Origin of the sequence: Streptomyces sp. NPDC048291 (assembly GCF_043201715.1) — a bacterium.
In the GTDB taxonomy this organism is placed as follows: domain Bacteria; phylum Actinomycetota; class Actinomycetes; order Streptomycetales; family Streptomycetaceae; genus Streptomyces.
On sequence record NZ_JBICZC010000010.1, the window covers coordinates 403347 to 460270 of the forward strand.

Consider the following 56924-nt stretch of genomic DNA (forward strand, 5'->3'; position numbering starts at 1 on the left):
GGGTGTACTCGGCGAGCCGGGTGACCCGCCCGGTCCAGGGATCCAGGAGGTAGGGGACCGCGCCGGAACCGGCGCGCCGGGTGCTGCGCACCGTCACGTCGTGGTCGACGGCGGCCACCGGCGGCTTGACGGTCTCGGCGTGCTTGCCGTTGCAGAAGTAGTAGAAGTCGGCGTCGTCGGTCGCCCGGTGCGCGTTGAGCAGGGTCGAGGACGCCCCGTAGGTGACGTCGGGCGTCACACCGAGATCCGCGAAGGCAGCGCCGACCAGGGTCTTGTCGGTGACCTTGCGGACGTTCGGCAGGGCGAGCAACTGGGTGGTGAGAGCGCGCAGTTCGTCGGTCTCGGCGTCGTCGGGGAGGCCCGGGGTGAGGGCCTGGTCGAAGGCGCCGAACAGGACGGTGGGCAGCCCGGCCCGGGCGAACGCGAGCAGCCTGCGGGCGTCGGCGACGGCCAGCGTCGGGCCGGAGCCGTAGAAGAAGTCGCCTTCGAGGAACAGCGCCTTGTAGGCGGGCCCGTCCGGCGCGAGCCGCCTGTCGGACACCCTGGCCGAGGGCAGGTCGAGCAGCGGCCCGCTGAGGAACTGGTGGGTCCAGCCGAGCGGAACGCCGGTGGAGGTGAGCCAGGACGCGCCGATGCCGGTCGCGCTGTAGCCGGTCTGCCGGAAGACGGCGACGTCGGCGCGGACGGTGCCGGACTGCAGCACCTGGTGCACGCGCCCGAGGTAGCCGGCGATGTCCGGGACGTGCCGCCAGGTGGGCTGGCGCGGCCCCCAGGACTCGCCGTACCCCACCGCGCCGTTGTAGGGGCTGAACGCGGCGAACCCGGGCCAGGCGACCCCCGGCGCCGTCGCGTAGGAGAAGCCGTGGATCACGGTCTGGTTGACGCCCGCCGCGTACGCGCCGCCCATGGTGCGCAGGAACCTGTCCCAGGTCGTGTTGTAGGCGCTGCCCGCGTACGCGCCCGCCTCGCAGGACAGGACGCGGTGACCGGCCATGTCCCGGCCGCCGGCGAGACAGCGGTAGTCGTCCAGGTTCTTGAAGCCGAGCGACTCGCCCTCGGGGATGTCCAGGAGGGCCGCCGAGGCGATGGCGTCGGTCTGCAGCCCGTACGGCTGCGAGCGCAGCTTCATGCCGTGGCCGTGCGCCCAGTCCCGCAGCGCCCCGAGATGGTGCTCGTTGAACAGGTTCGACACGGTCTCCCAGAAGTCGTGCCGGATCTCCTGGGTGAGCCGGGCCTCGAAGGCGAAGATCTGGTTGCCGTTGTCGAGGACGACGGCCGGCAGGTACGGCAGCAGGTCGCGCCCGGTGTGCCGGCGGAACGCGTCGGGCAGCGCGGGCGTCCACTGCAGGCCCTTGGTCTCCAGCTCGACGGAGTCCTCGAAGAAGGCGCCGCCCGCCGAACCGAGCAGTCTGCGCAGGCCGGTGTCGAGGATCTCGCGGTCCCAGTACCGGGTGACGGCCGCGGTACCGGCCGCGCTGAAGTGGTCGACGACGTACGCGGCGGGGGAGGAGTGCGGGCCCGCCTCGGGCTGCTGTCCCGAACCCCGCTGCCAGTACGCCAGGATCACCCAGGTCGCCGAGTCCGGCGGGGTCCAGGCCAGTCTGGAGCCGTCCACCCGGTCGGTGAGGTCGGTGACGCTGTCGGCGTCCAGGCCGGTCGCCTTGCCGCTGGAGTAGGCGGTGTTGACCCGGGCGGCCTGGACCGCGACCAACCGCTGCACGGCGACTCCGGAAGCGGGCGCGTAGACCGAGGCGGGCACCGGGCCGTCGTACCCGGCACCGCCCGTCAACGTGGCCTTGCCGTAGGCGAGTTCCTTGACCGCCGCGTCGTCGTCGGGGGCGACACCCGGTACGGCGACGGGCCAGCTCGGGCCGAGGGTGAGATCGACGGTCAGTCCGCGCCGGGCCGCCTGCCGCAGCGCGGCCCTCACCCCCTCGCGCCAGGGAGCGCTGCCCCAGCCGTGCCGGGCGGTGTCCAGCACGGAGGTGTCGGCGACGCTGTGGTGCACGGCCGCGATCTCGGCCCCGCCGAAGCCCGCGTCCGCCATCTGGTCGATCTCCCGGGCGATCTCGGCCGGATCGACCAGCCCGTCCGGCCACCACCAGCGGAACTTCGGCCGAACGGCCTTCGCGGGCCGGGCGAACCAGTCGGCGGCGGGTCCCGCCGCCCCGGTGGCGAAGGCGTCCGCCGCCGGCCCGAGGGCGGCGAGGGTGCCGGCCGCCAGACCGGCCGCGAGCACCGTCCGGCGGGTCGCCCCGCCGGGCTGAGAGGAGGATTCGAGCATGGTGCGACCCCAGCCATGTGGAATGAAACGTTTCAAACGACGTGAACGCGGGAACGCTAATCCCGTCCTCAAACCAAGGTCAAGAGATGCGACAACGATTCAAGAGGATGAAGGCCACCCGGGGTCGCCGGCAGGGCCGGCGCCGCGGCCCCGGACCGACATCCCGTCAGGCCGCCTGGCCGCCGTGCAGCGCGGTGTAGGCGCCGCCCCGGTGCAGCAACTCCTCGTGCGTGCCGACCTCGCGGATACGGCCCTCGTCCATCACCACGATGCGGTCGGCACCCCGCACGGTGGACAGCCGGTGGGCCACCACGAACGTCGTACGGCCGCGCAACAGACGGGCCAGCGCCTGCTGCACCAGCGCCTCCGAGCGGGTGTCCAGCGCCGAGGTGGCCTCGTCCAGCACCAGGACGCGCGGGTCCCGGATCAACGCCCGTGCGATGGCCAGGCGTTGGCGCTGGCCGCCGGAGAGCCGGGCGCCGCGCTCGCCGACCACGGTGTCCAGGCCGTGCGGCAACCGGTCCACGAACTCCAGGGCGTTGGCGTCCCGCAGCGCCGCGCGCACCGCCTCCTCGTCGGCCTCGTCCTCCATGCCGTAGGCGACGTTCTCCCGGACCGTGCCGTCGAAGAGGATCGACTCCTGCGGCACGACGGAGACGAACCGCCGGTAGGTGCGCAGGTCGAGACCGCCCATGTCGGCGCCGTCCAGGAGCAGCCGGCCGGAGGTGGGCCGGATGAACCCGATGACCAGGTTCAGCACGGTGGACTTGCCGGCCCCCGAGGCGCCCACCAGGGCGACCGTCTCGCCCGGCACGACGTCGAGGCTGAACTCCGCCACGGCCGGCCGCCCGGCGTCCTCGTACTCGAAGCCGACCCGCTCGAAGGAGACCGCCCCACGGACGGCGGTGACCTCCACCCGCCCCTCGTTGTCCTCCAGTTCGGGTGCCTGGAGCACCTCGCCGACCGAACGCACCGACTCCAGGCCCTTGGTGATGACCGGCGCCAGACTCGTCAGCGTCGTGGTCGAGTTGGTGAGCGTGGTGAGGAAGGCGCTGAGCATGACGACGTCGCCGGGCGTGACACCCCACACGCCGTAGTACGACACCAGCGCGGCGGCGGCCAGCACGGCCACGCCGATCACGTTCAGCACCACCCAGGCCAGCGACCCGAAACGGCCGTTGACCAGGTCCAGCCGCATCCCCGAGGTGAGCAGCCGGCTCAGCGTGCCGTCCATCCGGCGCAGCGCCTTGCCCTCCAGACCGTGGGCCCGGGTGACCGGGATGAGCCGCGTCATCTCGGTCACCCGCGAGGACAGCGTCTCCACCTCGTGGCGGAAGTGCTCGTTGTGGGTCCGCAGCCGCGCCCGCAACCGGGCCACGAGCAGCGTCGCCGCCGGCACCACGACGAGGAAGACCGGCAGGAACTCCGGTGTGCGGACACCGATGATGACCAGTCCGCCGGTCAGCACGGTCAGCGCGCCAAGACCCTGTTCGGCGGTCTGCTGGACCATCTGCTCGACGGTCTCGACATCCCGTACGACCTTGGCCTGGAGCACGCCCGCGCTGACCCGGGAGTGGTAGCCGATGGACAGCTGCTGCATCCGCGTGCACAGCGCGGAGCGCAGCGTGGTCCCCATCCGGCGGACGCTGCCGTACAGGAGCCGTACGTACAGCACGTGCAGCGGATAGTTGACCAGCAGGATCGCCATGATCACCGCGACGGACGTCCACAGCCGGGAGACCGGCCCGTGCTGGACGACCGTGTCCACCACGGACGCGGTGATCAGGGGCAGGAGCCAGATCGGGCTGTGCTTGACGGTGAACACGGCGACCGCCGCCGCCAGCTTCCTGCGGTCCGCGCGCATCAGATAGGCGAGTGTCCGGACGGGGTGTTCGCCCCGGTAGCGGTGGTCGAGCGGCCGTTCCGACGTCGACGCCATCGGCGTTGACCCTCCCTTGTCCCTGTCCCCGACCTGCAGCAAACGCTTTCCCCCGGTCCGCGGGCCACCGTACCCCGCCGGGATGGCGTGGGCGCGGCAATTTCGGGCGGGCTCGCGGCGGCAGCGGGCCGGCAGTCGTCGGGCCGGCCGACGGGCCGCGCCGAAAAGGGGCTGCGGCGAATCCGGCGCGTCGTGGGCCGACCTGTCGACTGAATGGATGATCCATCATCCTGTTGACTTTCGGCTCGGTCAGCCAGAGTATTCCGGGGGTGACACCTACCGAACCCCTGCCCGCCCGCGCAGCCCTCCCCGTCGACCTGGACGAGGCGGCTCACCGCTGTCTGGTCGCCGGGTTCGAGGGCACCACCGGCGTCCCCGACACGCTCAAGCGGCTGATCGACCGGGGCCTGGGCGGGGTCATCCTGTTCACCCGCAACATCAGAGACGCGGAGCAGGTGCGCGGGCTCACCGACACCCTGCGCGCCCTCCGCCCCGACCTGCTGGTCGGCATCGACAACGAGGGCGGCGGCATCGGCCACCTGGTGACCGCGGGCGCCCCCGAGGTCCCCGGCAACTACGCGCTCGGCGTGGTCGACGACCCCGCGCTGACGGCGCGCTGCGCCGACGCGCTCGCCGGGCACCTGGCCGCGCTCGGCATCACCGTCTCCTACGCTCCCGTCGCCGACGTCCAGCGGCAGGCCGGCAACCCGATCGTCCGTACGCGCGCCTTCGGCGACGACACCGAGCGGGTCTCCCGGCACCTGCGCGCCTGGATCGAGGCCACCGAGGCGCGGGGCATCGCCTCCTGCGCCAAGCACTTCCCCGGGCACGGGGGCACGCTCACCGACAGCCACCACGATTCGGCGGTCGACCCGCGGCCGTACGGGGAACTCGACCTCGCGCCCTTCCGGGCCGCGATCGACGCGGGGGTGCCGCTGCTGATGAGCGCGCACGTCGTGTTCCCCGCACTGGACCAGAACCGTCCCGCGACGCTCAGCCGCCGGATCCTGCACGATCTGCTGAGGCTCGAACTCGGATTCGACGGGGTGCTCGTCAGCGACGCGCTGGAGATGAAGGCGATCGCCGACCGGTACGGGGAGGCGGCGGGGGCGCGGATCGCGCTGGCCGCGGGGGCGGACCAGGTGATCGTCGCCGTCCCCGATCTCGGCGTCACACTGGCGTGCCGGGACGCGGTGCTCGAAGCGCTGCACTCCGGGGCGCTGGCCGAGTCGCGGGTGCGGGAGGCGGCCGAGCGGGTGCGGACGCTCTCCTCGCGGTATGCCGAGCCCCCCGCCGCGGTCGGCGCGTGGGATGCGGAGGCCGGGCTGGAGGCCGCTCGGCGCGCTGTGGGCGGGCGGGGCGTGCCGGCCCGGACGACCGGGGCGTTCGTCGTCGACCTGTTCCCGGCGCCGCACCCCGCGTTGAACTGGGGCGGGGAGGATCTGACCGCCGCGGTGCGGGAGTTGGACCCTTCCGCCGCGGGGACCGCGGTGACGGGGGAGCCGGCCGATCCCGGGGCGCTGGTCGACGTCATCTTGCGGCGGGCCGGGGACCGCCCGCTGGTCGTCGCCACGAGCGATGCCGGGTTGTATCCGTGGCAGGGCGCCTTGCGGGACGCGTTGACGGCCCGGCGGCCGGAGGCGGTGCGCGTCGCCACGGGGCTGCCGGAAGCGGACGCGGCGATCTGCTCCTACGGGCGGGGCAAGGTCAACCTGCGGGCGGTGGCGGAGGTGCTGGTCGGGGCGCGGTGAGGTGCGCCGCGGGCCGGATGGGGCGCGTTCCGCCGCCCACGCGGCGGAACCGGCGGAAGCCGGTGCGGGCCGCACCTCGGCACGGCCCCGCGCCCCCCCCCCGGCAGTCGGTCACGGCGTTCGCACGATCTCCGTGATCCCCCTCGACGCCAGGTAGGCGTCGTCGCCCGCCCGGTCGGCCAGTACCACCGCCGGGCGGGCGCCCTGCCTGCGGAGGTTCATCCAGGTCTCGAAGTACGCGCCTCCCGGCCCCGACGTCGAGCGGGTGGACGGGGTGCAGTCCAGGACGAGGGCCGTCTCCCGCTGCTCCGGAGCCCAGGGCTTCGCCCGCAACTCCTTGATCGTGGCCGCGAGCGAGTCCGCGATCGGCTTCGGGCGGCCCCCGGAGTCGAACAGGCCGAGGGTGTACTCCAGTTCCGGGAAGTCCGCCAGGGAGCGGTCGACGTCGTGGGAGCACCACCAGGTCACCCCCCACAGGTTCGTGCAACCGGACGCGTTGAGGACCGTCTCGCGAGCGAACCCCGGGGCGTCCGCCGCCGGGATGTGGGGCTCGGGGGCGCCCGTCTCCTGGACCCAGACCGGGCGGCCGGCGTCGACGGCGTAGGCCTTGGCCAGTTCCGTGCCGTACTCGGCGAGGTGCCGGACCTGGGGGGAGCGGGGACCGTAGAGGCGGGCGCAGCCACCGGAGAAGACCCAGGGGTGGACCGTGGTCACATCGCCCTTGCGCGCCGAGGCCTCGGGGGTGAAGGGGTGGTCGTCCCCGTACCAGGCCGCGTCGTACGCGGAGTGCGTGACCAGGCCGCCCGCAGCGCCCAGCCCCTCGCGGGCCGCCGCCAGCAGGGTGTCGAGGTAGTGGTCGACCTGCGTCACCGTCGCCGGGTTGTGCTCGACCAGGTTGTTGATCTCGTTGCCCAGCTGGAGGCCGATGAGGTTCGGGCGCCCGGCCAGGGCGCTGCCCAGCGTGCGCAGCAGGTCCGCCTGGGCCGTGATCGCGTCGGCGTCGGTGAACACGTTCCTGTGGTGCCAGCTGCGGGTCCACTCCGGGTAGAAGTCGAAGCTCGACAGATGGCCCTGCACGCCGTCCACCAGGACGTCGAGGCCCTCCTGGGCGGCCAGGTCGACCAGCCGCGCCAGCTGGTCCACGGCGGCGGCGCGGATCAGGGCGCGGTTCGGCTGGAGGAGCGGCCACAGGTGGAAGACCCGGACGTGGTCGAGGCCGAGCCCGGCGATCTGGGCCAGGTCCTCGCGGGCCCGGGCGGGGTCGAAGTCCTGCCAGGAGTGGAACCAGCCGTGTCGGGGCGTGTAGTTGACGCCGAAGCGGAGCGTGGAAATGGGATCCTCCCGGGGCCGGCTTCCTCGTGCTGTCGTCCGCTTGCTCGCGGCTCGCTCTTGTCCTGCGAGAATGTATCAATCACCATAGTCAGCGATGGGCAATTATTTGAACCAGGATCTGGTCATCGGCCTCGACGCCGGTGGCACCCGCACCCGCGCCGTCCTCGCCGCTGCCGCCGACGGCCGTGTACTGACCGAGGCCGCGGCCGGTCCGGGCAACGCGCTGACCGTGCCACCGCGGCAGCTCACCCGCGACCTGGCCGAGGCGCTCGCCGGGGTCCTGCCCGAGGGAGCCCGGGCCCGGGTCGTCGCCGTGGCCGGCGGGTTCGCGGGCGCCACGGCCGCCGCCGACGACGATCCCGGGACCGTCCGGGCCCGCACCGCCCTCACCGGGGCGCTGCGCCGGCTCGGTGTGCCCGAGGGACCGGTCGGCATCTGGAGCGACATCGAGGCCGCCTTCGCCGCGGGCCCGGGTACCCCCGCCGACGGACTCGCCCTGGTCGCGGGGACCGGCTCGGTCGCCGTGCGCATCGCCGGCCGTCGGGCCACGACCACCGTGGACGGCGACGGCTGGCTCCTGGGCGACGAGGGAAGCGGCTTCTGGATCGGACGCGGCGCGGTACGGGCCGCCCTGCGCATGGCCGACGGGCGCGGACGGGCGACCGTACTGGCCGGGCGGGTCGGGCATGCGCTCGGCCTGCCGGCGGACGTCCTGCCCACGCCGGGCGTGCCGTCGTACGACGAGGGCGGCGCTCCCGGTCCGGTCGGCGCGGGCGCCCGGGCCACCGGCGTCCCCGGCTGGTCCCACGCCCGGCGTGAGGACTTCCGCCGGCACCTGCTGCCCGCCGTGCTGGCCGACCCGCCGGTCCGGCTCGCCCGGTTCGCCCCGCTGGTCGCCGAGGCGGCGGCCGAGAAGGACGCCGTCGCGTCGGAGATCCTCGACGAAGCCGCGGACCACCTGCTGGACACCGTGCGCGCGCTGGAGCCGGGACCCGGCGAGCGGATCGTCGCCACCGGCGGCCTCCTCGGCCCGCACGGCCCGCTGACCGTCCCGCTGACCGAGCGCCTGCACCTCCTCGGCCTCGGCCTCGACTGGGTGGCCGACGGCGGACCGGGCGCGGTGGCGCTGGCCCGGATCATGTACGACGGCAGGCACCGATGAACGACGTCCTCTACCGCGACCCCACCGCCCCCGTCGACGCCCGCGTCCGGGACCTCCTCTCCCGGATGACCCTGCGGGAGAAGGTGGGGCAGCTCAACCAGCGGATGTACGGCTGGGACGCCTACCGGCGCACGGCCGACGGCGGCTTCGAACTCACCGACGCCCTCTACGCCGAGACCGAGCGCTTCGAGGGACTCGGCGCCCTGTACGGACTTCAGCGTGCCGACGCCTGGTCCGGCGTCGACCACACCAACGGGCCGGGAGCAGAACACGGCGCGGGCCTCGCCGAGTCGGTGCAGCGGCATGTCGTGGCGCGCAGCCGGCTCGGCATCCCCGCCCTGTTCGTGGAGGAGGTCCCGCACGGCCTCATGGCCCTCGACGGCACGGTCCTGCCGGTCAACCTGGCCGTCGGCGCCACCTGGGACCCCGCCCTGTACGAGCGTGCCGCCGCCCACGCCGCCGCCGAACTCCGGGCCCGCGGCGGCCACGTGGCCCTCGTCTCCGCGCTCGACATCTCCCGCGACCCGCGCTGGGGCCGCACCGAGGAGTGCTTCGGCGAGGACCCGTACCTGGCCGCGCGGCTGACGCGGGCGCTGGTCCGCGGTATGCAGGGCGCGGCCTCCTCGGGCGGGCCCTTCGCCGCCGACAAGGCCCCCGTCGTCCTCAAGCACTTCGCCGGCCAGGGAGCCACCGTCGGCGGTCGCAACTCCGCCGAGTCCGAGCTCGGCCGGCGCGAGCTGCACGAGATCCACCTCCCCGCCGCCCGGGCCGGCGTCCGCGCGGGCGCCGCCGCCGTCATGTCGGCGTACAACGAGGTCGACGGCATGCCCTGCTCAGGCAACCGCGCCCTGCTCACCGGACTCCTGCGGGACGACTGGGGTTTCGAGGGACTCGTCATGGCGGACGGCCTGGCCGTCGACCGGTTGGCCCGCATCACCGGTGACACGGTGTCCGCCGGTGCGCTCGCCCTCAACTCCGGCGTCGATCTCAGCCTGTGGGACGAGGGCTTCACGCGGCTGGAGGAGGCGGTCGAGCGCGGGCTCGTCGAGGAGACGGTGCTCGACGCCGCCGTCGCCCGGGTCCTGCGGCTCAAGTTCCGCCTGGGGCTCCTCGACGGGACCCCCACGTCCTCCTTGCCCGAAGCAGGCGCGGATATCAGCAGGAAAGTCGCCCGCGCCGCCGTCACCCTCCTGCGCAACGACGACGTACTGCCCATCGGCGCCACCGTCTCCCGCATCGCCGTACTGGGACCCCAAGCAGCCACCACCGCACACCAGTCGGGCGACTACACGGCCCCACAGCTCCCCGGTACCGGCGGCAGTGTCCTCGACGCCCTGCGCCGCCTCGCCCCGCCCGGACTCGACATCCGGCACGCCCGGGGCTGCGCCCTCACCGGCGACGACCGCTCCGGGATCCCGGCCGCGATCGCCGAGGCCGCCGGCTCCGACCTCGCCGTGCTGGTGCTGGGCGGCAGCAGCGCCCGCGGCACCGGCACCGAGTTCGACGCCAACGGGGCCGCACGCAAAGCCGTTTCGGAAATGACCTGCGGCGAGGGCGTGGACCTCGCCGAACTCCGGCTCGGCGCCGCCCAGTACGCGCTGCTGGACGCCGTCGTCGCCACCGGCACGCCCACCGCGGTCGTGCTGGTCCAGGGGCGCCCGCATGTCGTCCCGGACACCGCGCCGGCCCTGCTCACCGCCTGGTACCCGGGCCCCTGGGGCGGCGAGGCGATCGCCGAGGTGCTGCTGGGGCTCGCGGAACCGACGGGCCGCCTCCCCGTCTCCGTGCCTCGCTCGGCCGCCCAACTCCCCGTCTACTACAACCACAAGGACACCGAGTACGGCGGCTACGTCGACGAGAGCGCCGAGCCCGCCTACTCCTTCGGGCACGGACTGGCGTACACGGACTTCGCGTTCGCCGCGCCCCGGCTCGACGGCCGCACCGTGACCGTCGAGGTCACCAACACAGGCGCGCGGCAGGGGCGTTCGGTCGTGCAGGTCTATCTGCGCCGACTCGTGACCGGCAGTTGGCCACGCACCCTCGAACTGTGCGCGTTCGAAAGCGTCGTGCTGGCGCCGGGCGAGTCCCGCACGGTGCGGACACACCTCGGCGCCGACCTGACGGCCGGCACCGAGGTGATGGAGATCCGGGTCGCCCGCTCCTCGCGGGAGGCGCTGACGGCCGTACCGCTGGTCCTCGATCTCAGATCTTGACCGCCCCGGACGAGACGCCCTTGTAGAACCACCGCTGCGTGATCACGAACAGCACCAGCACCGGGATCACGGAGATCACCGAACCGGCCATGACCATCCGCTGGTCGTAGCCGAACGACGAGCTCTGCAGGCGGGAGAGTCCCAGCGTCAGCGTCATGTTGCTCTCGGAGCGCAGCACGATCAGCGGCCACAGGAAGTCGTCCCAGGCGCTGATGAAGGTGTTGATGACGACCACCATGATCGCGCCCCACGCGGACGGCAGGTACAGGTACCTGAAGCGCTGCCACTCGTTCGCGCCGTCCAGCATCGCCGAGTCCTCGATCTCGCGCGGGACCGCGAGGAACGCGCCGCGCATCAGCAGGACGTTGATGGCGCCGACGAAGCCGGGCAGCCACACGCCGGCCAGGTTGTCGACCAGGCCCAGGTCGCGGATGCTGATGAACAGCGAGACCATGATCGACTCGAAGGGGAACATCATCGAGGCGACCAGCACCACCCAGACCGCCTTGCGGCCCTTCCAGGCGGGTTTGGAGAGCATGTAGCCGGCGGTCGTGGAGAAGACCAGCTGACTGGTGATCGACAGGGCGACCACGATGAGGCTGTTCCTGATGTACGACCACACCGGCACCTGGTCGAAGACCGTCCGGTAGGCGCGCAGGGTCGGGTGGTGCGGCAGCAGGGTGGCGTCCGCGCCGAAGACGTCCTCGCTGGTGCCCTTCAGGGAGGCCAGCAGCTGCCACAGCAGCGGGCCGACGGTGAGGCCGAGCACCAGGAGGAGCAGCAGATAGCGGACGACCAGCTCGCGCGGGCGGCCGTAGTCACGCCAACGCGGCATCAGGCGACGGCCCTTGGTCTCGACGACACTCGTCGTCATGACTCGTCCTCCTTGGTCAGGCGCTGCGCCAGCAGGGTCAGCCCCAGCGTCAGCGCGAACAGGGCCACGCTGACGGCCGAGCCGTACCCCGCGTTGCCGGTGATCGGGTCCAGGCCGACGTCCCGGATGTAGAACGGCAGGGTGCGGTCGGCGCCGCCGGGGCCGCCGGTGGAGCTGCCGAGCATGTAGATCTCGGTGAACACGCGCAGCGAGCCGATGCCGGTGAGGGTGCCGACGAGCATCATGGCCTGCCGGACCCCGGGGATCGTGATGTGCCAGAAGCGGCGCACGGCACCGGCGCCGTCCATCTGCGCGGCCTCGTGCAGCTCCTTGGGCACGTTCCCGAGGGCGGCCAGGTAGAAGACCATGTACCAGCCGAGGCCCTTCCACAGGGTCAGGCCCATCGCGGACAGCAGGATCAGCCACGAGTCCGACAGGAACGGGATCGCCGATCTGATCAGATGGGCCTTCTGGAGCCAGGTGTTGACCAGTCCGTCGTCGGCCAGCAGCCACTGCCAGCTCAGGCCGACGACCACGCTGGAGGCGAGCACCGGCGTGTAGAAGGCGGAGCGGAAGAAGCCGATACCGGGGAGGTTCTTCTCCACCAGGACGGCCAGCATCAGCGGCAGCAGCACCATCAGCGGCACGACGATCACCGCGTACAGGACGCTGTTGCGGGTGGCGAGCCAGAAGTCGTCGTCCTGGAGCATCCGCGTGTAGTTGTCGAGTCCGACGAAACCCGCGGCGCCGCCCAGCGGCTTGGCGTCGGTGAACGACAGCAGGACCGTGTTGAGGAACGGGAACACCCCGAAGACCACCGCGCACCCGATCGCGGGGGCGGTCCACAGCCACGGCAGCCACCAACGGCGGTACATGGCCGCTCCGTTGGCCCCGGGGGCGGGACCTGGCAGCACGGCCTTGGCGAGTCGGCGGAGGCGGGAGGGGGCCGGTGCCGGGGCCGGCGCGGAGGTCTGGGGCACCGCGCCGGACACCGGGTTCGTGATCTGTGCCGTCACCGTCAGCTGCCCTGCTTCAGCAGCTCGTTCGCCTTCTCCTGGGCGTCCTTGACGGCGTCCGCCGCGCTCTTCTTGCCCTGCATGGCGAGCTGCACCTGGGCCACGATGGCGTTCTGCACGGCAGGGGAGAGGTTGGTCTGGTTGGTGGAGGCCGTCTTGAGCTGGTCGGCGACGAGCTTGCGGGCCTGGGAGAACGGGTCGGTGCCGGTGACGTTCTGGAAGAACGGGTCGTCCAGCGACTTCGTGGTGGTCGGGAAGATCACGACGTCGGGGTCCTTGCACCAGGCCGTCTGGTTCTCGGCGTTGGTGAGGAACTCCGCGAACGCGAGCGCCACCGGGGCGTGCTTGCTGGTCGCGGCGACCGAGATGTACTGCGGGGCGCCGGCGGAGGCGACGCCGAGGGCGTCGTAGGGCTGCTGGCCGACGGCCGTCTTGGCGTAGACCGACGGGCTGTTCTGCTTCACGAACCGCACGAAGCTCGGGTTCGTCGAGCCGTACGCGACCTTGCCCTGGCTGTAGAGGGTGGACGGGTCGTTGCTGGAGGACAGCGAGTCCTTCGGCATCGCGCCCTCCTTGTACAGCTTCGCCATCCACTCCACCCACTGGGTGGTGCGCGGGTCGTCGGCGAAGACGGCGGACTTGCCGTCGGCGGCGAGGACCTTGATGCCCATCTGGTCGAAGTCGGCGGGGATGCGCCAGACCGGGTTGGCCATCGTCGCGAAGTACTTGCCGTCGGCGGCCTTGGCGATCTTCTCGTAGTCGGCGAAGAGCCCGAAGATGGTCGTCGGCGCCTCGGCCGGGTCGACGCCGGACTTCTCCAGCAGGTCCTTGTTGTACGTCAGCAGGACGCCGCCGGTGTACCAGGGCAGCGTGGTGTGGATCGACGTGCCCGAGGCGTCCGGGAAGGTGGCGGTCTTCCAGAACGACGGGACGAAGGGCTTGGCCGCGTCGGGGTCCTTGGTGCCGACGTCGAGCAGGTAGCCGGCCTTGGTGAGGGCCGTCGCCGTCGGCGCGTTGACGTTGATGACGTCGGCCATCGTGCAGGCCTGGGCGTCCGCGACGGTCCGGGTGGTGAAGGTGTTGTCGCCGGGGTCGTCGATCCACTTGACCTTGGTGCCGGGGTGCGCCTTCTGGAAGTCCGCGATGACCCCGTCGAAGAAGTCGCCGAAGTCTTTCTTCAGGTTGGTGGTCTGGAAGGTGATCGTGCCCTTGACGTCCCCGGTCAGCTTCCCCGACCCGACGTTCCCCTTGTCGACCTTGCAACCACCCGCGGTGGCCTCTCCGTTGCCGGAGCCGCCGGACAGACCGCAGCCGGCGGCTGCCAGCGACAGCACGGCGAAACAGGTCAGGGTGCGGGTCAGTCTTCTTGCGCGCATGTGATGGGCCCTCCTGCGACCGGGCGAGTCAGGAAATACAGCTGGTTCAAATCACCAACTTGGACTCCGATTGATGAAAATGTGGACCAGAAGTCATCGGAGGTCAATGCCTGGCCGTGTTGCGTTTAGGTTCCGTACGGCTGTCGGAGGCGCGTCAGTGACGGTGTTCGTGGTCCGGATGGGCGGGATCGCCCGGGTGTTCGTGCCCGTGCGCGTACACGACGGCGCTGCGCGCGAGGTCCAGCCAGCCGAAGAAGGCCCGCCGGCCCGCCGCACGGCGCAACTCGCGCAGGACGCCCTCACGGACCTCCTCGTACGGCAGGACGTCACCGGGCGCGGTCCCCCCGAAGGGGTCGACCCCGCGTCTGAGCGCGTCAGGGGTCAGGAAGCGGTCCCGGTTGCGCTCGTAGTAGTCCCGCACGTCGGCCTCGGGCACCACGCGTTCGGCCTCCAGGGCCTCCAGCAGGGCCCGCGCGGCCGCCGAGTGGGCCAGCGCCGCGGCGACGATGCTCCCCAGGTCGGCGACCTCGCTCCCGGCGACCGCGAGCAGCCGCTCCGCGGACACCTCGGACGGCGGTCCCAGCCCCCGCGCGGCGCACTCCCGCCGGGCCAGTTCGTCGGCCACGACCACCTGCGTCGCCCACCGCCGCCGCTGCCGCTCCGCCCGCGCGAGCGACTCGGTCCTGGAGCTGTCGGGGTCCCGGGCGGGAACGGCGGCGAGCAGGGCGTCCACCCGGGCCCTGGGGACCGGATCGGCGCCGATGAGGGCGGCGTGCGCACCACCGGCGCCCGCCGGGGGGCCGGTATGGCCGTGACCGTCCGGCGCTCCGCGGGGATCCCGCCCGCCGGCCGGCCGTACCTCCTCACTCATCCGTCACCTCCAGCACCACGGCCTCCGTGTACGCCACGCTGCCGTGCCACGCGGCCTTCGCCATCAGCCAGTACGCGCCGGGCGGCACGGCTGCGCCGTCCACCTCGATCACGGCCTCCGCCTGCTCCCCGGCGGGCACCGCGAAGCCCTGGAGGCCCGGCACGACCCCCGGCCACGTGCCCCACGAGGAGACGGCCCACAACTGGCCGGTGACCGGGCCCCGGGTGGTGTTGCGCAGGGCGACCGGGACGCGGACCCGATCCCCCCGCCGTACCGTGATCCGCTCGATGCCCAGCGCGCACTCCAGGCCGGGCCCCGCCGGCGGCCCGCCGGGCACGTCCAGGCCCACCACGTCCTCGTACGTCTGGTCGCGGTACGACAGCCGCCCGGCGAGCCGGTGGCGGCCGGGCTCGGCGGCCGGCGCCGGTGTCACCGTGACCTCGGCCAGCGTGAACCCGCCGGGGCCCAGCGCGTACGGCAGCGACGCGGGCTCCGCCACCCAGCCGTCGGGCACCTCGAAGGCCACCGTGCCGGACACCGGCGCGTCCGTGAGCTCGGAGCTCACCCGGACCGTCGCCGTGACGGGACCGGCCGCGGTCAGGGACGTGGGCGACAGGTACAGCGCGACCGGCATGTTGCCGCGCGGGGCCGGGCCCGAGTTGTGCAGCCAGTACCGGGTCTGGACCGGCTGGGCGGGCTCGTGCGCCGCGATCCCGGGACCCGAGCACCCGGCGGCGGAGACGGGTGCCGCCAGCACCGTGGCCACCTCGAAGCCGGTCAGCTCCACGGCCAGCGAGCCGCCGTCCTCCGGTGTCAGCGGCTCTTTGGCCCGCTCCAGTACGTCCGCTCGCGCGCCCCCGGCCCAGCCGACCGGGCCGCGCACCCGCGCCCGCACCGCCCGCCCGTTCACCTCGTGCACCCGCACCACGACCCCGCGCCCCGGATCCACCGGGCCCGTACCGCCCCGGGCCAGCGGCGACCCCACCGGCTTCAGCGCGTCGAGGATCACCTCGCGGGCGGGCTCCACCGCCAGCAGGGAGGCCGTGCGCGGCAGCGAGGGAGTCCCGCCCCCGCCCCGCACGCGTCCCGTCAGCGGATGGTTGTACGCGTGCCCGCGGGCGGGCAGTTCCAGCGCCCGCCAGTCGCCCTCGCCCGCGACGACCGCGTACTCGAAGGTGTGCGACCAGCGTTGGAGCTGGAAGGCCGAGCCGTCGGGCGCGGTACGCCGGGGCGGGTCGACCCAGATGCCGGAGGGCCAGCCGGTGCAGGACCGCATGAGGGACATGTAGAGGTCGCCGGAGGCGGTGACGACACAGCCGGGTGTGCCCCGGTTCAGGACGGCGAAGCCGCGACCGTCCCAGGCGTCCCCGGGCGGCAGGGCCTCGCCGCCGCCCGCCGCGGTGGCCGAGACGGCGAAGTCGCCGAGGTCGGCGACGAGCGCGTCGACCGCCTCGGCGTCGCCCTCGGCGTCCGGGCCCGCGATCACGAGCAGCGGCAGCCGCTCCAGGTCGCGCAGGTCCGCGCCGGGCACCCACTCCTCGCGCAGGGAGGCGCGGGGCGCGACCCAGACGGAGGCCGTGCCCCGCTCGGCGAGCTGCCGGCGCAGTTCGCGGCCGGCCGCCGGGTCCATGGCGAGCGCCTCGGCGACCAGGGAGTTGCGTTCCGGGCCGCCCACGGCGATGCGCAGGTCGGGCAGGTTCGAGTCGACCTCCAGGTCGCCGTAGCGGGGGCCGCCGGCGATCGTCGAGGTGGCGGTGACACCCGTGCGGACCAGGGCCGCCGCGAGCGGGGCGCCCATCTCACCGGCCTCGTCCCAGTCGGCGTACACCAGCTCCGCGACCCCGACGGACCGGTGGCCCAGCAGGGTCCCGGCGTCGTCGTGGACCGCGACCCGGGCCGTGGAGCCGAGGCCGAACCAGGTGTTGGCGGGGTTGTCGAGCGTCCAGGGGAACCGCTCGCTGTCCACCTCCACGAACCCGAACCCGCGTCCGATCACCGCGTCCGCGACCTCGTGCACGGGCAGCCCGCCCCGCACGTCGGAGGGCCAGCGCACCCGGACGAGGCGGTCCGCGCCGTCGTAGCCGTCGATCGTGGTGGTGAGGTCCAGCCGGTCGACGCCCGTCCACAGGGTCAGCCGCTGCGTGTACCTGAAGAGGCCGAGATCGGCCCGGACGGTGATCCGGGAGCCGGCCGGGGAGTGCTCGACATCGATGTCCGCGGTGACGTCACCGCTGCGCGCGGCGGTCGTGCCGGTCGGGGTGAGGTGCCAGGGGCCCTCGCCGAAGCGCGGGTGGCGGGGGAACTCCTCCTGGACGACGAGCTCGTTGCCGATGTCGCCGGGGCGCAGCAGTTCGCGACCGCCCTCGGCCAGGGCCCTGAGGCTGCTGACGGCGCCGCCGCGGGCCGGGTCGACCGTCACCTCGTAGAACTCGTTGCGGATGGTCTCGCCCTCGCCGGGGACCCACCCGGGGACGGAGCCCGCGGCCAGCGGCAGGGCTTTGAGGCCGATGCCCGGGACGTCCGGTACGACGACCCTGAGCGTGCCGTCGTCCTCGCGTACGGCGGGCAGCGGCCGGGAGTCGTCGCCGACGGGGACCAGGCCCGGGTCGTCGACGGTGAGGACGTCCCGGCGCTGCCAGGTAGCGGGGTTGAAGACGACGAGGTCCGCCCCGGTACCGGGTGCCACGCTGTCGGCGAGCGCCTGGGTGGCGTCGGCGTGCACGGTCCCGGCGAGGTCGGCCAGCTCCCGCCAGCCGGTGAGCAGGTCGATGTAGACCTGGTCGGACTCGGAGCCGGTGATGGCGTCGTGGTGGGCGCCGTAGACCAGCTGCCGCCAGGCCTTGTCGAGGGCCGCGTCCGGGTAGGCGTGCCCGGTGACCAGGGAGGCGAGCGTCGCCCACGCCTCCGCGTCGGCGAGGAGCGTCTCGCCGTACCGCTGGGCCTGCTTGGTGTCGATGTAGGAGACGTCCTTGCCGGTGTAGACCGGGTTCATGTCCCGGGTCTGCGGCGAGGCCCTGCGGCCCTCGGCGGCCAACTCCGCGCGCACGGCGGCGAAGAAGTCACGGGGGATGCCGCTGACGAAGCGCGGCCAGACGTAACGGGCGTTCCAGTCGCGGTGGATGGCCATCACCCAGCGGCACGGCGGCGCGTAGTCCCCGCCGACCGGCAGCAGCACGTTGCGGGTGAGCGCGACCTGCCTGAGCCCCTGGAACAGCTTGAGGGCCTCGGCCTCCGCCGCCGGCAGCGTCGGCGCGTTGTCGATCCGCCAGCCCGCGCCGTAGTGGTTGACCATGTACGCGGTGAGGATGCCGCGCCCCGAGGGGGCGATCCAGTCGAACTCCGCCGGGAACTGCATCCGCTTCGGATCCCGCGGCTCCTCCCCGAACACGGAGAGCGTCGGCCCCCACTGGTGGAACGGCCCGCGCGCCCACGAACTGGAGGAGACCCCCGCGTCCGCCATGATCCCCGGGAACTGCGGGTCGTGCCCGAACGCGTCCAGCTGCCAGGCCGTCTCCGGGGACGCCCCGAGGATCGCCCGCTGGTATCCGTCCCCGTACAGGGCGTTGCGTACGGTGGCCTCGGCGCCGGTGAGGTTGGTGTTGGGCTCGTTGTAGGTGCCGCCCATGATCTCGACCCGGCCGCTGCGGATCAGCTGGCGCAGGAAGGCACGCTCCTCCGGGAAGGCGTCCCAGTACGGCTTGAGGTAGTCGACCTCCGCCAGCACGAAGGTGTACGCCGGGTCGCGCCGCGCGAGGTCGCAGTGGGCGCGCACCAGACTCATCCCGGACTGGCCGCGCGAGTCGAAGGTGCGGGCGGGCAGGCCGGTGACGGCCGGGTCGTCGGCGACGTCCCAGGTCTCGGTGTAGGCCGCCTGGGTGTTCCACCAGACGGGGTCGTAGTGGAAGTGGCTGACCATGAACATGGTCCAGCCCGGCTCGGCGACCGTGAACTCACCGCCGGCGCTTGCGACTTCGTCACCGTCGACGGCGGTGACCGTCAGCGGGCCGCTGTCGCCCGTCACGGGGATCTCGGCACGTACGGTGCCGTCCTCGCCGACGGTCGCGGAGATCTCCCCGACGTCGCGTACGGTCCGGCCTTCGACGGTCAGCCGGACCGTACGGCCCGGTATGTGCCCGACCTCGGCCGCCACCACCTGGTGCGGCTGCTCGGGGCTGCCGACGAACAACTCGGTCGATTCGACAGAGGTGACGCGCATGGGGCTCCTACCGGTGAGTGGAAGAGCCCCATCCTGCCCCGATGGGATGGTTCAAACAACCATCTTCAGCAATCTCGGGTGGTTCATTCACACATTTCGCGCCGTGCTCACCGGCCCCGGCGGCTCTTCAGCGCGTGCTGTGGCGTGATGTGGTCGGTCAGGGCCAGGGAGGCGCTGGCGCGCTGGTAGGTGAGCTGCGCGACCCGCACGTAGAGGCAGTCGAGAAGGACCAGCACGGAGTGCCGGCCGCCGATGCTGCCGGTGCGCCCGGGGAAGCCGGTCTCCGCGGGCGAGGCCGAGATGAGCCGGATGTCGGCGACCCGGGCCAGCGGCGAGCGCGGGTCCGAGGTGATCGCCACGGTGGTCGCGCCCCGCTCGCTGGCCAGCTCGAGCGGCTCGATCGTCTCCCGGGTGGCCCCCGAGTGCGAGATGCCGATGGCGAGGTCGGCCGGGGTGAGCAGGGCGGCGGAGGTGGCGGCGCCGTGCACCTCGGACCAGCCGCGCACCGAGCAGCCGATCCGGAACAGCCGGGTCTCGGTCTCCTGGGCCACCGCGCCGCTGCCGCCGACGCCGTACACGTCGATCCGGCGGGCCCGGGCCATCGCCTGGGCGGTGCGCTCCACGGCGTCGAGGTCGATCCGGTCGATGGTCTGCTGCACCGCGCGCAGATCGGCGTTGCCGACGACCTGCACGACCCGCTCCAGGCCGTCGTCGGGTGAGATGTCCGGGCCGATCTCGGCGCTGCCCCAGTCGGAGACCTCGCTGCGCCCGCGTTCCTGGGCCAGTTCGATCAGCAGGTGCTGGTAGGACTCGAGCCCTATGGCCCGGCAGAACCGGGTCACCGTGGCCTGGGAGGTGCCGGTGCGGCGGCCGAGCTCGGCGGCCGAGCAGTGGGTGACGGCGGCCGGATCCTCCAGGATCAGCTCGCCGACCTTCCGCAGGGAACCGGCCAGCCGGGGCAGCTCGGTGCGGATCAGTGTGGTGACGTCCGTCGCAGGCATGCAGAGAAGGTATCAGCCACCCTTCTGTCCACTTATTGAATACCAGGACCGTGGTATGGTTTATTGATTCATCTATCTCTGGCTTCATGGTGGTTCAAGCCATCAAGAGGGAGTGAAGCGTGTCCGTCGAGTCAGTCAGCGCCCAGGGCTTCGCCGAGCGGAGCCTGGCCGTCCTCCGCCACGTCACCGAGTCCGCGCGGGGCGATGTCCGCCGCGCCGCCGAACTCATCGTCGACTGCGTGCGCGGAGACGGCGTGATCCAGGCGTTCGGTACCGGGCACTCCCAGGCGATGGTTCTAGAAGTCGCCGGCCGCGCCGGTGGGCTGGTGCCGACCAACCGGCTCCAGATGGCCGACCTCGTCCTCTTCGGCGGTGACGATCCGAGCGTCCTCGACGACCCGCTGCTGGAGCGTGCGCCGGGGATCGCCGCGCGTCTTTACGACCTGGCCGCGCCGCATGCCGAGGACCTGTTCGTGATCGTCTCCAACTCCGGAGTCAACAACGTCATCGTGGAGATGGCCCTGCATGCCAAGGAGCAGGGGCACCGGATCCTCGCGATCACCTCGCTCACGCACACCCGCGCGGTTCCCGCGGGCCACGCGAGCGGGAAGAAGCTCGTCGATCTGGCCGACGTGGTGCTGGACAACGCGGCGCCGGTGGGCGACGCGCTGCTGGAACTGCCGGGTGGTGGAGCGGTGTCCGCGCTGTCCACGCTGACCGGGGTGACGCTGGTGCAGATGGCCGTCGCCGAGGCGTCGGGGCTGCTGCTTGCCGCGGGCGAGCGGCCGCCGGTCTACGTGTCGGCGAATGTCCCCGGCGGTTTCGAGGGGAATCTGGAGCTGGAGAAGAAGTACGCGGGGCGGATTCGGCGCACCGCCAGCTGAGGGGTCGCGGGGAAGCCGGCGGAGCCGCAGATCGCTGCGGCTCCGCCGACCCGTCGGGTGGTCCCTACGGCACGGGCACGGGAGTGAGGGCCACTGCCAGGGGATATGCGCCCGTGGTCAGCGGTGACCCGGTGGTGCCGGTCGCCGTGTCGACCGGCACCAGCGCGTTTGCGTCCGCCGTGGTGACGTACGCCGTGGTGCCGTTCCAGTTCAGCGCCACGTCGAAGGCCGACCGGCCCACCGTGACCCTGGTGCCGGGGGCGCCCGTCACCGTGTCCACCGGAGTGACGTGGTCACCGTTGCTGGGGCTGACCCAGAGGGTGCGGCCGTCCGGGGAGAGAGCGAGGCCGTAGGCCTGGCCGGAGACCAGGAGGGTCGGTTCGGGCTCGTTCGTCGCGGTGTCGATCGGGGTGACCGTCGAGCCGCCGGAGTCGGAGACGTACACCGTTCCGCTGTCGGGTGCGGCGACCACGTTGAAGGGGCCGGGGCCCACGGGGATCGCCGTGCCCGCCTTCCGCGTCGCGAGGTCGACGGGGGTGACCGTGTTGTCGTGGATGTTCGCCACGTAGAGGGTCCTGCCGTCCGGGGTGACCGCCATGTTCTCGGGGCCGGAGCCGACGGTGATCGGCGTGCCCGTCTTCAGGGTGCTCGTGTCGATCGACCGCACGGTGCCGTCGCTGTAGTCGGCCACCCACAGGGTGCTGCCGTCCGGGGTGAGCGCGAGGCCGGCGGGGACCCTGCCCACGGCGACCGTGGCGGTGACCGTGCCCTTGGCCACGTCGATCACGCTGACCGTGTCCGAGCCCTGGTCGGCGGCGTACGCGGTCCGGCCGTCGGCGCTCACCACGACCTCGCCGGGATTGTCGCCGACCGCGATGTCCGTCGTGGTCCCGGTGCCGAGGTCGATCGAACTGACCGAAGCGCCACTGAAGTCGGCCGTCAGGGCACGGTAGTCCCCGGAGCCGTCCGTGACCTGGACGGGGAGTGCCCGGGAGAGCACGCCGGTGCCCCCGGCGACGACCGCGTGCACGCCCTGCGTGCCGCCGGTCAGGGTGACGGTAGCCGAGACGCTGCCCCCGGCGGGGACGGTCACGGTCCCCTCGGCGGGAGACGCGGTGACTCCGTCGGGCACGTCGAGCCGCCAGTCGACGGTCTTGTCCACGGTCGAGCGCTCGTCGGAGAGTTCGAGCGTCACGGTCCGCGAGGCGCCGGGCCGCAGCGACAGGGACGACGGGGAGAAGGAGGCGTCGACTCCGGGGTCGGGGGCGGTCTCCAGCATCGTCGTGTAGAGGAACTGGTCCATCACGCCCGGCGAGACCTGCTGCGGGACGGCGTCCAGCTCCTTCCGTTCGGTCCGCAGCCGGGTCCAGTACGCCGACACCGCGTCCGTGTCCCCGGCCTTGTTCGCCAACAGCAGGTCCACGGCCGTCTCGCCCGCGCCGCCGTACCTGCCGAGCTTGTCCAGCCAGGCCGACGTCTCGTCCAGGAACCCGGGGTTATCGAGACGGGCGCGCAACTGGGCGGGGGTGGCGGCCATGTCGGCGAAGTAGCCCTTGAGCGCGGCCGCGGCCCGGTCGAGACCGCTGTCCTTCTCGTACGCCGTGCGGAAGGCGGCGATCAGCCCGGAGAGCGTCGGTGACTCGGTAGCGTCCAGCTGGGAGGAGTAGTTGTTCTCGGCGAAGATCCGCAGCCATGGGGCGGCCCCCGGCCCGCCGAGGTCGCGGACGGACGCGAGGAAGGCCTGGCGCGGGTTGTAGGCGGCCGGGTTCCAGAGGTAGTCGGCCGAGGTGAACAGGGCCAGCCGGCTCGCCTCTCCCTGGACCATCGGGTTCGCGGTGACGCCGGCCGCCTCCGTGGCGACGCCCGCCTCGCGGCCCGTGTAGGGGCCGAGCAGAAGGCGGCTGGTCACGTAGTCGTTCACCGGGTAGTTGTCCCAGACCAGGATCGGGTGGCCGTACACCTCGCGGGCCTGCTTCACCTGGTCCGTTGTGATGGTGGGCGCGATGACGCCGACGCCGGTCCACTCCACGACCACCGACGGGTCCAGCCGCTCCCGCAGCGCCTTCTTGTACGGGGAGTCGGCGAGGTCGGAGTACTCGGTGGGGACCATCTCCAGGGGCTGGAGCCCGGTGTGCCCGGCGGAGAACTCCTGCCACGCGGTGTTCAGCAGGCGTGCCTGCGCGGCACCGGCCGCACCGCCGCCCGTGCCGAACTCCTTCTCGTCCTCGGCGCAGTTCCAGCGCGTGTAGCTGATGTCGTCCAGCGGGACCGCGAAGGAGCGGACGCCGATCGCGTACAGCGAGTCGAACTTCGCGGTCAGCGCCTTGACGTCGGCGTCGGAGGAGTAGCAGACCGACAGGCCGGGGGAGAGCGCGTAGGTGAAGCGGACGTGGTCGGCGGTGGCCCGGTCGACCAGTTCCCGCAACCGGGCCAGCGCGGCCGGCGGGTACTCGTCCCGCCACCGGGCGCGCAGATAGTCGTCGTCCTTGGGGGAGTAGACGTACACGTTCTGCTTCGTCCGGCCGTAGAAGTCGAGCAGGCTGAGCCGCTCGGCGTGGGTCCAGGGGGTTCCGTAGAAGCCCTCGACGACCCCGCGCAGCGCGGCGCTGGGCCAGTCCCGGACGGTGGTCACCGGCAACGCGCGCGTGCCGTCGAGGAGTTGGCGCAGGGTCTGGGCCGCGTAGAAGGTGCCGGTGGTGTCGACGCCGGAGAGCGCGAGGAGGGCCCGGCCCCGGCTGCGGCCGGAGGCGAGGACGTAGCCGCCGGAGGCGAGACCCGCGGGGGAGCCGGCCTTGAGCCCCTTCAGCGCCCCGGCGGTGGCGCCGTTCTCGCCGGGACCGCCGACATAGACGGTCAGCGCGGCGGCCGGCGGCCGGTCACCGGCGTCGACAGTCGTGACACGGTCGGCGCCGGCGGCCTTGAGCGCCGCCTCGACGACCTTCCGGGCCGATGGATCGGTGCCGGGGCCGACGACCTCGACGACCCGGTCGGGGACGGGGATCCGGCCCGGTCCGGTGTGCATGCTCTGTGGGGTCGGCCAGACCTGGTGGGGGGCGGACCGAGACGGTTCGGCCGCGGCGGGTGCCGCCGGGGCCGCGAGTCCGACGGCCAGCAACAGGGCGGCCGCGCATCTGAGGTTGATGAATGAAGCCACCTGATGATGTTAAGGATGTTGAATGCTTCATTCAATACGGAGGAGGCGGTGCGGTGCGGGCCCGCCATCGGGCGCGACATGCGCCAGACCTAGACAGCTCATATATAGCCTATGTAGAGTACGGGATATGGGTAATTTGCGTATGACCCTGCAGACCCAGCTGGTGCTGCGGGCCTTGCTGGAAGATCCCGCCAAGGAACGCTACGGCCTTGAGCTCTGTCAGCTGGCGGGACTGCCGTCGGGCACGATCTATCCGATCCTCGCCCGGCTGGAACAGGTCGGCTGGGTGGAGAGCACCTGGGAAGACCCCGCCGTACACGAGGAAGCCGGCCGTCCGCGCCGTCGCTTCTACCGGATCACCGAGGACGGTGCCGAGCGCGCGCGCGACGCCCTCGCCCGCGCCTACCGGACCCGCAAGCAGCCCCTGCCGGGGTGGGCCGCCCGCCCGGCCGCCGACGGGGGAGTGTCATGACGGCCCGGCGCCGATTGGGACCCCGACCACTCAGGCGCCGCTCCACCGCCCCGTCCCTGGACGGCATCCTGACCGCCGTACGCAGGCACCACCCGGACGCCGACACCTCGCTCATCCGCCATGCCCACGATGAGGCCGCCGTCTGGCACGCGGGCCAGACCCGCCGCAGCGGCGACCCGTTCCTCACCCACTGCCTGGCCGTCGCCGCCATCGTCGCCGATACCGGCATGCCGCCGGCCGTGATCTGCGCCGCCGTGCTGCACGACATCGACGACACCGCCTGCCCGCCGGGCCGCGTCGCCGAGCACTTCGGGCAGGAGACCGCCGATCTGATCTCGGCCGTCCGCACCGCCAAGCTCGGCGCGATCCCACTCACCGCCCTCCGCTTCGGCACCACGAGGCCGCGGGCGCTCACGCCGACACGTGAGGAGGCCGTCCTGGCCATCCGCCTCGCCGACCGGTTGCACAACATGCGCACCATCGCCTTCGTCGCCCCGACCAGGCGCTACCTCGTCGCCCGTGAAACCTTCGAAGTGCTCGCGCCGTTGGCGCGCGCGGCAGGCCTGACCGACGTGAGTCGTGAACTGCACGACCTCTCCTCGGCCGTTCTCCGGCCCACCTCCACCGCGTTCGCGGTCACCACCCGCATGCTGGCCGTGCTGACCCTGCTGCTTCCCACCCCGACGCGCGCACGGTGGCGCGAGGAATGGCACGCCGAACTGGCCGCCCTCCCCACCCGCCGCACCCGCACCCGCTTCACGCTCCGAGTCCTGCTCGGGACGCCCAGGCTGTCCTGGACACTGCGCCGTCCGGCCCGTCGGGAACGGCGATCGTGAGCACCGCGGCCCGGATCGGCGGCGTACTGGGCGCGGCGGCCGCCGTCGCGATGGGCATGGCCGGAGGCGGCCTGTCCGCGTGGACGACCGGAGCGCTCCTGGCAGGCGCCCTGGTCCTGGTCGCGGTGGTCCTGTTCATCCCCAGCGAGACACCGGCCCGCCGACTGGGCCAACTGATCCAGGCCTGGCGCCTCCCCGCCGAAACCCCCCTCGGCCCCGAGCCGTTGCAGCCTCCTTCGATCCCACCCCCGCCTTCCCCGGACGGCAGATGAGGGGGGATGTCCTGCCCGCTACGGCGCGAGCGGAGAGTGTACGGCGCGGGCCGGGGCGCGGTGGTCAGGCGGTGCCGGTGCTCATCCGGCGTTGCAGTTCCCACAAGGACTGGAAGAGCCCCGGCTCCCGGGTCAGTTGGGCGTAGCTGCCCTCCTGGACGATCCGGCCCTCGTCCAGGACCACGATCCGGTCGGCGACGGCCACATTGGTCAGCCGGTGGGTGATCAGCAGGACCGCGCGGTCCTTGGCCAGTTCCCGCAGTCCGGAGAAGATCCGGTGCTCCGCACGGGCGTCGAGCGCCGCCGTGGGCTCGTCCATCACCAGCAGCGCCGCCCGCCGGTGGAAGGCCCGGGTCAGGACCAGGCGCTGCCACTGCCCGCCGGAGAGCTGCTGCCCGCCGAACCACTCGCTGGTCAGAAGGGTGTTCAGGCCGGAGCGGAGGCCCGGCAGCATTTCCGCCGCGCCGGACGCCTCGCACGCGGCGAGCAGGGCCGCGTCGCTGGTGTCGCCCTGCCCGAAAGTGATGTTGTCCCGCATCGTCAGCGGCAGGTAGGTGAACTTCTGCGGGACCACCACGACGTGCTCCCACGACCGCCAGGGGTCCAGGTCCGCCGTGGACGCGTGGTCCCAGGCCACGTCCCCCTCGGTGGGCAGCAGCAGACCGCACAGGAGACGGGAGAGCGTTGTCTTGCCGGAGCCGTTCTCCCCGACCAACGCCACGATCTCGCCGCGCCGCACGTGGAGGGAGACGCCGCTCAGGCTGTCCTTGGGGGCGCCGTCGTAGCGGTAGGTGACGTCGCGGACCTCGAAGCGCTCCGGGGCCGCGGTCAGGGCCGCGGGCCCGCGCGAGTCGGTCATCGCCTGGCCGTGGGCGTTGTCGAGGAAGTTCTGCCAGTCCTGCACGTACCAGCCGGTGCGCACCAGGCGGGCCCCGCCGTTGATGATGCCGCGCACCGAAGTGGTCGCGGTCTGGAGAGCGAAGACGGCGCCGCCTCCGGCCGCAAGGCTCATCCGGCCGGAGGCCAGGAGCCACAGCAGGGCCGCCCACACCGCGGCCGAGGCGACCCCGCCGGCGACCGCGCCGGCCAGGCCCATCGAGGCGCCCGTGTTCGCCGCCTTGCGTTCGGCCGCGTTGACCGAGGCGGCCAGCTTCCGGTACCGGCCGATCAGGAAGGGGCCGGCGAGGCAGGCACGCATCTCCTCGCTGGACTCCATGTAGGCCATGTGCCAGCGCAGCTTGCCCAGCATCCGGCGCCGCCCGGAGGTCTCCAGCGCGGCGAGGTAGATCACGCGTGCGGAACGGACGTAGGCGGCGGCCTGCGGCAGACACGCGAGGAAGAGCAGGGGAAGGAGCAGCGGGTGCAGCACGGTCAGCACGGCCGCGCCGGCCGCGAGCGTCGCGGTCGCCGCGAGTACGTCCTGTGCTTCCTCCACGAGATCGGGCGTGGCCTGGGCGCCGCGGTCGGCGATGTCGTAGGCGTCGTTGTAGCCGGGCTTGTTGTTCGCGGCCATTTCCGCGCCCAGCGCGGCCTCCACCATCGTCAGCTCCGCCGCCCGGCCGAGCACCGGGCGCAGCCGACCGGTCAGCCAGACCACGGCGATGCCGAGCAGCGCACGCAGACCGGTGGCCGCCGCGATGACGGCCAGTTGCGGAGCGGCGTCCCGCAGCCGGTCGGTGATGTCGCCCGACGAGATCAGCGCGGTGATCGTGCCCGTGACGGCCAGCAGGCCGAGGGCCGCGAGGACGCCCGTTGCGATCTGGCACACCAGCAGCCCGACGGTGGCGCCGCGGTCCACCCGCCAGGCCATCCGCACCGAGCGCCGTACGAGCGAGGGCAGCCGCCGGGCCATGGTGCGGGAGGTCAGCAGAGACCCGGCCCGGAGTCGTGACTCGTCGCGGTAGAGGTATTCCTCCTCTCGAACACCGGCCTCCTGAGCGTCGTCGTCCCGCGAGCTGCCGTTCGGCGGTTGTGGCGTCTGATCCTGTGTGATGTCCGAGGTCATCGTTCCCCCTATGACGGTCGCAGCGGCAGAGTCGTGAAGTCCAACGACACGGCAGCGATATCGAACACACGTCATTCGGTCGTGCTGGGAACCCCGTAGTTGCCTGCGCGCGGAACCCCGGCCGGCCCGTGGCCCTTGGTCTGGCTTGCGGCAGCTCCGGGCCGGAAATGGCCGAAACGCCGACACCGCCACGCCACGCCACGCCACGCCACGCCACGCCACGAGGGCACCAGCGGAGTGGGGCTCCGTGCAGGGTCCCGCTGAGCCCGGCCTCGGCGACGGGCGTGTTCGGCGGACGGCAACGGGCGCGCGGCGGAAGGACGATGGCTCTCGCCCAGAGCTCCGTGGCCTGGTGCTGTCCATCAGCCGGCGGACTTGCTGATCGGGATCCCGTTCCAGCAGGGCCCTGCCTCGACCCCCTCGGACCACCGGCCGAGGGGCGGCCGGCTTCCGCGGGGGTCGTCGGCTCAGCCCCTGCGCGCACTGTCCCGCCCGGCTCCATGGCAGGGCGGGGGCCGTTTCCGGCAGGGGATCGTGATGCGCGGCGTCAGTCGACGCGGACGGACGGTGGTCGTCGGGCGGCGAGCGTCTTGCGGAGGCGGTCCTGCGCGTCGGCGGGGGCGTCCGCGGTCACCAGGGCCTGCGCCACCGCGCCCGCGACCGGGGCCACGTCGAGGACCCGCGGTCGGGCCAGCGGTGCCTCGACCGCGAGACGGGCGCCGATGTGGTCCCGGAGCAGCAGCCGGTCGTTCTGCAGGGTGCCGCCGCCCAGGACCACCGGGGTCGGGGTGCGCAGCAGGCGCAGGCGGCGGAGCAGCGCGGTGACCATGGCGACGATCTCGTCGCCGAGGCGTTCCACGATGCCCCGCGCCACGGCGTCACCGCTCTCGGCGGTCGCGAAGACCAGAGGCGCCAGGCCGTGCAGTGCGGTCACCTCGATCTCACCGGCGCTCACGGCCAGCGCGACGGCCTCCACGCTGTCCAGGCCGAACGGCGCCGGCAGCTCCTGGCGCAGCCGGGTGGCCGGCCCCCGTCCGTCGCCCGCGCGCACCGCGGCGCCCAGGCCGGCCCGGGCCACCGCCAGCCCGCCGCCCCAGTCCCCGGTGATGTCACCGAGGGAGAGGAAGCGGGCCGAACGGCCGCCCGGATGGACGGCAGCCGCGTTGATACCGGCGCCGGACACCACCGCCACCCCCCAGCCGTCCGGCGCCCCGGCCCGCAGCACGGCCAGGGTGTCGTTGCGGACCAGGACCTGGTCCGCCGCGCCCAGCGCGGTCAACTGCCGCAGAGCGAGGCGCTCCTGGGCCCGGCGGTCGACGTTCGCGAGGAAGTACGCGCCGACCCGGACCGGGGTCGTGGCGGGCAGGCCCGCCTGCGCGAGCGCGTGCCGGCCGAGGCGGGCGAGCCGTTCGGTGGTGATCTCCATGCCCTCGGTGTGCGGGCGGGTCCCCGCCCCGCGTACCCAGGACAGCAGCCGGCCCTCGGTGTCGGCGAGGACGAGGTCGGTCTTGGAGTTCCCGCCGTCGACGCCCACCACCAGCTCAGGCATCGGCGGCCTCGCTCGCGGAGAACCGGGGCAGGTGGCCGCGGTTGGCCTCCAGCAGGGCGTCGAGGAGCTCGGCGGCGAGGCCCCATTCGCGTACCAGCGGATTGGCCACCAGCGCCCTGCGGGCCACCGTACGGTCCCCGGTCAGGGCCGCCTCGATCGCGAGCGTCTCGTACGCGGTGACCGCCTGGACCAGCCCGAGCATCTCCGGAGGCAACGGCGGCACGGGCACCGGACGCGGCCCGTCGGTGTCGACGTCGGCGGCCACCTCGACCACGGCCTCGTCCGGCAGGCCGGCCACCAGGCCGTCGTTGCGGACGTTGACGTAGTGGTGGGCGCCGTCGCCGGTGAGCAGGCTGGTGACCAGCGCGGCCGCGGCCTCGCTGTAGTAGGCCCCGCCCCGCTGCTCCAGCAGGTCGGGCTTGTGGTCGAGGGCGGGGTCCGCGTAGAGGGTGAGCAGTTCCTGCTCGATGGCGAGGACCCGCTCGGCCCGGTGGCCGCCCGCCCGCTGGGCACGGATCTCCTGGTCCGTGCAGTAGAAGTAGTGGAGGTAGTAGGAGGGGATGGCGCCGAGGTCGCGCAGGGCCCCGGCGGGGATGCGGAGTTCCGCGGCGAGTTGGTCGAGGGCGGGACCGCTCAGCAGCTCCGGCAGGCGGTCCACGCCGTCGACGGTGACCGAGCGGATCCAGGACAGGTGGTTGAGGCCCGCGTGGCCGAGCCTGACCCGGCCGGGGGCGGTGCCGAGCCGGGCGGCGAGCTGCCGCTGGAACTTGATCGCCACGTTGCACAGGCCGACCGCGCGATGACCCGCGTCGAGCAGGGCCCGGGTGACGATGCCGACCGGGTTGGTGAAGTCGACGATCCAGGCACCGGGCAGGGCCCGGCGCCGCACCTCCTCCGCGATGTCGAGCACCACCGGGACCGTGCGCAGGGCCTTGGCGAAGCCGCCGGGGCCGGTGGTCTCCTGGCCGAGCAGGCCGAACCGGTTCGGGAGGGTCTCGTCGACCAGCCGGGCCGCCTGCCCGCCCACCCGCAGCTGGATCAGGACCGCGGCGGCCCCGTCGACCGCCTCGGCGAGGTCGGTCGTCGTGGACAGCCGGCCGGGGAAGCCCTGGCGGGCGAGGATCCGGCGGGCCAGGCCGCCGATGACGGTGAGGCGTCCGGCGTCGATGTCGTGCAGGACGAGTTCGTCGACCGGCAGCACGTCGGCGCGCCGGGCGAAGCCCTCGATGAGTTCGGGCGTGTAGGTACTGCCACCGCCGACAACGGTGATCTTCACTCGTGACTCCTGTGGGAGATGTGGGGGCGGCTCGGCCCCGGTAGGTCGGCCCCGGAGGGCTCAGCCCTTGACGCCGGTCAGCGCGATGCCCTCGACGAAGACCTTCTGCGCCAGGAAGAACAGCACCAGGACCGGCAGCAGGAACATCAGCGAGGCCGCCATCTGGAGCTGGTAGGCGTTCTGGTGCCCGTTCTTGGCGAGCTGACTGAGGGCCACCGCGAGGGTCTGGCCGGTGTCGCTGTTGCCCGTGTAGAGCAGGGGGTTGTAGAAGTCGTTCCAGGCGTAGAGGAAGGCGAACAGGCCGACCGCGGCGATCGCCGGGCGGGCCATCGGGATCAGCACCCGCCACAGGATGCGCAGTTCGCCCGCACCGTCCACCCGGGCCGCCTCGGTGAACTCGTCCGGGATCGTCAGGAAGAACTGGCGCAGCAGGAAGATGCTGAACGCGTCGCCGAAGAACGAGGGCACGATGAGCGGCTTGAGCGTGCCGATCCAGCCGGCGTGCGCGTACATGACGTACAGCGGCAGGCTGGTGACCTGGGCCGGGATCATCATCGCGGCGAGCACGACCAGGAAGACCGCCTCCCGGCCGCGCCACCTCAGCCGGGCCAGCGCGTAGGCCACCGGCACCGAGGAGACGACCACGCCGACGGTGGACAGCCCGGCGTAGAGCATGGTGTTGAGCAGGTCGCGGCCGAACGGCATGGCCCTGAAGACCTCGCCGAAGTTGCCGAACTCCCAGGGCGAGGGCCACAGCGAGCCCGTGCCGGCCTGGTGCTGGGTCATGAACGCGGTGAGCACGCCGATCGTCAGCGGGAGGAGGAAGCAGAGCGCGACGGCGACGGCGGGCGCGTGCTCGGCGAGCAGGTACAGCGCGCGGCGCCCGGCACGCGGCTTCGTCAGGGGAACAGTGCTCATCGGCCACCGCCCGAGTAGTGCACGAAACGGCGCGAGGCGCGGATGAAGACCACGGTCGCCGCGAAGATGACGAGGAACAGCAGCCAGGCCATGGCCGAGGCGTAGCCGGTCTTGAAGTACGCGAAGCCCTGCCGGTACAGCTCGGTCGAGTAGAACAGCAGCGAGTTGGCGGGGTAGCCGATCAGATCGTTGCTGGACGAGGTGGCGTTCGCCGAACTGGAGGCGACGAACGCCTCGGTGAAGTACTGGAAGGTGTAGATCATCCCGGTGAGCAGCGCGAAGAAGATCACCGGGGAGATCGCCGGGAGGGTGACACTGCGGAACTTCTGCAAGGTGCCCGCGCCGTCGAGTTCGGCGGCCTCGTACAGCTCGCGCGGTACGTCGAGCATGGCGGCGGAGAAGATAACCATGACGTTGCCGCTCGCCCACAGCGCCATCAGGACGAGGCTCGGCTTCGACCAGGCCGGGTCGGAGAACCAGCCCGGACCGTCGATGCCCACCCAGCCCAGCATCCGGTTGAGCGGGCCGACCGGGTTGAGCAGCACGATGAACGACAGGGCGGCGGCCACCACGGGCACCATCGACGGCAGGAAGAACAGCGTGCGGTAGACGGCCCGGCCGCGCTTGACCCGGATGATCACCCAGGCGGTGAACATGGCCCAGACGGTGCGCAGCGGCACCATGACGACGACCATCCACAGGGTGTTGCGCACGGCCACCCAGAAGGTGTCGGACTGGGTGAACAGGGCGCGGTAGTTGCGCAGTCCGACGAACTGCACCGGGCGGTAGGAGCCGGCCTGGAAGTCGGTGAGCGAGTAGTAGAGCGTGGCGGCCACCGGGTAGAGCACGAAGACGCAGAACCCGACGACGAACGGGGACAGGAAGGCCAGTACGACCCACCAGCGGGCCCCGCTCGCGCGCCGCCGCCCGCCCCGGGCGGCGCGCGTGCGTGCGCCGCCCGGGGCCTCGCCGACGGGGGCGAGAGTGGTCGTCATCTCTACTGCCCGCTCTCGGAGTTGAGGTCGTCGATCTTCTTCCCGACCCCGGCGAGACCGCTCGCGGCGCTGCCCACCTTGCCTTGCTCGTAGTCGAGGAGGAACGCCCGCCAGGTGTCCATGTCCTCGATGCCGGCCGGGGTGAGCGTCTTGTAGGTGGAGTTCTTGTTCTCGAAGACGTCGACGAACGGCTTCCAGTGCGGGTCGTTCCGCTTGTCCCAGGCCTTGAGCGCGGCGAACGTGGTCGGGATGTTGTAGACCGTGTCCGCGAGGGTGTTGAGGAACGTCGTGTCGGTGGTGAGCTGCTGGAGCGCGAAGAACGACTCCTGCTTGTGCTGCGAACCGGCGGACAGGTAGGCGACCGTGCCGAGCGTGCTGCCCGCACCGTACGTGCCCGACGAGCCGTCCAGGACCGGCATCGGCACCACGCCGTAGTCGAAGTCCTTCTTCTCCGAGGCGATCTCGCCGACGTGCCACTCGCCGTCGTACTCCATGGCCGCGGCCCCGGTCAGCAGCGGGTTGCCGGCGTCGTCGGCGTGCGGCTGGTAACGGCCCACGAACTTCTGGACGTTCGCCTCGCCGTAGTAGCCGATCAACTCCTTGTCCCAGGCCAGCAGTTGCTGCCACTTGGCGTCGGAGGCGAAGGTGGTCTTCCCGTCCTTGCCGTAGAACTCGGTCCCGCTGTGCGCGCCGGTGAACAGGTACCGGTTGACGTCGTAGTCGGAGCGCGGCACGAAGCCGTAGGTCTTGATCGAGCCGTCCGCGTTCTTGACGGTCAGCTTCTTCGCGTCGGCGGTGAGTTCGGCGAGGGTGGTGGGCGCCTTGGTGATACCGGCCGCCTTGAACATCTGCTTGTTGTAGTAGAGCGCGAAGGCATCGGTCAGCAGCGGCAGCGCGCACTGCTTGCCCTGGTAGCGGGTGTAGGCGAGGGTCGCGGCCGGGAAGGTCTTCGCCGTGTCGATCTTCGCGGAGGTGAGGTAGGGGCCGATGTCGGCGACCGTGCCGTTGTAACAGAACTTCGCCACGTTGTCGGGCGCGGAGCTGATGAAGACGTCGGGCGGATCACCCGCGGCGACCGCCTTGGCATAGGCGGCGTCGTCCTTGTTCGGCACGAACTTCACGGTCAGCCACGGGTACTTGGTGTGCAGCCGGTTCAGGGTCGCCTTGAACGCGGCCACCTCGTTGGGAAGGTGGTTGAAGGTCCAGACGGTGACGGTGGTGGGCTGGTGCGAGGCGCCCGCGGAGATGGCGGTGTCGGGTTCTGACGACGAGGGCCCGGTGGACGTGCAGCCGGCCAGCAGCAGCACTCCGGCGGCCGTGACGGACACGACCCCGGTGACAGGCCCGGTGATAGGTTTGAACACTGATCGTCCTTCCTCGGAGACGGGATTCCCTGGGTGACGGATCGGTCGTCGGTCGGCGGGCACGGCAATGCCCGCCGACCCTGAGCGGCGGCGCTGTCCGGCAAGACGGCGTCGCCGCGGTGTCTCTCAGGACAGAGCCGAGGGCTCGCCCTGGGGGACCGGGGTGGTGGCGGCGGCGAAGGCGGCCTCGCGGGCCAGCTCCGCCGACATGGTGGTCGCTCCGGTGAGCACGGCGTCCTGGCCGAGCCCGGAGGCGACGATGGGCGGCCGGAACGTACTGAAATCGGCCAGATGGCGGGCGACGGGTTCGAGCAGCAGATCCCCGTTGGCCCCGATGGCGCCGCCCAGCACGATCAGCGCCGGGTCGATCAGGGGTACGACACAGGCCACCACGTAGGCGACGCTGCGGGCGGTGTCCTCCACGATCTCCAGCGCGCCGGGGTCGCCGGCGCGCGCGAGTCCGAAGACGGTGAGCGGGCTGCCGTCGCCCGGCAGGCCCAGCCGGCGGGCCTCGGCGCTGATGTGGCGGGCGCCCAGGTGTTCCTGGACGGGATCCCGGCGCTGCCCCACCGGCGCGATCATGCGGTCGCTCGGCAGATACCCGGCCTCACCCGCGACACCCGTGGCGCCCCGCCGGACCCTGCCGTCCACCACCAGCCCGAGACCGAGCCCCACGCCCAGGCTGACCAGGACGAAGTCGTCGGTCTCGGTGCCGAGACCGTGGGTGCGCTCGGCCAGCGCCGCGAGATTCACGTCGTTCTCCAGGACCAACGGGACGGGGATCGCCCGCCCCAGCGCCTCGCCCAGCCCGCTCCCCGCGTCGGGCAGCCCGGTGGTGTACGACAGCTGCCGTCCGTCGGGACCGACCGCGGCCGGCAGTCCGGCGACGACCTGGGTGATCTCGCCCAGCTCCCGCCCGACCTGCCCGGCCAGGTCCACGCACATGTCCAGGATCTGCCCGACGAACGCCTCGGTGCCCCGGTCCCCGTGCTGCTCGGACTCGGCACGCGCCCGCACCCGGCCCGTGACGTCGGCGACCGCGGCACGGATCCTGCGGTGCCCGACGTCCACACCGATCGCGAAGGCGCAGTCGGCGTTCACCCCGTACTGCGCCGGCGCCGGACCCTTGCGGCCGGTCGCCGGGCCGACCTCGGTGATGACCCCGCGCTCCAGGAGCAGGCCGACCGCGGCGGCGACCGTCGGCCGGGAGAGCGGGATCCGGCCCGCCAGATCGGTGGTCGTGACGGGCCCCGCCTCGTCGATCGCCTCCAGGACGGCACGGCCGTTGAGCGAACGCAACAACCGCTGCGGACCTGCTGGATAACGGCGGGTCACGGTGCCCTCATCTCGCCATAGACGGCCTGTGAGACAGGCCTGCCCGGCCTGTAAGAAAGAAAGTTGCTTATTTATACGCTCGGATGTGGCCGAGATCAACCCTTCGAGTGCGACCTACGGGCTCACGAGACGGCGAGCGCGGTTGACGTGCTGGGGGAGGAGTTTGTAGTTCACCACCGGCTTGGGCGCGTACCCGGAGGTGGCGTAGTTCGCCGCCTGTGCGGCGGTGGCCGTACGCGCGGCTCATCCACGGCGTGGATGAGCCGGATACGCGATTCGGATCGCGTGCGGGATGGCGAGCGGGCCTGGCGAACGCCCATAGTCGTCCCTACCCGCACGCCGCTGTCCGGACCAGCCGCCGACGTGCGGCCGTCCGCGGCATGCTGCGCGCCACAGGCGCCCGTGGACGGTATGCCCACTCCCTCACACCGTCCCTGGAGTCGCCATGCCTGGTTCCGTTCCGCTGCCCGGTTCCGGTCCCTCTTCCTCTCCTTCTCCCTCCTCGATCGCGATCGACGACATCCCCCGCTCGTCTGTCACCGTCTCGGGCCCCGCCCACGTACTGCGCGTGACCCTGCTGATGGCCGGCAGCTGCCTGCCGATCCTGGGGGCCGTGCTGATCGCCCCGGTGCTCCCGAAGATGCAGGACCACTTCGCGTCGGTGCCCGGAGCCAAGGCGCTGGTCCCCCTCGCCCTGACCGTTCCGGCCCTCTCGCTGGCCCTGCTGGCACCCTTCGCCGGCGTGCTGGTGGACCGGGTGGGCCGCAAACGCCTGCTGATCGCGGCCACTTTGCTGTACGCCGTGTTCGGCACCGCCCCGCTCTGGCTGGATTCGCTGGGAGCCGTCATCGCCGGCCGCGCCCTCGTGGGGGTCACCGAGGCCGTGATCATGACATGCTGCACCACCTTGATCGGCGACTACTACAGCGGCGCCCGGCGGGTGAAGTACCTCGCCCTGCAGACGATGTGCGCGTCCGCGTCGGCCACCGTCTTCTTCGTGCTCGGCGGCGCCGCCGGATCGGCGGGCTGGCGGGCACCCTTCTGGATCTACGCCGTGAGCCTGGTCCTCGCCCCCCTGATGGCCGTTTCCCTGGCCAACCCGGCGGCTGGAGCGACGGCCGCCGGGAATTCGGCCGCCGCGACTCCGAACGCCGAGTCTTCGGCCGTGGAGTCTTCGGTCGCGGAGTCCTCGGCTGCGGAGTCTTCGGCCGCCGGGATGCGACGCCCCTTCCCCTGGCGGCAGATGGGCGGCATCTGCGCCCTCACCTTCTTCGGGGCGGTCGTCTTCTACACCGTGCCGGTCGAGATGTCGTACCTGCTCGACGACCTCGGGGTGACGAACTCCGGAGTGATCGGCCTGGCGAGCGCGGTCGCCAGCGCCGCCACCGTGGGCGGGGCGGTCACCTTCACCCGCCTCAAGCGCTCTCCCGGCCCGGTGCTGCCCGTCGCTCTCGGCCTCGGCGCGCTCGGTTTCGGGCTGATGTCCCTTGCGGGCAACGCTCCGCTGCTGGTCGTCGGCGCGGTCGTCAACTGCGTGGGCACCGGCATGCTGCTGCCCGCGCTCCTGACGAGCGCCATGTCCCGGCTCGCGTTCGAGGACCGCGGCCGTGGCACGGGACTGTGGATGGCGGCCTTCTTCGGAGGTGAGTTCGTCTGCCCGCTCGTGCTGCTCGCGGGGGAGTCGGCGGTCGGCAGCCTCGCGGGCGCGGTGGGCGTGCTGGGGCTGGCCGCCGCGGCCGGCGCGGCATGGCTGTGGGCGGCCCGCCGCCGCGCGGGCGCCGTGGATCCCCGCCCGCTGCCGGAGCAACTGGTCTGAGACCGTGAAAGCAAGCCGGCGGGCCGGGAGCGCGAGGCATCCCGTTCCTGGTCGGTGCCCTGCCGGTCACCAGCCGCAAGTCACCGCCGACCGGCCGCCGTTCACCGGTCATTCGTCGGCGCGGTGTGCGCGGGTGACCCGGCTCATCCGCCCGTCAGGGTCGCGCCCACCTCGGCGGCCTTGCGGCGCAGCCAGATGTGGGCCGCGTCCTGGGCGTGCACGGGATGCCACCACATCGCCTCCCGGACCGGTACCGACTCGAACGGGCAGGGCAGGACGCGTACCCCGGCGGCGAGAACCGCTCTGCGGGCCAGGCGGTCCTGGATCATCGCGACCCGCCGGGTGCCCTCGACCATGTGCGGCAGCAGCTGGAAGGTCTGCACCGAGACCTCCACCCGGGGGCTGATCCCGAGCATGCTCAGCTGGCGCGCGACCGGGGCGTCGTAGGGACGCTGGTAGACGACCCACGGCAGACCCGCCAGTTGGTCGAGGGTGAGTGCGTCACCGACCTCCGGGTGGTCGTCGGCGACCATGCACAGCCAGCGGTCCGTGTACAGGTCGACGGCGGGGAAGCCGTCGATGACGCCGTGCGGCATCAGGAGGCCGTCGACGGTGCTCAGAAGCGTGGCGGTGTTCTCCTGGACGGAGGGTGCCGGGTGCTGGAAGGTGAGCCGGATACCGGGCGCCTCGTGGTGCAGGGTACGGGCGAGCGCGGCACCGAAGACGGCCGCGCCGTAGTCCGAGGCGAGCAGGGTGAACTCGCGGACCTCGGCGGCCGGATCGAAGTCCGCCTGGCTGGCGAAGACGCGCTCCAGCAGATCGCAGGCGGTGGCACTGCGGTCGCGCAGGGCGACCCCGAGCGGGGTCAGCTCGTAGGCGTTGCCGGTGCGGGCGAGCAGTTCGTCGTCGAAATGACGGCGCAGCCGGGCCAGCGCAGCGCTCATCGCGGGCTGGCTCAGTCCGACGCGTTCGCCGGCCCGGGTCACGTTGCGCTCCTCAAGGAGCGCGCGCAGGGCGAGGACCAGATTGAGATCGAGTCGGGAGAGGTTCACCGGGCACCACCCAACGCAGGGGAAAGCCATCCACACCATGGATGAGGCACATTCACAGGATTGATTTCCGTGATTGACGGATCGGGGCCAGAGTAGACCGCATCCCAGCAGGAGGACATCTGATGGCAACACCCGTGCAACCTGCCGGCCCCGACGCGCTCGGCTCCGACCCGCTCGGCCCGTTCGCACTCGGCACGTTCTCGCTTCCGGACGGACAGCCGTTCCCCGGCATCCTGGCGAAGGGCCGCGTGCTCGACCTCGCCCGGACGCTCGCCTGGGCACCGTCCGAGATGCGGGCCGTGGTGGAGCGCTGGGAGGAATCCCTCCCCGCCCTGCACGCCCTGGTGGACGAGGACGCCCTCGACTGGCAGCCCCTGGAGAACCTCCGGGCGCACGCCCCGCTGCAGCCGCGCCAGATCTTCCAGTCCGGAGCCAACTACCGGCAGCACGTGATCGACCTGGAGGTCGCCCACCGCTCCTCCGACGACCCGCGCACGGCCGAGGAGGCACGCGCGGAGATCGCCGCGGTGATGGACCGGCGGGCCGCCGAGGACCTGCCGTACGTCTTCATCGGCCTGCCCAGCACGGTCACGGGCCCCTACGACGACGTCGAACTGCCGTCGTGGGCCGAACAGCCGGACTGGGAACTGGAGTTGGCGGCCGTCATCGGCAGGGCGGCCTATCGGGTCCCGGCCGAGGAGGCCTTGGACCACGTGGCCGGCTACACGATCGCCAACGACCTCACCGACCGGGCCACCGTCTTCCGGCGGGACATGAAGGCGATCGGCACGGACTGGCTGCGCTGCAAGAACGCGCCCGGTTTCACGCCGCTCGGCCCGTGGCTCGTCCCGGCCGAGTCGGTCGCGGACCCGGGCGACCTGCGGGTCACCCTGAAACTCAACGGCGAGACGATGCAGGACGAGTCCACCAAGGACATGCTCTTCGGCGTGGCACGCCTGGTGTCCTACATCTCGCAGACGGCCCGGCTCCTGCCGGGCGACCTGATGCTGACGGGCAGCCCGGCGGGCAACGGCCTGCACTGGGGCCGGCTGCTGCGGGAGGGCGACGTCATGGAGGGGACCATCACCGGTCTGGGCGTGCAGCGCACCCGCTGTGTGGCGGAGGCGTCGGCATGAGCCCGGACCGCCACGACCCCGAGGGCGCGATCGCCGAGGCCGCCAAGGCGTTCTCGAACTGGGGGCGTTGGGGCGCGGACGACGTGCTCGGCACCCTCAACTTCCTGGACGAGGCCAAGCGGCGCGAGGGAGCCGCACTGGTACGGCGGGGCGTGAGCTTCTCGCTGTCGCAGGCCTTCGACATGGACGGCCCGCAGAAGGGCTGGCGCCGGCGCACCAACCCGGTGCACACCATGCTGGACACCGGTACCGACGCGGCCCTCGGCAACCAGGGCTTCCCGCACGGCATCGGAGGCGCCGACGACGTGATCGCGATGCCCCTGCAGTGCTCGACCCAGTGGGACGGGCTCGGGCACATCTTCGACCACGGCAGAGCCTGGAACGGCCGGGACGCGGCCCGCACCGTCACCTCCGACGGCGACCTCGTCACCGGCATCGAACACATGGCGCCGTACGTCGCGGGCCGCGGCGTGCTGCTGGACGTGGGCCAAGTGGTCGGCACCGGCGGAGAGTTGCCCGACGGGTTCGCCATCACCGAGGAGCACCTGACGGCGACCGCCGAGGCGCACGGTGTGGCGGTCCGGCGCGGCGACCTCGTCACCGTGCGCACCGGACGGCTCGCCCGAGCACGCCGCGACGGCTGGGGCGACTACGCGGGCGGCGACTCGCCCGGGCTGTCCTTCACCACCGCAGGCTGGCTGCACCGCACCGAGATCGCCGCGATCGCCACCGACACCTGGGGCTTCGAGGTACGGCCCAACGAGTTCGACCACGCCTTCCAGCCGCTGCACCAGGTCGCCATCCCGCACCTGGGCCTGCTCATCGGCGAGATGTGGGACCTCGACGCGCTCGCCGCCGACTGCGCGGCCGACGGCGTCTACGAGTTCTGGCTCACCGCGGCGCCCCTGCCCATCACCGGCGCCGTCGGCTCACCCGTCAACCCGATCGCGGTCAAGTGAGCCGCCGAGCAACCTGCTCGGGCCGCCCGGTCAGGTAACCGGCCTCGCCGGCCTGTGTACCCCCGTCCCTGCCCTCGCCCCACCCCCGTCCCCACTCCTGGCCCGCGTCCTTGGCGGGCGAGCCGCGCCCCAGCCGCCCGAAGCCGCGCGGCCCAACCCCGGGAGGTCCCCCCGACATGGCTGACAGCCGCACTCTTCCTCAGCCCCGGACGACCCGGAGGACCCCCGCCGTCCTGGTCGTCGGCGGGGGCGCCTCGGGCAACGCGGTCACCGTCCTGCTGCGCCGCGCCGGGATCGCCGTCGACCTGATCGAGGCCAGACCCGACTGGAACGCCACCACCGGCTCCGGCATCACCCTCCAGGGCAACGCCCTGCGGGTCCTGCGCGAACTCGGCGTGTGGGACGAGGTGTCGGCCTCCGGCTACGCCTTCGGCTCGCTCGGGGTGACCGCGCCGGACGGCACCGTCCTGTTCGTCGCCGAGGACATCAGGACGGGCGGGGAGGACCTGCCGGCCACCGTCGGCATGCAGCGCCCCCGGCTGCAGCAGATCCTCATCGACGCGGTCCGCGCCTCCGGCGCCGGCGTGCGTCTGGGCACCACCGCCGAGACCCTGGACCAGGACGCCGACGGCGTCTCCGTGCGCTTCAGCGACGGCACCACCGGCCGCTACGACCTGGTGATCGCCGCCGACGGCCTCAACTCGGCCACCCGCGCCGCGATCGGGATCACCGACAAGCCGGAACCCACCGGCATGGCCATCTGGCGCAGCGCCGCCCCACGGCCCGCGAGCGTGACACGCACCGACCTGACCTACGGCGGCCCCGCCTACATCGCCGGCTACTGCCCCACCAGTGAGAGCACGATCTACGCCTACGTCGTCGAGGCGTGCCGCGACCGCGCCGCCATCGACCCGGCCGCCTACGCCGACGAGATGCGCCGCCTGGCGCGCGGATACGGAGGCGTGTGGCCGGAGATCACCGAGCACATCACCGACCCGAAGCAGGTCCACTACACCTGGTTCGACCGCCTGCTGGTGGAGGGCTCCTGGCACCGCGGCCGCGTCGTGCTGATCGGTGACGCCGCCCACTGCTGCCCGCCCACCCTGGCCCAGGGCGCGGCGATGTCCCTGGAGGACGCCCTCGTCCTGGCCGAGCTGCTCGGCGGCGGCCGGGACTGGGACGACGAACTGCTCCAAGCGTACTACGACCGCCGCGTCCCACGGGTACGCACCGTCGTCGAGGCGTCCGTGCAGATCGGCCGGTGGCAGCTGGACGGCGTGCGCGACGCCGACATGGCCGGCCTGGTCGGCCGCACCATGAACCTCCTCAAGGAACTCCCGTGACCGACACCCCGTCCTCCCCGTCTTCCCCGTCCTCCGCGTCCCCGGCGTCCTCCCTGCCGACGATCGACGTCCACGCCCACTTCCTGCTCCCGGAGGTCGAGGCGGCCGTAGCCGGTCACCCCGGACTCGCCGAGGCCCGGGAACTCGACGCCCGCCGCAACGGCCCGGCGGCCCTGGCCGTGAACGGTCCGATGGTCGGGACCCGCGCGCCCAGGCTGACGGAGGCCGCCGCACGCCTGGCGGCGATGGACGCGCAGGGCGTGGACATCCAGTTGATCAGCCCGTCCCCGTCGCACTACCACTACTGGGCCGAGCCCCCGCTCGCGTCACGGATATGCCGGCTGGCCAACGAGGGCACCGCCGCGCACTGCGCGAAGGCCCCCGACCGGTTGCACGGCCTCGGTCTGGTGCCCCTCCAGCACCCCGCCCTCACCGTGCGGCTGCTCGACCACGCACTCGACCAGGGACTGAAGGGCGTGGAGATCTCCTCACACGCCCCCTGCCACGAGCTGTCGGACCCCGCGTACGGGCCCTTCTGGTCCCGGGCGGAGGAGACGGGAGCCCTCGTCTTCCTGCACCCGTTCGGCTGCACCCTGGACGAACGACTGGACCGGTGGTACCTGTCCAACACCGTCGGCCAGCCCACCGAGAACGCCGTCGCCCTCTCCCACCTCATCTTCTCCGGCGTCCTTGATCGCCACCCGCGGCTGAGGCTGATCGCGGCGCACGGCGGCGGCTACCTCCCCACCCACCTCGGCCGCTCCGACCACGCCTGGCGCGTCCGCCCGGACGCGCGGGACTGCGCCCGGGAACCGAGCAGCTACCTGAAGCAGCTGTACTTCGACTCCCTCGTCCACGACGCGGACGTGCTGCGGGAGCTGCTGCGCGCCGCCGGACCGCAGCGGGTCCTGCTCGGCTCAGACTTCCCGTTCGACATGGGCACCGAGGACCCGCTGGCCGCACTGCGCGCGGCGGACCTGCCCGACGACGACTTCCACGCGGTACGAGGCGGCAACGCGGCCGCCCTGCTCGACCTCAACCCCAACCTCAACCCCAACCTCGACCTTGACCTCGGCCTCGACCGGGAAGGAACCCCACGATGAGTGACCGTCTGCTCACCCACCTGCGGCACGTCGACCTCGCCGTGCCCGACTACGACAAGCAGCTCGACTTCTACGCCGGTGTCTGGGGCCTGACCAAGGTCGCGGAGGACTCCGGGATCTCCTTCCTGGCCGCCGAGGGCAGCCCGGAGCAGTACGTCGTCCGGCTGCGCAAGGCCGAGGAGAAGCGCCTCGACCTGGTCTCCTACGGGGCCGCGAGCTCCGAGGACGTCGACACCCTCGCCGGCCGCCTCCTCGCCGCAGGCGTACGGCTGGTCTCCCAGCCGGGCAGGGTCGACACCCCCGGCGGCGGCTACGGGTTCCGCTTCTTCGACGTCGACGGCCGCACCGTCGAGGTCTCGGCGGACGTCGCGGTACGGCAGCACCGCAGGATCGAGGAGAAGGAGTCGATCCCGGTCAAGCTGTCGCACGTCGTCCTGAACTCACCGGACCTCGACAGGACCCGTCAGTGGTACGAGACCCACCTGGGCTTCCGCCTGACCGACACGCTCGGCCATCCCCACATCGGCGACGTCATGCACTTCATGCGGATCAGCAACCAGCACCACTCCATGGCCATCGCCAAGGGCCCGCACACCTCCCTGCACCACGTCTCCTTCGAGATGCGCGGCATCGACGAGTACATGCGCGGCTCCGGCCGGGTGATCCGCGCCGGCTTCAAGAAGGTCTGGGGTCCGGGCCGGCACATGGCGGGCGACAACACCTTCACCTACTTCCTGGACCCGCACGGCAACACCGTCGAGTACACGACCGAACTGGAACTCCTCGACGAGGACACCTGGCACCCGCACGTCTACGACTTCTCCCGGCCCGAGGTCACCGACCAGTGGGGCACCGCCAACCCCATGAACGAGCTGGTCACCAAGGAGTCCTTCAACGACGCGGACCGCGGCTGCTTCATCGCCCCGCCGGTCTGACCCCGCACTCGAAGGACGCGACCGCCCCGCCCCCGTTCTCCCGTCGACAGGACTCCTTGCATGCGTTTCGCCACGTACGAGTACCGCAATCGACGTCAGGTGGCCGTCGTCGAGGAGGACGGCAGGCTCTGCCCACTCCCCGGCGTGAGCTCGCTGACCGGCCTGCTCGCCGACGCGGGCAGCCCCGCCGACCTGCTGGACGCGGGCGCAACGACGCTCGACGTCCCGGCCGGCCCGCACGTCACCGACGTCACCCTTCTCGCGCCGCTCCAGCCCCCCACCGTGCGGGACTTCGTCACCTTCGAGGAACACGTGGAGGGCGTACGACGGTCCGTGGACGGCGCCGCCGGGGTGCCGGAGCAGTGGTACGCGGCCCCGACCTTTTACTTCACCAACCCCTACGCAGTCCTCGGCCCGCACGACGACATCCCGATGCCGCCGGGGTCGAGCACGCTCGACTTCGAACTCGAGGTCGCGGCCGTGATCGGCAAGGAGGGCCGCGACCTCACCCCCGAACAGGCCCGCGACCACATCGTCGGATACACCGTCCTGAACGACTGGTCCGCCCGCGACCTGCAGTCCGCCGAGATGAAGATCGGCCTCGGCCCGTGCAAGGGCAAGGACACCGCCACCACCCTGGGTCCTTTCCTGGTCACCGCCGACGAGCTGGACACGTACCGTGACGCGGACGGCTTCCTGCGCCTCGCGCTGACCGCGGAGATCAACGGCGAGGTGGTCGGCAGGGACCTGCTGTCCAACATGAGCTGGACCTTCGAGGAGATGGTCGCCTACGCCTCACGCGGCACCTGGGTACGCCCGGGCGATGTCCTGGGCTCGGGCACCTGCGGCAACGGCGGCTGCCTGGCGGAACTGTGGGGACTGCGAGGCCGCCAGGACCCCCCGCCGCTGAAGCCCGGCGACACCGTCACCCTCACCGCCGAGGGCATCGGCACCGTCTCCAACACCGTCGTACCCGGCCCCGCCCCGGTACCGGTCCCGCTCGCCCGGCACCGCCCGCGCAAGCGGCCGTGACCGACGAGGACCGCCCCCGACGACCGCCCACGTGCCGGAGAGCCGGCGCGGCACCGCACTTCACCGGCAGGCACCTAGTAGGTACCATCACTCCATGCCATCCCTGAACGTGTCCTTCACCGACGAGGAGCTCGAAGGCGTCCGGGCCGCCGCCGCCGCCGAGGGCAAGAGCCTCAAGCAGTACCTGCACGACCTCGGCGTCCGCGAGATGCAGCGCAAGCGGTTCGTCGCCGGCGCGACCGAATGGGCCGAGCGCCTCCGCGGGGAGTTCGACGAGGCCTTCCCCGACGAAGTGCCGCCCGCCGCGCGCGGCAACGGGACTGCTGCCGCCTGATGCCGCCCCTCTACATCGACGTCTCCTGGCTGCTGGACGTCCAGGAGAACGCGCTCGGCCACGACGACCTGACCGTCTCCGACTACTCCGCGCTGACCGCCGCCGTCGCCCGTCACAAGACCCGGCTGCCCACCCTCGCGACAGCCGACCCGGACACCGCCTGGCGCGCTGCGGCCCTGCTCCACACCATCGTGCGCCTGGAGCCGCTCCCGCACCGCAACAGCCTCTACGCCGCGTTCATCGCCGCCCAGTACATGGCCCAGGCCGGCGAGGGCATCGATCCCCCCTACGGCGCGCTCCCCGACCTGGTACGCAAGGTCCGCGACACCCGCGTCGGCATCCAGGCCGTCGCCGACCAGCTACGGAGCTGGAAGCTGTAGCACCCGCCCGGCCGTCGGCGCAGCGGGCAGCTCTAGGATTCCCGCAGTGATCCTCTGCCGGTGTGAACCGGTGGACGCAACGACCGTCATGGTGGTGATTCCGTGCCCTCGCGCGTAGCTCTCGTCGGCGTCGGCCGTATGGGGACCCCTCTGTGCGGACGCTTCGTCTCGGCCGGCCACTCGGTGACCGCCTTCGATGTCCGCCCCGAACGGGAGCAGCCGGCACGCTCGTTGGGTGCCGACTGGGCGCCGTCCGCCATCGCGGCCGCGGCCGGAGCGGACGTACTGGTCACGGTGGTGCCTGGGCCCCGCGAAGCCGAGGCGGCACTCCCGGACGCCGTGTTCGGCGCCCTGGCCCCCGGGGCCATATGGATAGACATGACGAGCAACGCCCCCGCAGTCGCCGCGGTGTTGCGGGAACGAGCGGCTGCCCACGGCGTCGACGTCCTCGAAGCCCCCCTCGGCGGCAGCCCGGACGATGCCGAACACGGGCGCCTCAGGCTGTTCGTGGGCGGCTCTCCCGAAGTCCTCGACCGGTGCAGGCCGTTGCTGGACGCTGTGACGACCACGGACCGAATCAGCCACATGGGCGGCCCGGGAACCGGCTACACCACAAAACTCCTCATCAACCTGCTCTGGTTCGGGCAGGCCACGGCGACCGCCGAGGCCCTTCTGCTGGGACGCCGGGCCGGCATCGACCTCGCTGTCCTGCGCGACACGCTGGCCGGGAGCGCGGCCGGGAGCGACTTCATCCGCAGGGACCTGTCGGCCCTGTTCGCCGGGAACTACCTCCCTTCCTACGGACTCGACCGCATCCGCGACCAGCTTGAGATCATCACCGGTGAGGCCCGCGACCTGGGTACCCCGCACGGGATTGCCGACGTGGTGCTGGATGTGCACCGGCGGGCTCTGGAGCGGTTCGGGTCTGTGGACGGTGAGCTTCTCGCGGTGGCTCTTTTGGAAGAGGCCGCGGGTACGTTGTTGCGCCCGTGACCGGTTCGCATGTCGGCTGTCCTGCTGTTCGCGCTAGGGGACGAGGACGGGTTTGACGACCCGGCCTGCGAGCATGTCCTGCTCGGCTTCGTTGATCCTGCTCAGCGGGTAGGCGGTGATGAACCGGTCGAAGGGGAAGCGGTCCCGTTGCCAGAGGGTGATGAGCTCGGGGATGAAGTCCTGCGGTACCGGGTCGCCTTCGACGATGCCGGTGAGTGTTTCTCCGGTGCCCAGTGTCAGGGCGTCGAGTTCCAGGAGGCCGTTCATCACACCGACCAGCCCCATGGTTCCGGTGGTCCGCAGGGCGGCGATCCCGGCGGTGATGACCGGGGGGACCTCGGTGGTGTCGAGGCCGTACTGGACGCCGCGGCCGAGTTCGCGTGCGAGGGAGAGTCTTTCGTCGTCGAGGTCGACTGCGATGATCCGGGCGGCTCCCGCCGGCCGGGCCGCCATTACCGCGGACAGGCCGACCGACCCGGCGCCGAGCACCACGACGCTGTTACGGGCTGTGGCGATGGCGTGGGTGGCGAGGGAGGACTGGCCGAACCAGCGTGCGGCGATCTGCTTCCCCTCGCTGTCGTGGATCGTGGTGGAGCCGTCCGTAGGGACCCCGACCCTGTTGCGCGCGGTGAAGGTCTCACAGCAGGACGGGTGCCCCGCATGGCAGTTGGCGCAGGCACCGCACGAGTCGAAGGAGAGCACCACGTGGTCGCCGGGCCTGATGCCGGTCACCGCCTCGCCGATCTCTTCCACCACTCCGGCGCCCTCGTGCCCGAGCATCATCGGCAGGACCGCCGTGTACATGTCGGAGCGGGCCATCTGTTCGGTGTGGCACAGTCCCGCCCCGGCGATCTTCACCCGCAGTTCGCCGGGGCCGGGCTTGGCCAGTCCGACCTCCTCCAGCGAGTAGTCACCGTCGGCCGAGCGGAGCACCGCAGCGGTCGCGGCGGTCACGCCACCGGTGGGGTCGGGGACCCGGGTGAGGTGGAAGTAGAAGTCCGTCGGATCACCCTTCTTGTCCATGACCGCGAGCCGGCCGTAGACCATCGCCGCCGGCGGCTCGCCGCGGAAGACGACCTGGCGGATGCTCGCGAGCCCCTTCTCCTCGAAGGAGTACACGGTTCCGTCCTCGCGGGTGCACAGCAGGGGCTCGACGTGGTCCTCGCTGACGAAGCGCTTTCCGTACCACCGCATCTGTTCCATGAGGCCGGCGTTCTCGGTGCCGCGTTCGAACCGGCCGCCTTTCCAGGCTCCGATGAGGAAGTCCGCGTCGACCGGTTCCAGTTGGCCGAATATCCGTTCCAGGGTGGTGTTGTCGCATTCTCCGCCGGCGGTGATGATGTCGGGGATCTGCTCTTCGGTGGCCATCCGTCGGTCTCTCCTCGTGGTGGGTTTGTCCACCAGGGTTGACCCGGTGGTCTCCTGTCGTGGGCGGACGGGGTCCGAGTGCTCGTACATGCGGGTGTGCCGGAGCAGGACCCGTTCCAGTGCCACGGCCGGGCCGTAGGCGGTGGCGGTGAGTGGCGCCAAGTGCAGGCGGCACTCCTCGGCGTTGTCGGCTGCGGCGCGGCGTGCCTGGAGTTCGCTGAGGCCGGTGGTGAGGGCGTCGACCTGTCCGTCGGCCTGTTCGCGCCGGTGGCCGCGCAGGTCGTTGACGAGCCGGATGCTTGTCGCGGCGTGGCGCAGTGCGCCGTGCAGGTGGGGGAGCCGCCGGGGGAGGTCGGGCTCGTCCATCAGTGTCCAGAGGGTGGCCAGTTGCTGTTAGTCGGCGAGCCGGTAGACGGGTGTCGGGCTGGTGGGGACGCGTTGTGCCGCGCGCGGTCGTACCCGGCGCAGGGGAGCGAGGTTGCCGTGCATGGGACGGCTGAGATCGGCGAGGGCCTGCTCGAGCCGGTTGTCGGCGAGAGTGTCGTATTCGTCGTCGGTGAGATAGCCCTCCGCCGCTGCTTCCAGGAAGGGCAGAGGGCGATGGAGACCCGAGCCCAGGCGGCGCGTACACGGCTGCCTCCAAGACCGCCCGGGCCGCCGGCGTGGCCATCGCGTAGCGGTGCAACAGCTCAGGTGCTCCCGCAAGGAACTGCGTCAGCCGCCCGTCACTTGCACTTTTCAGAGCATGCGCGAGCTGCCGGTCGCCCGCGGCGGCCAGAGTTTCCGCAGCGGCTTCCGCGGTCGCGTCAAAGCTGTCCAGCGGACGGATCATCGGCCAGCCAGCAACTCCCGCACCTGCGCATGCGGATCCTCCTCGCCTGCCCGGGAGACCTTGGCGTACGCCTCGGCGTACTCGGGCCACAACGTGCCCAGCACCAAGACCGGACCGCGCGCCGGGTCGGTGAGCAACCCGTGCAGCGCGGCACCGATACGCTCGCCCAACCCGCGACCCGCGCCGAGATAGTGCTGCGCCTCATTGAGCCACACCACCGTGTGCGGATCCACCCGGACGAGGTCGGTGAGTGCCGCCTCGGCACGGGTGGGATCAAAGGGATGCCACAACCGCCACCCCGCCTCGGCCGGCGGCTGGACCGCCTCCCAACAAGCGCGCGTGGGGCGCTCCTGGTGACGATCGTGGTCGGCCTGCTCGGCACGGCCGCCCCCGCCCAAGGTGGTCGCGGCGCCGACTCCGCCTCGTATCCGAAGGGCCCCGGCGGCGAGGCCGTCAATGACAGCTTCTACTTCGTCCACAGGAAGCTCACCGGCGACGGCGCCCTCACCGTTGCCCTGCGGTCCCTGACCGGTGTGGCCGACACCGGGACCGGCAAGGCGGCCCAGGGCGCCCAGCCCTGGGCGAAGGCAGGGATCATCGTGAAGGAAAGCCTCACCCAGGGATCCCCGTACGCGGCGGTCATGGCCACCGGCGGTCACGGCGTGCGCATGCAGTACGACTACACGCACGACACGGCGGGCCCTTCCGACAAGGTCACCCAGGAGTCCCCGCGCTGGCTGCGCCTGGTCCGCTCCGGCGACAGCCTCACCGGTTGCACCTCCACCGACGGCTCCCACTGGACCAAGGTCGGCCATGCGAAGTTGCCTGGGCTTGCGCGCACCGTGCAGGCCGGGCTCTTCGCCACGTCACCGGAGGCGAAGCAGGACACCGCGGCAGGCGCAGGTTTCAGCCCTGCCGTGGCCACCGGCGCCTTCTGCGGCCCGGCCTCACCGGTGGCTGGTCTCAGGGGGCGTGGAGCGGCACACCGGTGGGCGGCGGCGCGGGCACCTCCGGCAGCTACACGAACATCACCGAGGGCGGTTTCACCCAGACCGACGGCGGCGGGTTCACCGTGACCGGGGCCGGTGACATCGCGCCGGTCGTCGGCGGGCCCGCCATGGGCGTCGGCTTCTCCGTCGAGAACTTCCTCGTCGGCACCTTCGCCGGGCTGATCGTGGTGATCGCCGTGGGCACGGTGTTCACTGGTGTGGGAGGTGCTCTCGGTGAGCAACGTGGAAGTCGACGTCCTGTCGGCACGTGAGGTCCCGCTGGGCGGTCCGCGTGCGATGCACGTCCGGCGGACGCTGCCCCAGCGGGAGCGCACGCTCATCGGAGCCTGGTGCTTCGCCGATCACTACGGCCCGCACCGGGTCACCGAGTCGGGTGGCATGGACCTGCCCCCGCATCCGCACACCGGCCTGCAGACGGTCACCTGGCTGTTCAGCGGCGAGGTCGAGCACCGCGACACCCTCGGCACCCGCACGCTGGTCCGGCCCGGCGAGATGAACCTCATGACCGGTGGATACGGCATCGCCCACTCGGAGGTCTCCACCCCGAACACCGCCGTCGTCCACGGCGTCCAGTTGTGGGTCGCACTGCCCGAGGAACACCGCGGCACCGCCCGGGACTTCCAGCACTACGTGCCCGAACCCGCGCAGGTCGACGGGGCCGAGATCAGGGTCTTTCTGGGTTCGCTGGCGGGCCGGACCTCTCCGGTCCGGGCCTTCACGCCGCTGCTCGGCGCCCAGATCGTCATCGAACCGCACGCGGCGCTCACCCTCGCCGTGGACGAGGCCTTCGAGCACGGCCTACTCGTGGACAGCGGGGACGTCCGCCTGATCGACACCCTGCTGCGGCCCGCGGAACTCGGCTACGTCCGCCGCGGCGTGGACGCCCTGACGATGGTGAACGAGACCGACGCCCCCGCGCGGACCATCCTCCTCGGAGGCCCTCCTTTCGAGGAGGGGATCGTCATGTGGTGGAACTTCGTCGGCCGCAGCCACGAGGACATCGTGAAAGCCCGCGAGGACTGGGAGGCCTCCTCCGACCGCTTCGGCGTCATCGAGGGCTTTTCCGGGGGCCGCCTCCCTGCACCGGCCCTGCCGAACGCCGTGCTCACACCGCGCCGGAACCCGCCGACCCGCTGACTCCCCTGACGAAAGGCTCATCATGAGCGAGTCCTCCACCACCACGGTCGTCGAGCGTGCGGACGCCGATCGCCGGTACGTGATCCTGGTCGACGGCCGGCGCGCCGGTCTGACCGCCTACCGCGACCTGGGCGCGCAGCGTGTCTTCTTCCACACGGAGATAGCCGAGGCCTTCGCCGGCCAGGGGCTGGGTGCACACCTGGTCCAGCAGGCGCTCGCCGACGTACGCGCGTCCGGACTGCGGATCGTCCCGGTCTGCCCCTACGTCGCCAAGTTCCTCAAGCGGCACACCGAGTTCGCGGACATCACCGACCCGGTCACACCGGACGTCCTGCGGTGGCTGGAGGCACAGCTTGGCTGAGTGGTCCCGGTGAACGAGGCACCGGAACGGCTCGGTCCCGCGGAGTGCGATGCCTGGCGCAGTCTGGTCCGGATGCAGGAGAGACTTCACGGCCGGGTGGCTCGCCGCCTGCAGGCGGACTCCGGCCTGTCCACCGCCGACTACATCGTGCTGGTCCATCTCACCGAGGCGCCCGGCGCCCGCATGCGCTCCGCAGACCTGGCCCAGGCGGTGGAGTGAGTGGGAGAAGAGCCGGATGTCGCACCAGATCTCCCGCAAGGTCAAGCGCGGGCTGGCCGTCCGGGTGGAGTGCCCCGAGGACGGGCGCGGCGCGTTCGTGGTCGTCACCCCGCAAGGGCGGGACATGATCGCGTCGGCCGTGCCCGGCCATGTGGCCACGGTCCGCGATCTCTTCGTCGACCTTCTCACGCCGGAGGAACTCGGCACGCTCGCGAAGGTCGCGGGCCGTGTCGTCGAGCAGTTGGACAAGCGGTACGAGTAGCGCTGCGCGCGGCGGCAGCGGAATAGGCGCCGTGGTGCCCGTGTTCCCATGGCGCAGTTGATGCGTCAACCAGATGGAAAGGCTGAAGATGATGCAGTTCGGCATCTTCACCGTCGGTGACGTGGCCACGGACCCGAACACGGGCCGTACGCCGACCGAGCACGAACGGATCAAGGCGATGGTCGCCGTCGCGCAGAAGGCCGAAGAGGTGGGGCTCGACGTCTTCGCGACCGGTGAACACCACAACAGGCCGTTCGTGCCGTCCTCCCCGACCACGATGCTGGGTTGGATCGCCGCCCGTACCGAGCGGATCATCCTGTCCACGTCGACCACGCTGATCACCACCAACGACCCGGTGAAGATCGCCGAGGACTACGCGATGCTCCAGCACCTGGCCGACGGCCGGGTGGACCTGATGACGGGCCGCGGCAACACCGGCCCGGTCTACCCGTGGTTCGGCAAGGACATCCGGCAGGGCATCAACCTCGCCGTCGAGAACTACGCCCTGCTGCGCCGGCTGTGGCGCGAGGACGTCGTCGACTGGGAGGGCAACTTCCGCACACCGCTGCAGGGCTTCACCTCCACCCCGCGCCCGCTGGACGGCGTCCCGCCGTTCGTCTGGCACGGCTCGATCCGCTCGCCCGAGATAGCCGAGCAGGCCGCGTACTACGGTGACGGCTTCTTCCACAACAACATCTTCTGGCCCAGGGAGCACACGCAGAAGCTGATCGACGTGTACCGGCAGCGTTACGCGCACTACGGCCACGGCAGCCCCGAGCAGGCGATCGTCGGCCTCGGCGGCCACGTCTTCATGCGCCGCAACTCCCAGGACGCCGTGCGGGAGTTCCGCCCGGTCTTCGACCACTCACCGGTGATGGGCGGCGGAGTCTCCATGGAGGAGTACATGGCGCAGACCCCGCTGACCGTCGGCACCCCCGAGCAGGTCATCGAGAAGACGCTCACGTTCCGCGAGTACGCCGGGGACTACCAGCGTCAACTGTTCATGGTGGACGGCGGCGGCATCCCGCTGAAGACCGCCCTGGAACAGATCGACATGCTCGGCGAGGAGGTCGTACCGGTCCTGCGGAAGGAATTCGCCGGGAACCGGCCCGCCGGCGTCCCCGACGCTCCCACCCATGCCTCGCTGCGCGCCGCACGCGACGCGGCCGGCACACCGACCACCGCACGGGCGGTCTGAGACTGTCCTGCGCACGCAGCTCGGGAACGGAGGGAACGATGACCGACAACCTCAACGACTACCCGGCCACCGACGGAGTGGCGCCCGACCGGTGGGCAAGCGCTCTGCACCTGTTCGACAACGGCGTCGGCGCACCGCACGAGGAAAGCACCGCCGAGCGCTGGGAGCGGGCGCAGCTGCTGTTCGAAGGCCGGGACTACATCGGCGCGGCACGGCTGCTCACCGACGTCGTCCAGGAGGCTCCGGAACAGACCGGCCCCAGGCTGTTGCTGGCCCGCGCCTACTACCACTCCGCACAGCTGCGGCGCGCCGAAGACCAACTGCGTCGGATCGTCGAGCGCGATCCGGTGGAACACTACGCCCATCTGCTGCTGGGCCGGACCCTGGAACGCCAGGGCCGCCACGACGAGGCACAGCCCTGGCTGCGTATGGCCGCCGCGTTCGCCGGGGAGTTCCCCGACGACGACTGAGCCGTGCGGTGGCGCAAGTGCTAGCGGTGGGCCCGGGCGCTGACGAAACCCTCCAGCACCCGGGCCACGCCGTCCTCGTTGTTGGAGGGCGCGCGATGGCGGGCGGTCGCCAGGACGTCCGGGTGGCCGTAGGACATGGCGTAGGAGTGGCCGACCGCGCGGAGCATGGGCAGGTCGTTGGGCATGTCACCGAAAGCGGCGATCTCGTCGACGGCGATACCCAGTCGGTTGCTCCAGGCGACCAGGGTGGTCGCCTTGGTGACGTGCGGCGCGCTGAACTCCACCAGGGAGAGCCCGGTGGAGTGCGTGGTCTCGGCGCTCGGTCCGGCGGTGTGCCGTGCCTGTCGGTAAAAGTCGGCCAGCGGGAGCGCGGGATGGTGGGCGAGCATCTTGACCAGAGGAGCGCCCGGGACGCGGGCGAGTATCTCCTCGGCCGGACCGACCAGTTCGACTGCCTCGCCTCCGAATGACCAGTCCGGATAGGCCGGTTCATGACCCGAGGCCTCGCCGAACTCGAAAGCGAAGGATACCCCGGGGATGGTCGCGCGTACGCGTCGTACGAGCCGCACGGCTGCGGGAAACGGGATGGGGAACGTCTGGGCGACGGCCCCGTCCGGGAGATGGACCGTGGCGCCGTTCGCGGCGATCACCGCGTGGGGCCCGATCCGCTCCAGCAGTGCCGGTACGCTCCGTGGCGGACGGCCCGTGACGAGCGCCACGCATATCCCCACCTCCTCCGCTGCGGCCAACGCGGCTTTCGTCCGGGGCGCCAGCGACCCGTCGCTGCGCAGCAGCGTGCCGTCCAGGTCCGTGGCGACCAGCTTCGGTGGCACGGCGAGCGGCGGGAACGGCACGGTGGTCATGAGCGGTGGCACCTTCGGGGATCGACTTCCGGATCGACGGGTGTTCGCTAATCGCAGCAGTAGCGGGACGTGGCACCCGTGGTCATGGTCAAGAGGGCGGCGTAGACGAGGACGGTGACAGCCACGCCAGTCGCCCAGCGGAGCAAGCCGCACTGTGCGTTGCGTCCGCGCGGGGCCCGGCCGGCGGGCGGATCGGGATCGTCGCGCCGGGCAGGAGAGGGGGGAACGGGGGCAGGGGCGACCGGAACGTTCCGGCAGCGACCTGTGGGGTCACGGCGAGTCACCTGGCGGAGGCCGGGCAAGGCCTACCACCTCGAGGCAGGGGCGGTGACAAGCGGACGCGACCGGGCCAAGGTTGGCGAAGAGCCCGCACCGCTCCGCGTCACGGCTCTGTCGGGGGCTGCGGGAATCACCCTCCGGGCCCGCTCGCGCAGCCATCCGGTGCCGACGCGCTCCCAGGTGACCGACGTCTCCGTGTGCAGGCCGGAGATGATCAGGTTCCTGCGTCCGGTGGCCAGTACCCGGTCCGTCACCTTTTGGTCGTCCCAACTGTCGACGAGCGGCTTGTCGATCGGCTGGTGCTCGCCGAAGACGTTCTGCAGGGGGTGGAGCGGGGGCCCGTTGTGCCCCCGCGCGAGCGTCGTCAGTACTGTCGGAACATCGAGCGCCTTGGCCGCCTCGGCCAGTACCACAACGGTTGCGGACACCGCTGTCGGATCGTGGCTGTACAGATAGTGCAGCGGCTGGTGGTCGATCAGCAGCAGGACACTCGCCTCGGGCGGCGGTAGTGCGACCAGGCCGCGCATCGGTGGCGTGCTCATGGGAACTCCTCAGCCCGTCCCGGGGTTTCCGCTACGAATAGATGACACATCACTGATAGGTGAAGTGTCAACTATTGGAGTCGTCCCGGGGGTGCGCCGCCGCCCGCGGTCGGCGGCGCGGCGGTCGGCTTCGTGCGCGGACGATGCTGGACAGGTTGATCACGCAGTTCGGGACGACCACGTCGATCGTGCCGACGGGCAGCGGGATGGCCTCGATGGTGCCCTTGGGGAACTCCACGTTCGTCGCGCCCGCCTTCGCCGCGTTGGCCAGGGCCAGGGCGAGTGGGAGCATCCCGTCGGCCATGTCCAGCCCGTCCGCCCTGCCGGTGCGGCCGACCCGGCAGGGCGGAGAGGTCCTTCCGGCGGCGCTCACCACCGCGCCCCGGTCCCTTCTAAGACAGTTGACTTATTCGGTGATCCGTGTTGGCATCGGCGCATGGACACGTTGCAGGGCGCGGTCGCCGTCGTCACGGGTGGAGCCAGTGGAATCGGGCGGTCCACCGCCCACTCCCTGGCCCGGCGCGGGGCGCACATTCTCGTGGCCGACATCGACGCGCCCGCCGCGCAGACGGTCGTCGACGAACTCGCTTCCTACGGGGCCGACGCCCTGACGGTGCGGTGCGACGTCACCGCCGACACGGCCTTCGAGGAGCTGAAGGCGTCCGCCCTGGACCGCTTCGGCAGGGTCGACCTCGTGATGAACAACGTCGGGGCGCTCACCCGCGGGCGCCCCGACCGCATCCCCGTCGAGGAATGGCAGCGCGTCATCGACATCAACCTCATGTCGGTCGTCCGCAGCAACGCCGTGTTCGTCCCGTACTTCCTCCAGCAGGGCCGGGGACACATCGTCAACACCGCGTCCATCGCGGGCCTTTACACCTACTCGTACGACCGGCTGCCGTACGCGGCGTCCAAGGCGGCGCTCGTGCAGCTCTCCGAGGGGCTGCGGGCCTACCTGCGGCCACGGGGGATCGGGGTGACCCTGCTGTGCCCCGGACCGGTCAGGACCAACATCGACGCCGCGCGCCTGCCCTGTTTCGGCCCGGTCGTGGCCACGCGCGGCCCCGGCGAGGAGTTCGCCGTCCTGCCCGCGGACACCGTGGGCGAGCAGGTGGCACAGGCGGTACTGACGGACACGTTCATGGTCCTCACGCACGAACGGGTGCGGGACGTCCTGGTGGACAGGGCGAGCGACTGGAACGCGTTCATGGGGCGGCAGACGGCCGCCCTGGCCGAGGAATAGCAGCGCACGACACAGGAGAGACCCAATGGACAATCCGTACGCCAGCAAGCGGCCGGACCAGCGACTGGCCGTGGTGATCGGCGCGGGCGGCATGGGCGCGGCGGTGGCGCGGCGCCTGAGCCACGCCTACCAGGTGCTTGTCGCGGACATCGACGCCGAACGGGCGAAGACCCTCGCCCGGGAGCTGACCGACGAGGGCGGTGACGTCGAGCCCATCGCGTGTGACGTGACCAGTACGACGTCGGTCGACTCCCTCGCCCGCGCGGTGGCGGACGCCGGCGGATTCAGGGTCCTCGCCCATGTCGCCGGACTCTCCCCGGCCGCCGAGAACTTCAAGCAGATCCTGCGGGTGAACCTCACAGGACCGGCCCTCGTGACCCGGGCTCTGCTGCCGCACGCGACCGCCGGGGCCGCGGCGATCCTCGTCTCCTCGCTGGCGGGCCACGGCTTCACCCCGGCACCGGCGGTCGCGCCCCTGCTGACGGAGCCTCACGACGAGCGGACGGCGGAGCGCATCGAGGCGGAGACGCCTCCGGAGAACCGCTCCGGTGCCCTGGCGTACCAGATCTCCAAGTACGGCCTGCTGTCCCTGTGCCGGGGCGAGGCCGGCGCGTGGGGCGAGCGCGGAGCGCGCATCGTCTCCCTGTCCCCGGGGCTCATCGCCACCCCCATGGGCGCCATCGAGTTCGAGCACAGCCCGACCAAGCGCGACCTGCTGACCCGGACCCCGCTGGGCCGGCAGGGCACGATGCTGGAGATCGCGGACGCCGTCGAGTTCCTGGCGTCGGACCGCGCGTCGTTCATCTCCGGCACGGACCTCCTCGTCGACGGCGGGCTGGCCGGAACCTTGATCCCGACACCCTGAGCGCGGACCGGGGGGGGGGGGGGGGGGGGGGGGGGGGGGGGGGGGCCCCCCCCCCCCCCCCCCCCCCCCCCCCCCCGCCAAAACACCCGGCGAGGGG

46 protein-coding genes and 3 pseudogenes (1 of these 49 only partly in view) are annotated in these 56924 nt (G+C 71.9%); 26 read left to right on the forward strand and 23 right to left on the reverse strand.

The window, feature by feature from the left end; all coding sequences use genetic code 11:
* Positions 1 to 2284: the 5' portion of a glycosyl hydrolase gene (locus ACGF5O_RS27935; protein ID WP_393812622.1), read on the reverse strand. 719 nt of this gene lie to the left of the window's left edge; 2284 of the gene's 3003 nt are visible here — the first part of the coding sequence; it begins with the start codon at positions 2282 to 2284; the stop codon falls past the left edge of the window.
* 166 nt (positions 2285 to 2450) lie between these two features.
* On the reverse strand, positions 2451 to 4223 hold the full coding sequence (locus ACGF5O_RS27940) for an ABC transporter ATP-binding protein (RefSeq protein WP_393812623.1): 1773 nt from the start codon (positions 4221 to 4223) through the stop codon (positions 2451 to 2453).
* A 269-nt stretch (positions 4224 to 4492) separates the two neighbouring features.
* On the opposite strand from ACGF5O_RS27940, the gene ACGF5O_RS27945 reads away from it, so the two are divergent.
* Positions 4493 to 5974 carry a glycoside hydrolase family 3 protein gene (locus tag ACGF5O_RS27945; protein ID WP_393812624.1) on the forward strand — a complete coding sequence of 494 codons (1482 nt, stop codon included), beginning with the start codon at positions 4493 to 4495 and terminating at the stop codon, positions 5972 to 5974.
* Positions 5975 to 6085: 111 nt separating this feature from the next.
* On the opposite strand, the pseudogene ACGF5O_RS27950 reads toward ACGF5O_RS27945, so the two are convergent.
* A pseudogene (locus ACGF5O_RS27950) lies at positions 6086 to 7392 on the reverse strand (cellulase family glycosylhydrolase).
* A gap of 8 nt (positions 7393 to 7400) precedes the next feature.
* Here ACGF5O_RS27950 and ACGF5O_RS27955 point away from each other — a divergent pair.
* Together ACGF5O_RS27955 and ACGF5O_RS27960 are read left to right on the forward strand one after the other, a co-directional pair.
* Positions 7401 to 8468: an N-acetylglucosamine kinase gene (locus ACGF5O_RS27955; protein ID WP_393812625.1), complete on the forward strand. Its 1068-nt coding sequence runs from the start codon at positions 7401 to 7403 to the stop codon at positions 8466 to 8468.
* Positions 8465 to 10681, forward strand: a complete 2217-nt coding sequence (locus ACGF5O_RS27960; RefSeq protein WP_393812626.1) for a glycoside hydrolase family 3 N-terminal domain-containing protein — start codon at positions 8465 to 8467, stop codon at positions 10679 to 10681. Before ACGF5O_RS27955 ends, ACGF5O_RS27960 begins: the two co-directional genes overlap by 4 nt.
* Here the strand turns inward: ACGF5O_RS27960 and ACGF5O_RS27965 are convergent.
* From ACGF5O_RS27965 to ACGF5O_RS27990, 6 genes are all read right to left on the reverse strand, one after another.
* Complete coding sequence (locus tag ACGF5O_RS27965) at positions 10671 to 11555, reverse strand: carbohydrate ABC transporter permease (protein WP_393812627.1); 885 nt, start codon at positions 11553 to 11555, stop codon at positions 10671 to 10673. The genes ACGF5O_RS27960 and ACGF5O_RS27965 overlap by 11 nt on opposite strands.
* Entirely contained in the window at positions 11552 to 12571 is a 1020-nt protein-coding gene (locus ACGF5O_RS27970; protein ID WP_393812628.1) for a carbohydrate ABC transporter permease, read from the reverse strand. The genes ACGF5O_RS27965 and ACGF5O_RS27970 overlap by 4 nt, the downstream gene beginning before the upstream one ends.
* Positions 12572 to 12573: 2 nt before the next feature.
* Positions 12574 to 13947, reverse strand: coding sequence for an extracellular solute-binding protein (locus ACGF5O_RS27975; RefSeq protein WP_393812629.1), 1374 nt, complete (start codon positions 13945 to 13947; stop codon positions 12574 to 12576).
* A 154-nt stretch (positions 13948 to 14101) separates the two neighbouring features.
* Positions 14102 to 14818, reverse strand: a complete 717-nt coding sequence (locus ACGF5O_RS27980; protein ID WP_393812630.1) for a peptidyl-prolyl cis-trans isomerase — start codon at positions 14816 to 14818, stop codon at positions 14102 to 14104.
* The gene (locus ACGF5O_RS27985; protein WP_393812631.1) at positions 14811 to 19034 is read right to left on the reverse strand and encodes an NEW3 domain-containing protein; all 4224 of its coding nucleotides are present in this window, start codon (positions 19032 to 19034) and stop codon (positions 14811 to 14813) included. The genes ACGF5O_RS27980 and ACGF5O_RS27985 overlap by 8 nt, the downstream gene beginning before the upstream one ends.
* Before the next feature lie 107 nt (positions 19035 to 19141).
* On the reverse strand, positions 19142 to 20035 hold the full coding sequence (locus tag ACGF5O_RS27990; protein ID WP_393812632.1) for a MurR/RpiR family transcriptional regulator: 894 nt from the start codon (positions 20033 to 20035) through the stop codon (positions 19142 to 19144).
* A gap of 119 nt (positions 20036 to 20154) precedes the next feature.
* Here ACGF5O_RS27990 and ACGF5O_RS27995 point away from each other — a divergent pair, with 119 nt between their 5' ends.
* Positions 20155 to 20919 carry a sugar isomerase domain-containing protein gene (locus tag ACGF5O_RS27995; protein ID WP_393812633.1) on the forward strand — a complete coding sequence of 255 codons (765 nt, stop codon included), beginning with the start codon at positions 20155 to 20157 and terminating at the stop codon, positions 20917 to 20919.
* Between the two features lie 64 nt (positions 20920 to 20983).
* Here the strand turns inward: ACGF5O_RS27995 and ACGF5O_RS28000 are convergent, their stop codons facing one another.
* Positions 20984 to 24073, reverse strand: a complete 3090-nt coding sequence (locus ACGF5O_RS28000) for a beta-N-acetylglucosaminidase domain-containing protein (RefSeq protein ID WP_393812634.1) — start codon at positions 24071 to 24073, stop codon at positions 20984 to 20986.
* Positions 24074 to 24200: 127 nt separating this feature from the next.
* On the opposite strand from ACGF5O_RS28000, the gene ACGF5O_RS28005 reads away from it, so the two are divergent.
* Genes ACGF5O_RS28005 through ACGF5O_RS28015 form a run of 3 tightly spaced genes read left to right on the forward strand, consistent with a single transcriptional unit; the run spans position 24201 to position 25653 of the window.
* Positions 24201 to 24545 (forward strand): PadR family transcriptional regulator, encoded by a 345-nt coding sequence (locus tag ACGF5O_RS28005; protein WP_393812635.1) that lies wholly within the window; start codon positions 24201 to 24203, stop codon positions 24543 to 24545.
* A gap of 14 nt (positions 24546 to 24559) precedes the next feature.
* The gene (locus tag ACGF5O_RS28010) at positions 24560 to 25381 is read left to right on the forward strand and encodes an HD domain-containing protein (protein WP_393812636.1); all 822 of its coding nucleotides are present in this window, start codon (positions 24560 to 24562) and stop codon (positions 25379 to 25381) included.
* Positions 25378 to 25653 carry a hypothetical protein gene (locus ACGF5O_RS28015; RefSeq protein WP_393812637.1) on the forward strand — a complete coding sequence of 92 codons (276 nt, stop codon included), beginning with the start codon at positions 25378 to 25380 and terminating at the stop codon, positions 25651 to 25653. The genes ACGF5O_RS28010 and ACGF5O_RS28015 overlap by 4 nt, the downstream gene beginning before the upstream one ends.
* A 64-nt stretch (positions 25654 to 25717) precedes the next feature.
* Here the strand turns inward: ACGF5O_RS28015 and ACGF5O_RS28020 are convergent, their stop codons facing one another.
* From ACGF5O_RS28020 to ACGF5O_RS28050, 7 genes are all read right to left on the reverse strand, one after another.
* Complete coding sequence (locus tag ACGF5O_RS28020) at positions 25718 to 27658, reverse strand: ATP-binding cassette domain-containing protein (protein WP_393812638.1); 1941 nt, start codon at positions 27656 to 27658, stop codon at positions 25718 to 25720.
* A gap of 547 nt (positions 27659 to 28205) precedes the next feature.
* Positions 28206 to 29207: an N-acetylglucosamine kinase gene (locus tag ACGF5O_RS28025; protein WP_393812639.1), complete on the reverse strand. Its 1002-nt coding sequence runs from the start codon at positions 29205 to 29207 to the stop codon at positions 28206 to 28208.
* Positions 29200 to 30483 (reverse strand): 6-phospho-beta-glucosidase, encoded by a 1284-nt coding sequence (locus ACGF5O_RS28030; protein WP_393812640.1) that lies wholly within the window; start codon positions 30481 to 30483, stop codon positions 29200 to 29202. The genes ACGF5O_RS28025 and ACGF5O_RS28030 overlap by 8 nt, the downstream gene beginning before the upstream one ends.
* 60 nt (positions 30484 to 30543) lie before the next feature.
* Positions 30544 to 31401 (reverse strand): carbohydrate ABC transporter permease, encoded by an 858-nt coding sequence (locus ACGF5O_RS28035; protein WP_393812641.1) that lies wholly within the window; start codon positions 31399 to 31401, stop codon positions 30544 to 30546.
* Entirely contained in the window at positions 31398 to 32396 is a 999-nt protein-coding gene (locus tag ACGF5O_RS28040; RefSeq protein ID WP_393812642.1) for a carbohydrate ABC transporter permease, read from the reverse strand. The genes ACGF5O_RS28035 and ACGF5O_RS28040 overlap by 4 nt, the downstream gene beginning before the upstream one ends.
* 2 nt (positions 32397 to 32398) lie before the next feature.
* Positions 32399 to 33760 carry an ABC transporter substrate-binding protein gene (locus ACGF5O_RS28045; protein ID WP_393812643.1) on the reverse strand — a complete coding sequence of 454 codons (1362 nt, stop codon included), beginning with the start codon at positions 33758 to 33760 and terminating at the stop codon, positions 32399 to 32401.
* 126 nt (positions 33761 to 33886) lie between these two features.
* Positions 33887 to 35095, reverse strand: coding sequence for an ROK family transcriptional regulator (locus tag ACGF5O_RS28050; protein ID WP_393812644.1), 1209 nt, complete (start codon positions 35093 to 35095; stop codon positions 33887 to 33889).
* Positions 35096 to 35540: 445 nt separating this feature from the next.
* Between ACGF5O_RS28050 and ACGF5O_RS28055 the strand changes: the two genes are divergently transcribed.
* Entirely contained in the window at positions 35541 to 36911 is a 1371-nt protein-coding gene (locus tag ACGF5O_RS28055) for an MFS transporter (RefSeq protein WP_393812645.1), read from the forward strand.
* Positions 36912 to 37054: 143 nt separating this feature from the next.
* Here the strand turns inward: ACGF5O_RS28055 and ACGF5O_RS28060 are convergent, their stop codons facing one another.
* Positions 37055 to 37963, reverse strand: a complete 909-nt coding sequence (locus ACGF5O_RS28060; RefSeq protein ID WP_393812646.1) for a LysR family transcriptional regulator — start codon at positions 37961 to 37963, stop codon at positions 37055 to 37057.
* Between the two features lie 122 nt (positions 37964 to 38085).
* Between ACGF5O_RS28060 and ACGF5O_RS28065 the strand changes: the two genes are divergently transcribed.
* The 9 genes from ACGF5O_RS28065 to ACGF5O_RS28105 all read left to right on the forward strand — a co-directional run bounded on the left by ACGF5O_RS28065 (position 38086) and on the right by ACGF5O_RS28105 (position 46178).
* Positions 38086 to 39099, forward strand: a complete 1014-nt coding sequence (locus ACGF5O_RS28065; RefSeq protein ID WP_393812647.1) for a fumarylacetoacetate hydrolase family protein — start codon at positions 38086 to 38088, stop codon at positions 39097 to 39099.
* On the forward strand, positions 39096 to 40058 hold the full coding sequence (locus ACGF5O_RS28070; RefSeq protein ID WP_393812648.1) for a cyclase family protein: 963 nt from the start codon (positions 39096 to 39098) through the stop codon (positions 40056 to 40058). The genes ACGF5O_RS28065 and ACGF5O_RS28070 overlap by 4 nt, the downstream gene beginning before the upstream one ends.
* A gap of 176 nt (positions 40059 to 40234) precedes the next feature.
* Positions 40235 to 41401 (forward strand): FAD-dependent oxidoreductase, encoded by a 1167-nt coding sequence (locus ACGF5O_RS28075; RefSeq protein ID WP_393812649.1) that lies wholly within the window; start codon positions 40235 to 40237, stop codon positions 41399 to 41401.
* A complete protein-coding gene (locus ACGF5O_RS28080; protein ID WP_393812650.1) occupies positions 41398 to 42504 on the forward strand; it encodes an amidohydrolase family protein in 1107 nt (368 codons plus the stop codon). Before ACGF5O_RS28075 ends, ACGF5O_RS28080 begins: the two co-directional genes overlap by 4 nt.
* Positions 42501 to 43439, forward strand: coding sequence for a VOC family protein (locus ACGF5O_RS28085; protein WP_393812651.1), 939 nt, complete (start codon positions 42501 to 42503; stop codon positions 43437 to 43439). The genes ACGF5O_RS28080 and ACGF5O_RS28085 overlap by 4 nt, the downstream gene beginning before the upstream one ends.
* A 60-nt stretch (positions 43440 to 43499) precedes the next feature.
* Positions 43500 to 44471 carry a fumarylacetoacetate hydrolase family protein gene (locus ACGF5O_RS28090; RefSeq protein ID WP_393812652.1) on the forward strand — a complete coding sequence of 324 codons (972 nt, stop codon included), beginning with the start codon at positions 43500 to 43502 and terminating at the stop codon, positions 44469 to 44471.
* 94 nt (positions 44472 to 44565) lie between these two features.
* The gene (locus ACGF5O_RS28095; RefSeq protein WP_393812653.1) at positions 44566 to 44805 is read left to right on the forward strand and encodes a hypothetical protein; all 240 of its coding nucleotides are present in this window, start codon (positions 44566 to 44568) and stop codon (positions 44803 to 44805) included.
* The gene (locus tag ACGF5O_RS28100; protein WP_393812654.1) at positions 44805 to 45185 is read left to right on the forward strand and encodes a toxin Doc; all 381 of its coding nucleotides are present in this window, start codon (positions 44805 to 44807) and stop codon (positions 45183 to 45185) included. The genes ACGF5O_RS28095 and ACGF5O_RS28100 overlap by 1 nt, the downstream gene beginning before the upstream one ends.
* A 102-nt stretch (positions 45186 to 45287) precedes the next feature.
* Complete coding sequence (locus tag ACGF5O_RS28105) at positions 45288 to 46178, forward strand: NAD(P)-dependent oxidoreductase (RefSeq protein ID WP_393812655.1); 891 nt, start codon at positions 45288 to 45290, stop codon at positions 46176 to 46178.
* A gap of 33 nt (positions 46179 to 46211) precedes the next feature.
* On the opposite strand, the gene ACGF5O_RS28110 is transcribed toward ACGF5O_RS28105, so the two are convergent.
* Both ACGF5O_RS28110 and ACGF5O_RS28115 read right to left on the reverse strand, forming a co-directional pair.
* The gene (locus ACGF5O_RS28110; RefSeq protein ID WP_393812656.1) at positions 46212 to 47912 is read right to left on the reverse strand and encodes a GXWXG domain-containing protein; all 1701 of its coding nucleotides are present in this window, start codon (positions 47910 to 47912) and stop codon (positions 46212 to 46214) included.
* Between the two features lie 462 nt (positions 47913 to 48374).
* Positions 48375 to 48668: a hypothetical protein gene (locus tag ACGF5O_RS28115; protein ID WP_393812657.1), complete on the reverse strand. Its 294-nt coding sequence runs from the start codon at positions 48666 to 48668 to the stop codon at positions 48375 to 48377.
* A gap of 63 nt (positions 48669 to 48731) precedes the next feature.
* On the opposite strand from ACGF5O_RS28115, the gene ACGF5O_RS28120 reads away from it, so the two are divergent.
* From ACGF5O_RS28120 to ACGF5O_RS28150, 7 genes and pseudogenes are all read left to right on the forward strand, one after another.
* A complete protein-coding gene (locus ACGF5O_RS28120) occupies positions 48732 to 49454 on the forward strand; it encodes a hypothetical protein (RefSeq protein ID WP_393812658.1) in 723 nt (240 codons plus the stop codon).
* Complete coding sequence (locus ACGF5O_RS28125; protein WP_393812659.1) at positions 49451 to 49639, forward strand: hypothetical protein; 189 nt, start codon at positions 49451 to 49453, stop codon at positions 49637 to 49639. Before ACGF5O_RS28120 ends, ACGF5O_RS28125 begins: the two co-directional genes overlap by 4 nt.
* On the forward strand, positions 49602 to 50525 hold the full coding sequence (locus tag ACGF5O_RS28130) for a pirin family protein (protein WP_393812660.1): 924 nt from the start codon (positions 49602 to 49604) through the stop codon (positions 50523 to 50525). The genes ACGF5O_RS28125 and ACGF5O_RS28130 overlap by 38 nt, the downstream gene beginning before the upstream one ends.
* Positions 50526 to 50547: 22 nt before the next feature.
* Positions 50548 to 50886, forward strand: coding sequence for a GNAT family N-acetyltransferase (locus ACGF5O_RS28135; protein WP_393812661.1), 339 nt, complete (start codon positions 50548 to 50550; stop codon positions 50884 to 50886).
* Positions 50887 to 50895: 9 nt separating this feature from the next.
* Positions 50896 to 51367, forward strand: a pseudogene (locus tag ACGF5O_RS28140) (MarR family winged helix-turn-helix transcriptional regulator).
* A 91-nt stretch (positions 51368 to 51458) separates the two neighbouring features.
* On the forward strand, positions 51459 to 52565 hold the full coding sequence (locus ACGF5O_RS28145) for an LLM class flavin-dependent oxidoreductase (RefSeq protein ID WP_393812718.1): 1107 nt from the start codon (positions 51459 to 51461) through the stop codon (positions 52563 to 52565).
* Positions 52566 to 52603: 38 nt separating this feature from the next.
* Positions 52604 to 53035, forward strand: a complete 432-nt coding sequence (locus ACGF5O_RS28150; RefSeq protein ID WP_393812662.1) for a tetratricopeptide repeat protein — start codon at positions 52604 to 52606, stop codon at positions 53033 to 53035.
* 20 nt (positions 53036 to 53055) lie between these two features.
* Here the strand turns inward: ACGF5O_RS28150 and ACGF5O_RS28155 are convergent, their stop codons facing one another.
* The 3 genes and pseudogenes from ACGF5O_RS28155 to ACGF5O_RS28165 form a co-directional block, all read right to left on the reverse strand.
* On the reverse strand, positions 53056 to 53898 hold the full coding sequence (locus ACGF5O_RS28155; RefSeq protein WP_393812663.1) for an HAD family hydrolase: 843 nt from the start codon (positions 53896 to 53898) through the stop codon (positions 53056 to 53058).
* A 305-nt stretch (positions 53899 to 54203) separates the two neighbouring features.
* Entirely contained in the window at positions 54204 to 54719 is a 516-nt protein-coding gene (locus ACGF5O_RS28160; protein ID WP_393812664.1) for an isochorismatase family protein, read from the reverse strand.
* 145 nt (positions 54720 to 54864) lie between these two features.
* Positions 54865 to 55059, reverse strand: a pseudogene (locus ACGF5O_RS28165) (methyltransferase domain-containing protein); the annotation flags it as partial.
* A gap of 96 nt (positions 55060 to 55155) precedes the next feature.
* Between ACGF5O_RS28165 and ACGF5O_RS28170 the strand changes: the two are divergent.
* The gene (locus ACGF5O_RS28170) at positions 55156 to 55962 is read left to right on the forward strand and encodes an SDR family oxidoreductase (RefSeq protein ID WP_393812665.1); all 807 of its coding nucleotides are present in this window, start codon (positions 55156 to 55158) and stop codon (positions 55960 to 55962) included.
* Positions 55963 to 55987: 25 nt separating this feature from the next.
* Positions 55988 to 56827, forward strand: coding sequence for an SDR family oxidoreductase (locus ACGF5O_RS28175; RefSeq protein ID WP_393812666.1), 840 nt, complete (start codon positions 55988 to 55990; stop codon positions 56825 to 56827).
* Positions 56828 to 56924 lie beyond the last annotated feature (97 nt).

Excerpts from the sequence above, each read along its gene's own strand:
- ACGF5O_RS28085 (WP_393812651.1), top strand. The coding sequence starts at position 42,501 with ATGAGTGACCGTCTGCTCACCCACCTGCGGCACGTCGACCTCGCCGTG.
- ACGF5O_RS28075 (WP_393812649.1), top strand. The coding sequence starts at position 40,235 with ATGGCTGACAGCCGCACTCTTCCTCAGCCCCGGACGACCCGGAGGACC.
- ACGF5O_RS28170 (WP_393812665.1), top strand. The coding sequence starts at position 55,156 with ATGGACACGTTGCAGGGCGCGGTCGCCGTCGTCACGGGTGGAGCCAGT.
- ACGF5O_RS28035 (WP_393812641.1), bottom strand. The coding sequence starts at position 31,401 with ATGAGCACTGTTCCCCTGACGAAGCCGCGTGCCGGGCGCCGCGCGCTG.
- ACGF5O_RS28070 (WP_393812648.1), top strand. The coding sequence starts at position 39,096 with ATGAGCCCGGACCGCCACGACCCCGAGGGCGCGATCGCCGAGGCCGCC.
- ACGF5O_RS27980 (WP_393812630.1), bottom strand. The coding sequence starts at position 14,818 with ATGAGTGAGGAGGTACGGCCGGCCGGCGGGCGGGATCCCCGCGGAGCG.
- ACGF5O_RS28025 (WP_393812639.1), bottom strand. The coding sequence starts at position 29,207 with ATGCCTGAGCTGGTGGTGGGCGTCGACGGCGGGAACTCCAAGACCGAC.
- ACGF5O_RS28110 (WP_393812656.1), bottom strand. The coding sequence starts at position 47,912 with ATGGACGAGCCCGACCTCCCCCGGCGGCTCCCCCACCTGCACGGCGCA.
- ACGF5O_RS28145 (WP_393812718.1), top strand. The coding sequence starts at position 51,459 with ATGCAGTTCGGCATCTTCACCGTCGGTGACGTGGCCACGGACCCGAAC.
- ACGF5O_RS28090 (WP_393812652.1), top strand. The coding sequence starts at position 43,500 with ATGCGTTTCGCCACGTACGAGTACCGCAATCGACGTCAGGTGGCCGTC.
- ACGF5O_RS27955 (WP_393812625.1), top strand. The coding sequence starts at position 7,401 with ATGGGCAATTATTTGAACCAGGATCTGGTCATCGGCCTCGACGCCGGT.
- ACGF5O_RS28150 (WP_393812662.1), top strand. The coding sequence starts at position 52,604 with ATGACCGACAACCTCAACGACTACCCGGCCACCGACGGAGTGGCGCCC.
- ACGF5O_RS28055 (WP_393812645.1), top strand. The coding sequence starts at position 35,541 with ATGCCTGGTTCCGTTCCGCTGCCCGGTTCCGGTCCCTCTTCCTCTCCT.
- ACGF5O_RS28020 (WP_393812638.1), bottom strand. The coding sequence starts at position 27,658 with ATGACCTCGGACATCACACAGGATCAGACGCCACAACCGCCGAACGGC.
- ACGF5O_RS28065 (WP_393812647.1), top strand. The coding sequence starts at position 38,086 with ATGGCAACACCCGTGCAACCTGCCGGCCCCGACGCGCTCGGCTCCGAC.
- ACGF5O_RS27975 (WP_393812629.1), bottom strand. The coding sequence starts at position 13,947 with ATGCGCGCAAGAAGACTGACCCGCACCCTGACCTGTTTCGCCGTGCTG.
- ACGF5O_RS28005 (WP_393812635.1), top strand. The coding sequence starts at position 24,201 with ATGGGTAATTTGCGTATGACCCTGCAGACCCAGCTGGTGCTGCGGGCC.
- ACGF5O_RS28100 (WP_393812654.1), top strand. The coding sequence starts at position 44,805 with ATGCCGCCCCTCTACATCGACGTCTCCTGGCTGCTGGACGTCCAGGAG.
- ACGF5O_RS28160 (WP_393812664.1), bottom strand. The coding sequence starts at position 54,719 with ATGAGCACGCCACCGATGCGCGGCCTGGTCGCACTACCGCCGCCCGAG.
- ACGF5O_RS28095 (WP_393812653.1), top strand. The coding sequence starts at position 44,566 with ATGCCATCCCTGAACGTGTCCTTCACCGACGAGGAGCTCGAAGGCGTC.
- ACGF5O_RS27965 (WP_393812627.1), bottom strand. The coding sequence starts at position 11,555 with ATGACGACGAGTGTCGTCGAGACCAAGGGCCGTCGCCTGATGCCGCGT.
- ACGF5O_RS28040 (WP_393812642.1), bottom strand. The coding sequence starts at position 32,396 with ATGACGACCACTCTCGCCCCCGTCGGCGAGGCCCCGGGCGGCGCACGC.
- ACGF5O_RS28155 (WP_393812663.1), bottom strand. The coding sequence starts at position 53,898 with ATGACCACCGTGCCGTTCCCGCCGCTCGCCGTGCCACCGAAGCTGGTC.
- ACGF5O_RS27960 (WP_393812626.1), top strand. The coding sequence starts at position 8,465 with ATGAACGACGTCCTCTACCGCGACCCCACCGCCCCCGTCGACGCCCGC.
- ACGF5O_RS28135 (WP_393812661.1), top strand. The coding sequence starts at position 50,548 with ATGAGCGAGTCCTCCACCACCACGGTCGTCGAGCGTGCGGACGCCGAT.
- ACGF5O_RS27940 (WP_393812623.1), bottom strand. The coding sequence starts at position 4,223 with ATGGCGTCGACGTCGGAACGGCCGCTCGACCACCGCTACCGGGGCGAA.
- ACGF5O_RS27990 (WP_393812632.1), bottom strand. The coding sequence starts at position 20,035 with ATGCCTGCGACGGACGTCACCACACTGATCCGCACCGAGCTGCCCCGG.
- ACGF5O_RS27985 (WP_393812631.1), bottom strand. The coding sequence starts at position 19,034 with ATGCGCGTCACCTCTGTCGAATCGACCGAGTTGTTCGTCGGCAGCCCC.
- ACGF5O_RS28175 (WP_393812666.1), top strand. The coding sequence starts at position 55,988 with ATGGACAATCCGTACGCCAGCAAGCGGCCGGACCAGCGACTGGCCGTG.